52 protein-coding genes (2 of these 52 running past the window's edge) are annotated in these 57,671 nt (G+C 30.0%); 22 read left to right on the plus strand and 30 right to left on the minus strand.

From position 1 onward, the window contains the following. The 3 genes from tsaE to AWN65_RS07395 all read left to right on the plus strand — a co-directional run. Positions 1-302 carry the 3' portion of a tRNA (adenosine(37)-N6)-threonylcarbamoyltransferase complex ATPase subunit type 1 TsaE gene (tsaE, locus tag AWN65_RS07385; protein ID WP_060382570.1) on the plus strand. It extends 109 nt beyond the left edge of the window, so the window shows 302 of its 411 coding nt (coding positions 110-411); its start codon lies beyond the left edge, outside the window; the stop codon is at positions 300-302. Positions 303-503: 201 nt separating this feature from the next. Continuing rightward, positions 504-1,697 (plus strand): alanine dehydrogenase, encoded by a 1,194-nt coding sequence (locus AWN65_RS07390; protein WP_063743027.1) that lies wholly within the window; start codon positions 504-506, stop codon positions 1,695-1,697. Between the two features lie 36 nt (positions 1,698-1,733). Continuing rightward, positions 1,734-2,117, plus strand: coding sequence for a DUF4258 domain-containing protein (locus AWN65_RS07395; RefSeq protein WP_060382572.1), 384 nt, complete (start codon positions 1,734-1,736; stop codon positions 2,115-2,117). A 113-nt stretch (positions 2,118-2,230) separates the two neighbouring features. Here the strand turns inward: AWN65_RS07395 and AWN65_RS07400 are convergent, their stop codons facing one another. From AWN65_RS07400 to AWN65_RS07430, 7 genes are all read right to left on the minus strand, one after another. Further along, positions 2,231-2,722 carry a GNAT family N-acetyltransferase gene (locus AWN65_RS07400; RefSeq protein WP_060382573.1) on the minus strand — a complete coding sequence of 164 codons (492 nt, stop codon included), beginning with the start codon at positions 2,720-2,722 and terminating at the stop codon, positions 2,231-2,233. 153 nt (positions 2,723-2,875) lie between these two features. Further along, entirely contained in the window at positions 2,876-3,763 is an 888-nt protein-coding gene (locus AWN65_RS07405) for a bifunctional 5,10-methylenetetrahydrofolate dehydrogenase/5,10-methenyltetrahydrofolate cyclohydrolase (protein WP_060382574.1), read from the minus strand. Positions 3,764-3,833: 70 nt separating this feature from the next. After that, positions 3,834-5,183 carry a signal recognition particle protein gene (ffh, locus tag AWN65_RS07410; protein ID WP_060382575.1) on the minus strand — a complete coding sequence of 450 codons (1,350 nt, stop codon included), beginning with the start codon at positions 5,181-5,183 and terminating at the stop codon, positions 3,834-3,836. A 240-nt stretch (positions 5,184-5,423) separates the two neighbouring features. Next, entirely contained in the window at positions 5,424-7,541 is a 2,118-nt protein-coding gene (locus AWN65_RS07415; protein WP_060382576.1) for a prolyl oligopeptidase family serine peptidase, read from the minus strand. 106 nt (positions 7,542-7,647) lie between these two features. After that, positions 7,648-9,855, minus strand: a complete 2,208-nt coding sequence (locus AWN65_RS07420; RefSeq protein WP_060382577.1) for a TonB-dependent receptor — start codon at positions 9,853-9,855, stop codon at positions 7,648-7,650. A gap of 46 nt (positions 9,856-9,901) precedes the next feature. Further along, positions 9,902-10,222 (minus strand): hypothetical protein, encoded by a 321-nt coding sequence (locus AWN65_RS07425; protein ID WP_123861975.1) that lies wholly within the window; start codon positions 10,220-10,222, stop codon positions 9,902-9,904. Between the two features lie 90 nt (positions 10,223-10,312). After that, positions 10,313-10,834, minus strand: coding sequence for a DUF7935 family protein (locus AWN65_RS07430; protein ID WP_060382579.1), 522 nt, complete (start codon positions 10,832-10,834; stop codon positions 10,313-10,315). 108 nt (positions 10,835-10,942) lie between these two features. Here AWN65_RS07430 and AWN65_RS07435 point away from each other — a divergent pair, with 108 nt between their 5' ends. Further along, positions 10,943-13,282 (plus strand): ATP-dependent helicase, encoded by a 2,340-nt coding sequence (locus AWN65_RS07435; RefSeq protein WP_262914950.1) that lies wholly within the window; start codon positions 10,943-10,945, stop codon positions 13,280-13,282. A 329-nt stretch (positions 13,283-13,611) separates the two neighbouring features. Here AWN65_RS07435 and AWN65_RS07440 read toward each other — a convergent pair whose 3' ends face one another. From AWN65_RS07440 to AWN65_RS07450, 3 genes are all read right to left on the minus strand, one after another. Next, complete coding sequence (locus AWN65_RS07440) at positions 13,612-14,187, minus strand: non-canonical purine NTP diphosphatase (RefSeq protein ID WP_060382580.1); 576 nt, start codon at positions 14,185-14,187, stop codon at positions 13,612-13,614. Positions 14,188-15,948: 1,761 nt separating this feature from the next. Then, on the minus strand, positions 15,949-16,416 hold the full coding sequence (locus AWN65_RS07445) for a hypothetical protein (protein ID WP_060382581.1): 468 nt from the start codon (positions 16,414-16,416) through the stop codon (positions 15,949-15,951). A 3-nt stretch (positions 16,417-16,419) separates the two neighbouring features. After that, a complete protein-coding gene (locus tag AWN65_RS07450; RefSeq protein WP_060383857.1) occupies positions 16,420-17,184 on the minus strand; it encodes an MBL fold metallo-hydrolase in 765 nt (254 codons plus the stop codon). A gap of 84 nt (positions 17,185-17,268) precedes the next feature. Between AWN65_RS07450 and AWN65_RS07455 the strand changes: the two genes are divergently transcribed. Beyond that, positions 17,269-18,735 (plus strand): TonB-dependent receptor, encoded by a 1,467-nt coding sequence (locus AWN65_RS07455; RefSeq protein WP_060382582.1) that lies wholly within the window; start codon positions 17,269-17,271, stop codon positions 18,733-18,735. A gap of 350 nt (positions 18,736-19,085) precedes the next feature. On the opposite strand, the gene AWN65_RS07460 is transcribed toward AWN65_RS07455, so the two are convergent. Then, positions 19,086-19,487, minus strand: a complete 402-nt coding sequence (locus tag AWN65_RS07460; protein WP_060382583.1) for a TerB family tellurite resistance protein — start codon at positions 19,485-19,487, stop codon at positions 19,086-19,088. 139 nt (positions 19,488-19,626) lie between these two features. Here AWN65_RS07460 and AWN65_RS07465 point away from each other — a divergent pair, with 139 nt between their 5' ends. Then, a complete protein-coding gene (locus tag AWN65_RS07465; RefSeq protein ID WP_060382584.1) occupies positions 19,627-20,046 on the plus strand; it encodes a DUF1456 family protein in 420 nt (139 codons plus the stop codon). Between the two features lie 190 nt (positions 20,047-20,236). Further along, positions 20,237-20,992 (plus strand): carboxypeptidase-like regulatory domain-containing protein, encoded by a 756-nt coding sequence (locus AWN65_RS07470; RefSeq protein WP_060382585.1) that lies wholly within the window; start codon positions 20,237-20,239, stop codon positions 20,990-20,992. A gap of 263 nt (positions 20,993-21,255) precedes the next feature. Here AWN65_RS07470 and AWN65_RS07475 read toward each other — a convergent pair whose 3' ends face one another. The 3 genes from AWN65_RS07475 to AWN65_RS07485 all read right to left on the minus strand — a co-directional run bounded on the left by AWN65_RS07475 (position 21,256) and on the right by AWN65_RS07485 (position 24,546). Further along, positions 21,256-21,978: a DUF2490 domain-containing protein gene (locus AWN65_RS07475; protein ID WP_060382586.1), complete on the minus strand. Its 723-nt coding sequence runs from the start codon at positions 21,976-21,978 to the stop codon at positions 21,256-21,258. Between the two features lie 266 nt (positions 21,979-22,244). After that, on the minus strand, positions 22,245-23,870 hold the full coding sequence (locus AWN65_RS07480) for an inorganic phosphate transporter (RefSeq protein ID WP_060382587.1): 1,626 nt from the start codon (positions 23,868-23,870) through the stop codon (positions 22,245-22,247). Positions 23,871-23,892: 22 nt separating this feature from the next. Continuing rightward, positions 23,893-24,546: a DUF47 domain-containing protein gene (locus AWN65_RS07485; protein WP_060382588.1), complete on the minus strand. Its 654-nt coding sequence runs from the start codon at positions 24,544-24,546 to the stop codon at positions 23,893-23,895. 161 nt (positions 24,547-24,707) lie between these two features. On the opposite strand from AWN65_RS07485, the gene AWN65_RS07490 reads away from it, so the two are divergent. The 3 genes from AWN65_RS07490 to AWN65_RS07500 all read left to right on the plus strand — a co-directional run bounded on the left by AWN65_RS07490 (position 24,708) and on the right by AWN65_RS07500 (position 28,589). Further along, a complete protein-coding gene (locus tag AWN65_RS07490) occupies positions 24,708-26,351 on the plus strand; it encodes an acyl-CoA carboxylase subunit beta (RefSeq protein ID WP_060382589.1) in 1,644 nt (547 codons plus the stop codon). Between the two features lie 122 nt (positions 26,352-26,473). Then, on the plus strand, positions 26,474-28,114 hold the full coding sequence (locus AWN65_RS07495) for a M1 family metallopeptidase (RefSeq protein ID WP_060382590.1): 1,641 nt from the start codon (positions 26,474-26,476) through the stop codon (positions 28,112-28,114). 52 nt (positions 28,115-28,166) lie between these two features. Next, a complete protein-coding gene (locus tag AWN65_RS07500) occupies positions 28,167-28,589 on the plus strand; it encodes a DoxX family protein (RefSeq protein ID WP_060382591.1) in 423 nt (140 codons plus the stop codon). 110 nt (positions 28,590-28,699) lie between these two features. Here the strand turns inward: AWN65_RS07500 and AWN65_RS07505 are convergent, their stop codons facing one another. Further along, positions 28,700-30,004 (minus strand): NAD(P)/FAD-dependent oxidoreductase, encoded by a 1,305-nt coding sequence (locus tag AWN65_RS07505; RefSeq protein WP_060382592.1) that lies wholly within the window; start codon positions 30,002-30,004, stop codon positions 28,700-28,702. 536 nt (positions 30,005-30,540) lie between these two features. Between AWN65_RS07505 and AWN65_RS07510 the strand changes: the two genes are divergently transcribed. The 5 genes from AWN65_RS07510 (at position 30,541) to AWN65_RS07530 (ending at position 36,855) form a co-directional block, all read left to right on the plus strand. Further along, positions 30,541-31,821, plus strand: a complete 1,281-nt coding sequence (locus tag AWN65_RS07510; protein ID WP_060382593.1) for an anthranilate synthase component I family protein — start codon at positions 30,541-30,543, stop codon at positions 31,819-31,821. 319 nt (positions 31,822-32,140) lie between these two features. Beyond that, positions 32,141-33,448, plus strand: a complete 1,308-nt coding sequence (gene tilS / locus AWN65_RS07515; RefSeq protein WP_060382594.1) for a tRNA lysidine(34) synthetase TilS — start codon at positions 32,141-32,143, stop codon at positions 33,446-33,448. After that, on the plus strand, positions 33,445-35,463 hold the full coding sequence (locus AWN65_RS07520) for a protein-disulfide reductase DsbD family protein (RefSeq protein ID WP_060382595.1): 2,019 nt from the start codon (positions 33,445-33,447) through the stop codon (positions 35,461-35,463). Before tilS ends, AWN65_RS07520 begins: the two co-directional genes overlap by 4 nt. A gap of 2 nt (positions 35,464-35,465) precedes the next feature. Then, a complete protein-coding gene (locus AWN65_RS07525) occupies positions 35,466-36,062 on the plus strand; it encodes a Crp/Fnr family transcriptional regulator (RefSeq protein WP_060382596.1) in 597 nt (198 codons plus the stop codon). Between the two features lie 100 nt (positions 36,063-36,162). Beyond that, positions 36,163-36,855: an MBL fold metallo-hydrolase gene (locus AWN65_RS07530; protein WP_060382597.1), complete on the plus strand. Its 693-nt coding sequence runs from the start codon at positions 36,163-36,165 to the stop codon at positions 36,853-36,855. A gap of 30 nt (positions 36,856-36,885) precedes the next feature. Here the strand turns inward: AWN65_RS07530 and AWN65_RS07535 are convergent, their stop codons facing one another. The 6 genes from AWN65_RS07535 to ruvX all read right to left on the minus strand — a co-directional run bounded on the left by AWN65_RS07535 (position 36,886) and on the right by ruvX (position 41,764). Then, on the minus strand, positions 36,886-37,599 hold the full coding sequence (locus AWN65_RS07535) for a hypothetical protein (protein WP_145902548.1): 714 nt from the start codon (positions 37,597-37,599) through the stop codon (positions 36,886-36,888). Positions 37,600-37,668: 69 nt separating this feature from the next. Beyond that, positions 37,669-38,445, minus strand: coding sequence for a nucleoside triphosphate pyrophosphohydrolase (mazG, locus tag AWN65_RS07540; RefSeq protein ID WP_060382599.1), 777 nt, complete (start codon positions 38,443-38,445; stop codon positions 37,669-37,671). Positions 38,446-38,544: 99 nt separating this feature from the next. Next, complete coding sequence (locus tag AWN65_RS07545) at positions 38,545-39,072, minus strand: DUF5606 family protein (RefSeq protein WP_060382600.1); 528 nt, start codon at positions 39,070-39,072, stop codon at positions 38,545-38,547. Positions 39,073-39,124: 52 nt separating this feature from the next. Next, a complete protein-coding gene (def, locus tag AWN65_RS07550; RefSeq protein WP_060382601.1) occupies positions 39,125-39,706 on the minus strand; it encodes a peptide deformylase in 582 nt (193 codons plus the stop codon). 49 nt (positions 39,707-39,755) lie between these two features. Then, the gene (locus AWN65_RS07555) at positions 39,756-41,291 is read right to left on the minus strand and encodes a malate:quinone oxidoreductase (protein WP_081078407.1); all 1,536 of its coding nucleotides are present in this window, start codon (positions 41,289-41,291) and stop codon (positions 39,756-39,758) included. A gap of 56 nt (positions 41,292-41,347) precedes the next feature. Beyond that, entirely contained in the window at positions 41,348-41,764 is a 417-nt protein-coding gene (ruvX, locus tag AWN65_RS07560) for a Holliday junction resolvase RuvX (RefSeq protein WP_060382603.1), read from the minus strand. An 85-nt stretch (positions 41,765-41,849) separates the two neighbouring features. Here ruvX and AWN65_RS07565 point away from each other — a divergent pair, with 85 nt between their 5' ends. After that, positions 41,850-42,665 (plus strand): 2,3,4,5-tetrahydropyridine-2,6-dicarboxylate N-succinyltransferase, encoded by an 816-nt coding sequence (locus tag AWN65_RS07565; RefSeq protein ID WP_060382604.1) that lies wholly within the window; start codon positions 41,850-41,852, stop codon positions 42,663-42,665. A gap of 30 nt (positions 42,666-42,695) precedes the next feature. Then, complete coding sequence (locus AWN65_RS07570; protein ID WP_060382605.1) at positions 42,696-43,811, plus strand: glycosyltransferase family 4 protein; 1,116 nt, start codon at positions 42,696-42,698, stop codon at positions 43,809-43,811. Here AWN65_RS07570 and AWN65_RS07575 read toward each other — a convergent pair. From AWN65_RS07575 to AWN65_RS07595, 5 genes are read right to left on the minus strand one after another with little or no spacing between them, the layout of a single operon-like run. After that, positions 43,793-44,545, minus strand: coding sequence for a glycosyltransferase family 2 protein (locus AWN65_RS07575; RefSeq protein WP_060382606.1), 753 nt, complete (start codon positions 44,543-44,545; stop codon positions 43,793-43,795). The genes AWN65_RS07570 and AWN65_RS07575 overlap by 19 nt on opposite strands. Position 44,546: 1 nt before the next feature. After that, the gene (locus AWN65_RS07580) at positions 44,547-45,323 is read right to left on the minus strand and encodes a polysaccharide deacetylase family protein (protein WP_060382607.1); all 777 of its coding nucleotides are present in this window, start codon (positions 45,321-45,323) and stop codon (positions 44,547-44,549) included. Between the two features lie 2 nt (positions 45,324-45,325). After that, a complete protein-coding gene (locus tag AWN65_RS07585) occupies positions 45,326-46,270 on the minus strand; it encodes a glycosyltransferase family 2 protein (RefSeq protein ID WP_060382608.1) in 945 nt (314 codons plus the stop codon). Further along, entirely contained in the window at positions 46,260-47,456 is a 1,197-nt protein-coding gene (locus AWN65_RS07590) for a glycosyltransferase family 87 protein (RefSeq protein WP_060382609.1), read from the minus strand. The genes AWN65_RS07585 and AWN65_RS07590 overlap by 11 nt, the downstream gene beginning before the upstream one ends. Continuing rightward, the gene (locus AWN65_RS07595; RefSeq protein ID WP_060382610.1) at positions 47,441-48,169 is read right to left on the minus strand and encodes a hypothetical protein; all 729 of its coding nucleotides are present in this window, start codon (positions 48,167-48,169) and stop codon (positions 47,441-47,443) included. Before AWN65_RS07595 ends, AWN65_RS07590 begins: the two co-directional genes overlap by 16 nt. A 67-nt stretch (positions 48,170-48,236) precedes the next feature. Here AWN65_RS07595 and AWN65_RS07600 point away from each other — a divergent pair, with 67 nt between their 5' ends. Next, positions 48,237-49,208, plus strand: coding sequence for a hypothetical protein (locus AWN65_RS07600; RefSeq protein ID WP_060382611.1), 972 nt, complete (start codon positions 48,237-48,239; stop codon positions 49,206-49,208). 153 nt (positions 49,209-49,361) lie between these two features. Here AWN65_RS07600 and AWN65_RS07605 read toward each other — a convergent pair whose 3' ends face one another. Then, the gene (locus tag AWN65_RS07605; protein WP_060382612.1) at positions 49,362-50,369 is read right to left on the minus strand and encodes a 3-oxoacyl-ACP synthase III family protein; all 1,008 of its coding nucleotides are present in this window, start codon (positions 50,367-50,369) and stop codon (positions 49,362-49,364) included. A gap of 510 nt (positions 50,370-50,879) precedes the next feature. Between AWN65_RS07605 and AWN65_RS15210 the strand changes: the two genes are divergently transcribed. Beyond that, the gene (locus AWN65_RS15210) at positions 50,880-51,164 is read left to right on the plus strand and encodes a hypothetical protein (protein ID WP_235588301.1); all 285 of its coding nucleotides are present in this window, start codon (positions 50,880-50,882) and stop codon (positions 51,162-51,164) included. A gap of 184 nt (positions 51,165-51,348) precedes the next feature. Here AWN65_RS15210 and AWN65_RS07615 read toward each other — a convergent pair whose 3' ends face one another. Continuing rightward, positions 51,349-52,284, minus strand: coding sequence for an ABC transporter ATP-binding protein (locus AWN65_RS07615; RefSeq protein WP_060382613.1), 936 nt, complete (start codon positions 52,282-52,284; stop codon positions 51,349-51,351). 153 nt (positions 52,285-52,437) lie between these two features. Here AWN65_RS07615 and AWN65_RS07620 point away from each other — a divergent pair, with 153 nt between their 5' ends. Together AWN65_RS07620 and AWN65_RS07625 are read left to right on the plus strand one after the other, a co-directional pair. After that, complete coding sequence (locus AWN65_RS07620) at positions 52,438-53,295, plus strand: helix-turn-helix domain-containing protein (RefSeq protein WP_060382614.1); 858 nt, start codon at positions 52,438-52,440, stop codon at positions 53,293-53,295. 95 nt (positions 53,296-53,390) lie between these two features. Next, positions 53,391-54,536, plus strand: coding sequence for a hypothetical protein (locus AWN65_RS07625; protein ID WP_060382615.1), 1,146 nt, complete (start codon positions 53,391-53,393; stop codon positions 54,534-54,536). 57 nt (positions 54,537-54,593) lie between these two features. On the opposite strand, the gene AWN65_RS07630 is transcribed toward AWN65_RS07625, so the two are convergent. Then, positions 54,594-55,286, minus strand: a complete 693-nt coding sequence (locus AWN65_RS07630; protein WP_060382616.1) for an OmpA family protein — start codon at positions 55,284-55,286, stop codon at positions 54,594-54,596. 12 nt (positions 55,287-55,298) lie between these two features. Further along, positions 55,299-55,775, minus strand: coding sequence for a hypothetical protein (locus AWN65_RS07635; RefSeq protein WP_063744137.1), 477 nt, complete (start codon positions 55,773-55,775; stop codon positions 55,299-55,301). Between the two features lie 160 nt (positions 55,776-55,935). Here AWN65_RS07635 and htpG point away from each other — a divergent pair, with 160 nt between their 5' ends. Next, positions 55,936-57,671: the 5' portion of a molecular chaperone HtpG gene (gene htpG / locus AWN65_RS07640; RefSeq protein ID WP_060382618.1), read on the plus strand. 148 nt of this gene lie beyond the right edge of the window; 1,736 of the gene's 1,884 nt are visible here — the first part of the coding sequence; the start codon lies at positions 55,936-55,938; its stop codon lies off the right edge, out of view.

The raw sequence follows: 57,671 nt of genomic DNA on the forward strand, positions 1-57,671 counted from the left end.
CAACTTTTATAAAAACTTTATGCAAAGTTTTAGGAGTACAAGAAGCAACCAGTAGTCCTACTTTTAGTTTAGTTAATGAATATCAAACTAATTATAATGAAATCGTGTATCATTTTGATGTTTATCGACTAAAATCACAAGTTGAAGCCTTAGATATGGGAATAGACGAATATCTTTATTCTGGTCATTGGTGTTTTATAGAATGGGCCGAAAAAATAGCCGATTTAATTCCTGAAAAACATACTGTTATTTCTATTTCAACTTTAGAGGATGGTAAAAGAATACTTCATCTAAACCCTTAAAATCCATATAAAAACAATGAACTATTTTAAAAAACATAATTAATTTCAAACATTCAATCATATAAAATAGTTCTTATTTTTAAATTCAACTAACAAATGAAGTTTTGTAACTTATACAGATTTAGAATTCAAAATAAAACAAAAGGTAATTTTGTTCCCATTAAGATTTTTTCGTAATTTGTTCCTATATAAAATATCATCATGGCCATTACTCCTTTTAGCAAAAAAGAGTTACTTCCACAAGAAGAAAAACTGGAAGTTACCAAACACAAAAGCGAACTTTTTATTGGTATTCCAAAAGAAACCGCATTTCAAGAGCGACGCATTTGTTTGACACCTGATGCTGTCAATGCAATTGTTAGTCATGGTCATAGAGTCCTAATTGAGGCAGGAGCTGGTAAAAATGCTAGCTATAGCGATAAGGATTATAGTGATGCAGGAGCCGAAATTACTAACGATACCAAAAAAGTTTTTGCTTGTCCTATGATTCTTAAAGTAGAACCTCCTACTCAAGAAGAAATAGAAATGATGAAATCTCAAACAATTCTTATTTCAGCATTACAAATAAAAACGCGTAAAAAAGAATATTTTGAAGCTCTCAAAAAAAAGAAAATAACAGCTCTTGCTTTTGAATATTTAAAAGATGATGACAATTCTTTTCCTGCTGTTAAGTCTTTAAGTGAAATTGCAGGGACGGCCTCAATTCTAATAGCAGCAGAATTAATGACCTGTAACAAAGAAGGAAACGGGTTGCTTTTTGGCAATATTACAGGAGTAAGACCCACTGAAGTTATCATTTTAGGAGCTGGCACTGTAGCGGAATATGCTGTTAAAACGGCTCTTGGTTTAGGTGCTTCGGTAAAAGTTTTTGATAACTCAATTACCAAATTACGACGTTTACAAAACAACTTACAACAACGTATTTTTACCTCAACAATACAAAACAAAACGCTACTAAAATCTTTAAGAAGATGTGATGTAGCTATAGGTGCAATGCGAGGCAAACACAGAACGCCTGTTGTAGTAACCGAAGACATGATAGGGCACATGAAAAAAGGCTCTGTAATAGTAGATGTTAGCATAGATACTGGAGGTTGTTTTGAGACTTCAGAAATTACAACACACGAAAACCCTACTTTTGTAAAACATGGTGTAACGCATTATTGTGTCCCGAATATACCTTCCCGTTATGCAAAAACAGCATCTCTTTCTATTAGTAATATTATAACGCCTTATCTACTACAAATTGCAGATGACGGAGGAATAGAAAGCGCTATACGCTGTGACTCAGGACTAAGAAATGGGATTTACTTTTATCATGGAATTTTAAGTAACAAAACGATAGGTGAATGGTTTAGTTTAACTTATAGAGATATTAACCTAATCGTATTTTAGTTCATAAGATTTACTACTTTTGCAAAAAAAAATTAAATGAGTACATTTACATATCGCTTAGCTTATTATTTGTTTGGTGTATTAGGAGGTAGCATTGTATTATTTTTTGTTTTAAATCAAAAAAAGACAAGCTGTAGTTATTTCCCAAATGATCGCGTTTTAAACAACTTACGTTCAAAACCATTTCATTACTCAAAAGAAGCTTCTCAAATTTTATCAGAAAAATGGATTGATACCACTGATATTAAAAACACTTTAACTTATGGTGATGTAGATTTTAGCAGAAGTAACATTCAAACTAAATCAGGTGGAAAACGCTACATAATAGAAGGGTTTACTACTAAAAAACAGTCTATTGAATTAGAAATAGAAAACTTTGAAGATAAAGCTGTTTTAAAAAATATTACTAAAATTAAATAAAAATATAAAACGGGTTTGTATAAAAATTTATTTTCATCAAACCCGTTTTTTAAATACCTTATTTTTCCTTGTTTCTTTAAGGTTTATTTAATTCAAAGAAAACTACTGAATCATTATCCCATTTTTTTTTCAAGTACAAAATCATCCATAACGTACCCCTCACCTATTTCAATTACTTCCTCTTTTATTATTTCAAATCCTATTTTTTTATAAAAATACAATGCTTTATTATATTTATTAACATTTAAATAGAGGTATAAATTATGGGCTTTTTTGGCTCTATTTTCTATCTCATTTAACAAGAGTCTACCTATTCCCTTTCCTTGTAAATTTGGAAGTATATAGATTTTATGCAGTTTTGTCTTTTTAGCTTTTGAGTTTATTTCATAGGAAGCAAAACCTAAATATTGGGAATCATTTTTTACTAATAAAAATTTCTGGTTAGTATTCATTTGTAATAATAAATTATCTTCATTATAAAACGAATCCAGCATGTATTCTATTTGTTTTAGATCTAAAATTTCACCGTAAGTATCAGGCCAAATAGTATAAGCTAAATTCCTGATTTTTTCTATATCTTTCTTTTGTGCTTCAATAATTTTCATTTTTTTTAATAATGTGAAAAAGGATAGCTAAAAAACATTTAAATTTACGATTACTCCATTGAATTATCTTATAATTTAAAAAAATTAAATAATATTTACTTATAAATATTTTCTTATATGTGAGGTAAGAAACGTATGTTTATCTTAAAAAAATCACCTAGTCCTTTCTATCTTAAACTCACGAGCTAGTAATGTATTTTTCAACAACATAGCAATTGTCATAGGCCCCACACCTCCTGGAACAGGGGTTATATAAGATGCTTTTTTAGAAACATTTTCAAAATCTACATCTCCTTTTATCACATATCCTTTTGGATTGGTTTCATCGAGTACTCTTGTAATTCCAACATCTATAATTACTGCATCATCTTTAATCATTTCTGCTTTCAAAAAACCAGGCACTCCTAAAGCAGAAATAATAATATCAGCTTGTGATGTAATTTGATTAATGTTTTTAGTATGACTATGAGTTAAGGTGACTGTTGAATTTCCTGGAAATCCTTTTCTTCCCATTAAAATACTCATTGGTCTTCCAACAATATGACTACGTCCAATAACTACTGTGTGTTTTCCTTTTGTTTCAACATTATAGCGTTCTAATAATTCTAAAATACCAAATGGTGTAGCGGGAATAAAGGTTGACATATCTAATGCCATTTTTCCGAAATTTTCAGGATGAAATCCATCTACGTCTTTACTGGGATCAATTGCCATTAAAATTTTTTGTGTATCAATTTGTTCTGGCAGGGGTAACTGAACTATAAAACCGTCTATTTCGTCATTTTCATTTAATTCTTTTATTTTTTTAAGCAACTCTGTTTCAGAAGTAGTACTAGGCATTTTAATTAAAGTAGATTCAAAGCCAACTTTTTCGCATGCTTTTACTTTACTTCCTACATAGGTTAAACTAGCACCATCATTTCCTACAATCAAAGCGGCTAAATGAGGTACTTTTTCTCCTTTTGCTTTCATTGTTTGAACTTGTGCTGCTATTTCATTTTTGATGTCTTCAGAAACTTTTTTCCCGTCTAAAATTTGCATTATTATTTTTTTTGTGTGTTGTGTTTTAATTTAAATTAAAATAAAAAGGCGCGAAAACACGCACCTTTTTTTATTTCATTCCTGGAAGTCCTCCTTTCATTCCTCCCATCATTTTCATTAATTGTTTTCCTCCTGGACCTTGCATCATTTTCATCATTTTACTCATTTGATCAAATTGTTTTAACAACTGATTTACTTCCTCTATTTTTCTACCTGATCCTTTGGCTATTCTATTTTTACGTTTAGTATCAATTAATGAGGGTTTACTTCTTTCTGCTGGTGTCATAGAGTAAATAATAGCTTCAATGTGTCTGAAAGCATCATCTTCAATTTCTACATCTTTTAGGGCTTTACTTGCTCCTGGTATCATACCTACAAGATCTTTCATATTCCCCATTTTCTTAACTTGTTGTATTTGAGCTAAGAAGTCATCAAAACCAAATTCGTTTTTAGCAATCTTACGTTGTAATTTACGAGCTTCTTCTTCATCGTACTGTGCTTGGGCACGTTCTACTAAAGACACAACGTCTCCCATTCCCAAAATACGGTCTGCCATACGTTCTGGATAAAACACATCAATAGCATCCATTTTTTCACCTGTACCAATAAATTTAATAGGTTTGTTAACAACGGATTTAATTGATATAGCAGCACCTCCACGTGTATCTCCATCTAATTTCGTAAGAACAACTCCATCAAAATTTAAACGATCATTAAATGCTTTGGCTGTATTGACTGCATCTTGACCTGTCATTGAGTCTACTACAAACAAGGTTTCATTTGGTGTAATTGTTTTATGAACATTAGCAATTTCTGTCATCATTTCTTCATCAACTGCTAAACGTCCTGCTGTATCGACTATAACTACGGTAAACCCATTTGATTTAGCGTATTTGATAGCATTTTGTGCTATTTCAACTGCATTTTTATTTTCTGGTTCTGAATATACTTCTACACCTATTTGTTCTCCTACAACATGTAGTTGGTTAATAGCTGCTGGACGATAAATATCACAGGCAACTAATAGGGGTTTTTTATTTTTCTTTGTTTTTAAGAAATTAGCTAATTTACCTGAGAAAGTTGTTTTTCCTGAACCTTGTAAACCAGACATCAAGATAACAGAGAAATTTCCTGATAGATTAATTCCTTGCGCATCACCTCCCATTAGCTCTGTTAATTCATCTTTTACGATTTTAACTAATAACTGCCCTGGTTGTAAGGTTGTTAATACATCTTGTCCTAATGCTTTTTCTTTTACTCTTGTTGTAAAATCTTTTGCAATTTTAAAATTAACATCAGCATCAAGCAACGCACGACGCACCTCTTTTAAGGTATCCGCAACATTTACTTCTGTAATTTTACCGTGTCCTTTTAATATATGAAACGCCTTATCTAACTTCTCTGATAAATTATTAAACATAATTCCTTATTTTTTTAGAAGTTGCAAAGATACTATAATTAAGAATTATCTAAAATTTTTAAAAATAATTTTTAGATTTTATTTTTTTATTTAATCAAATATTCTTTATAATATAACTAAAGATAGGGTAAATTAGTTTCTATAAAAAGAATCTTTTAATGATATAAATTCACTTCAAAAAAAAACCGTCTGTTTGTGTTCAGACGATTTTTTTTTTATATTACATAAAATATTTTTATGCTAATTTATTTTTTTGATCCCCATATTCCATAATGTAAATGCTTGTATATCTACATTTTCATTTATAGTAGCGGAAACTGATTTTCCAGCTCCATGTCCTGCATTTATATCAATACGTATCAAAGTGGGGTTTGTTCCTGATTGCTTATCTTGAAGTTCTGATACAAACTTAAAACTGTGTGCAGGCACTACTCTATCATCATGATCTCCCGTAGTTACTAAGGTTGCTGGATATTTTACTCCTTTTTTGACATTATGTATTGGCGAATATTTTTTGAGATACTCAAACATTTCTTTACTATCTTCTGTTGTTCCATAATCGTACCTCCATCCTGCTCCTGCGGTAAAGGTATGATAGCGTAACATATCTAACACTCCAACGGCTGGCAAAGCTACTTTCATTAAATCAGGACGCTGTGTCATGGTTGCTCCTACTAATAAACCTCCATTAGAACCTCCTCGAATTGCTAAAAAATCACTAGATGTAAATTTATTTTTTATGAGATATTCTGCTGCTGCTATAAAATCATTAAAAACATTTTGTTTTTGCAATTTAGTTCCTGCTATATGCCATTTTTTACCATATTCACCTCCTCCACGCAAATTGGCTACGGCATAAACTCCTCCATTTTCTAACCAAAGTGCATTTGAAACACTAAAATTAGGCATTAAACTTATATTAAATCCTCCGTATCCATATAATATAGTTGGATTTTTCCCGTTTAATTTAGTCCCTTTTTTATATGTTATAATCATTGGAACTTTTGTTCCATCTTTAGATTTATAAAACACTTGTTTTGATTCATACAGATCACTCTGAAAGTCTACTTTAGGTTTCTGATAAATAGCCGTCTCTCCTGTTTCTGGATTTAAAGAATAAATACTATTAGGAGTGTAATAATTAGAAAAAGAAAAATATAATGTTTTATCTTTTGGTTTTCCAGCAAAACCACTTGCTGAACCTATTCCTGGCAATTTAATTATGCGTATTAAGTTTCCTGAAAAATCATATTGTTTTACCATAGAAACGGCATCTTGCATATAGTGTGTAAAAATATATCCAGCTCCCACCGTGGAAGTTAATACATCCGTGGTTTCTTTTATCAAATCTTTCCAATTTTCTTGTTTTGGATTTGATAAATCAACTGTCACAATTTTTTTATTGGGTGCTTTATAATCCGTTGTTATATAAAAAACATCTTCTTTATTTTCTATTACATCATTATCTGAATCAAAATTATCTACTAAGGTTATAATGGGACTATTATTTTTCCTTAAGTCTTTTATATATAATTCATTACCATAAGTTGAATTAGATGCTGTTATGACTAAATAATGATTATCTCTTGTTACAAATCCTCCTACATATAATCTTTTTTTATCTAAACCAAAAACTATTTGATCATTTTTTTGTTTGGTTCCTAATTTATGATAATACAACTTATGTTGATCCGTTTTAGCTGATAATTCACTTCCTTTGGGCTTGTCATAACTGGAATAATAGAAACCCTCATTTTTATACCAAGAAACTGCACCAAATTTTACGTCTATTATTTTGGTATCTAATATTTTTTTGGTTTTGGCATCTATAATAATTATTTCTCTCCAATCTGATCCTCCTATAGAGATTTGATAAGCTACCTTACTTCCATCTTCTGAAAAGTTGACAGCTGCTAAGGATGTTGTTCCATCTTTAGAAAATGTATTAGGATCTAAAAATACTTCTTCTTTTCCGTGCTTATCTTTTCTATATAAAACAGATTGATTTTGCAAACCATTATTCTTATAATAATAAGTATAATCTCCTTCTATAAATGGGGAACTAATTTTTTCATAATTCCACATTTTTTCTAAACGCTCTTTCAATACAGCCCGATAAGGTATTTGATCTAAATATTTATAGGTAGCGGTATTTTGAGTCTTCACCCATGCCTCGGTCTCTAAGGAACGATCATCTTCAAGCCAACGATAAGGATCCTGAATAGCTGTTCCAAAATAGGTATCAACATGTTCCTTTTTTTTTGTTTCAGGATATTCCATAGAATTCATGTTTATTTTAGATTGTGCTATAGCCCCCAAACTAGTAGCCAAAATCACTGTAGATGTTAAAACTTTCATTTTTTAATTTATTTTAAACAAAAATACGTTTTCAAATGTTAGAAATACGTTAAAAAAAAGGCACTCTTTAAGAAAAGAGTGCTTTTTTGTCCAAAAATGAATTATTTTACAGTTTAAAATTAATTCCCAGTACAATATTTCTTCCCATATTTTGAATATTATCTGTCTTTAAACGAGACAGATGGGCTATATATTTTTGATTTAATATATTATTTGCTACAACATTCAAATTAAAATTTAATTTAAAAACAGAAAAATCACCTCCTAATCCAAAATTTAATAATGAGTAAGAGGATGTATTTTTTTCAAAAGTAGAAATATTATTTTGAGCAAAATTTGTTTCATAGTTAGCTAAAAGATAACCTTCTTTTATTGTCTTATTTATATTAAATTGGGCTTTTATCGTATTCATCCATTTGTTTGCGGGTATTAATGGTAAAAATTCGTCATTTTGTTTTTTACCTATTACCATTTCAAAACTAGAAGTTATATGCAACCAGTCTATAGGATGCGGGTGTAAATGCACTCCCATTTCTCCTCCATACAATTTAGCATTTGTCTGTTCATAAGTATAAACATCTTTGTCATCTATACGATCACCTGTTGGAGCTATATAGATATAATTTTTTATATGGTTATAAAACCCATTAGCAAATAATTCGATATGAGAATTTCCGTATTCTAAATTCAAATCTGCTTGAATATTTTGTTCATTTTTTAAATCTTCGTTTCCTTTTTCATAACGATTACTTCCTTCATGCACTCCGTTAGATGTAAGCTCAGCTAGATTAGGTGCTCTAAATCCAGTAGCTAGATTTAATCTCATAATAAAATTATCAAACAAATTTGTTTTATAACCTAAAGACGCATTAATACTTCTAAAATTTTTATCAATGGGCTTAAAATATCCTTCTTCGCCTTCTTCTCCATGTAAATCTGTTTTTACATTTCTTTTATCAAAACGAATTCCTGCTTGTAAAACTTTTTTATTCCAAGTATACATAGACGTTATCAAAACACCTAGATCATTTGTTTTTGCATCAGGTATTAAAAGTTCTTCTCCAGAGTTCTTATTAGTTTGATACATTCCTTGCACACCTACAATTGTTTCAAGATTGCCTATTTTAGGAGTGTAATATTTTAGATTATAATTTAGTGTCTGTAAATTCATATTCAATGAAGCTATTGGTGAATTTTCAAATTCTTTTCTTTTATTAGCCACATATCCTATTTCGGCTTCTAATTTTGAATTATTTAAAAATAATGTATTATTCCAGCTGGCTATTTGACCTATTATTAATTGTTTGGGATCAAGCGTTTTTTTAGACAAACTTTGCTCACTCAATTCTTCTGGCAAGCCTAAATCTAGATTATTAATATTATATCTTAATACAGATGAAAATCTTGAATGATAATATCCTAAAGCTATTTTAGCATCTGTTTCATTAAAACGTGAATTAGTTACTCTTTGATTTTCTCCTGTCAAATAATCTGAGTGTGTATTATGTGCTCCTCTAATAGAAAATTTCCAATGTTCACCTGATGATTTCAAGCCAAAACCTGTAGAACTTCCCTGAGTATTACTGAAATATTTTTGAGAAAAATGAGCGGCGTAAGCGCCTGATGGTGCAAATTTTTCTGGATTAAAATACAAGACCCCTCCTAAAGCATCTGAACCATATAATAGAGAAGCGGGTCCTTTTATAACTTCAACACTCTCTACACCGCTATCACTCAAGCCTAAACCGTGTTCTTCTCCAAACTGTTGATTTTCTAATCGTACACCTTGTGAATATACTAAAACACGATTGCTACTTAATCCTCTAATCACAGGTTTACCTATTGATACTCCTGTTGACACGTTAGAAATACCAGGTATTGTAGCAATATTTTCCATTAATGTTGCTCCTCCTTTTTGTTGTAATGCCTTTAATGAACTATGTTCTACTTTCATTACATTTTGGCTCTGAGCTTTATTAAATGCGGTAGAAACAATTACTTCTTCTATATGATGTGTATGTTCTTCTAATAAAACAACATCATAGGTATTCTCTTTTTTATTCAACATCACTATTGAGGTATAAACATCGTAATTTGGATGTGATAAAATAATTGAAAAAACTCCTGATGCTAATTTATCTATTTTAAAGTTCCCAAAATCATCTGTTATTGTTTCTTTGTGCAGTTCAGGAATTGAAATTGATACTCCTTTTATTTCTTCTTTATTTATGTTTGTAACTTTTCCTTTCAGAATATTTTGACTATATACAATAGCATTAAGCCCCAATAATAGGGCTATTATTTTTTTTCTCATTTAAGTTGGAATATTTTTATTGTTAATATGTGGGATATATAATAATTTAAACAATAAAAAATGGAGGCGCTCTGGTATTTTGTAAACTGCCATTGAAAAAACTTACTTTCTCAATATAACCAAACAAATACGCAGTATTGTAATCTATTGATTCAAATTCAATAGTAGGTAATACAAAATTTAAGTAATCACCAAAAGAATAATGGCAAACAAAACAGTCATCAAAATCTTGGTGACTATGTGAAACAACCGTATGCGAATGATCATACTTATGTTTACAATGGGGTGTCCTTAATTGTTCTATTAAATGTTCTAATGAATGCAAAGATTGGAATGCTAAGACAAAGCCTAACACTCCTAGTAGCAAGAAACTAACTATATTTATCTTTTTATTCATTTAACGAAAATAAACAATCCTTTTTTAATAACGAAAAAATATCTGTTTTTTTTAAACAAATCACAAAACTTGTCCTATTTCTTTTTTAAGATACGCAAGAGCTACCGATGTAGGAGATTCTTGATGGGATAACTGACTTACGATAACTTGACGTAAATCATCAGCATTTTTTATTTTTTCGTTTTTGGCATTTTTTTGAATGTTATGTATAACTGTATTCTTTGCAGTTAAAATAACATTCCAACAATTATCTGTTAAATAGATTTGCTGTGTAATATTATGTTCTAGTTCTTGCTCTATATGATCTATTAAAAAAACAGCATACAGCATTTTATCTTCACTCATTGGGGCTACTCTCATTAATAATTTAGAAGGATTAATACGTTCTAAAAACAAAGCCATTCTTTCGTATGCTTGTAATTTTAAAGGTAAAGAGTCTTTTTGATTTTCTTTTTGTAACAACCAATAGCGCATATTTTGTTGATCTTTGAAATATGCTTGAAAAAAATAATAAGCAACACCTGCTGTCACTACAGAAGGAATTGTATACGCAGCAATCTCTAATATGTTTATTGAACTCATTTTTTAAAAATACTTTTTATTAATTTATGATGTGAATACAAATAAACTCAAAAAAATTATTGTAATCCAATTTTAGTAGCAGTATTTTTGACCCTTTGATTTTTGGTTATGATTCAAGAGATAATAGAAAAACTAAATGATGCACAAAGAGCGCCTGTTTTACAAAAAGAAGGTGCCATGATTGTAATTGCTGGAGCTGGTTCGGGCAAAACACGTGTATTAACAGTTCGTATTGCTAACTTGATGAGTCAAGGAGTAGATGCTTTTAATATTTTGGCCTTAACTTTTACAAACAAAGCAGCTCGTGAGATGAAGGTCCGAATTGCAAGTATTGTAGGAAATAATGAAGCCAAAAACCTGTGGATGGGAACCTTTCACTCTATTTTTGCAAAAATTCTACGTATAGAATCCGAAAAACTAGGCTATCCTTCTAACTTTACTATTTACGATTCTCAAGACTCTGTGCGTTTGATAGGACAAATTATTAAGGAAATGCAATTAGACAAGGATATTTATAAACCCAAACAAATATTAAGTAGGATATCACAATACAAAAATAGTCTTGTTACAGTAAAAGCATACTTTAATAATCCTGAATTACAAGAAGCCGATGCCATGAGCAAAAAGCCTCGATTAGGTGAAATTTATCAAAATTATGTTGAGCGTTGTTTCAAATCAGGAGCTATGGATTTTGATGATTTGTTATTAAAAACCAATGAACTTTTAACTCGTTTTCCTGATGTCTTGATGAAATATCAAGATCGTTTCCGATATATTTTAGTAGATGAGTATCAAGATACTAATCATTCTCAATATTTAATTGTTAAGGCACTCTCTGATCGTTTTCAAAATATTTGTGTTGTGGGAGATGATGCTCAAAGTATCTACGCTTTTAGAGGAGCTAATATTAATAACATCCTAAATTTTCAAAAAGACTATGAGAATGTGCAAATGTATCGTTTGGAACAGAATTACCGTTCTTCAAAAAATATAGTAGAAGCAGCAAATAATGTTATTGATAACAATAAAACGAAACTTGATAAAGTAGTATGGACTGCTAACGATAATGGTCCTAAAATAAAAGTACACCGAAGTTTAACCGATGGTGAAGAAGGAAGATTTGTAGCATCTAGTATTTTTGAAGACAAAATGCAAAATCAAAAAAAGAACAGTGATTTTGCTATTTTATATCGTACCAATGCACAATCTCGCGCTATGGAAGACGCATTGCGAAAACGAGATATTCCTTATAGAATTTATGGAGGTCTCTCTTTTTATCAAAGAAAAGAAATTAAAGACGTACTTTCTTATCTAAGATTAGTAGTAAATCCTAAAGATGAAGAAGCATTAGTACGCGTTATTAATTATCCTGCCCGAGGCATTGGCGATACTACCGTAGAAAAATTAACCGTAGCCGCCAATTATTATAAACGTTCCATTTTTGAAGTTATGGAACACGTTGACAAAATTGATTTAAAATTAAATTCAGGTACAAAACAACGAATAAGTGATTTTGTAACCATGATCAAAAGTTTTCAGGTCATCAACGAAAATCAAGATGCCTTTTATCTAACAGAACATGTTACTAAAAAAACGGGACTCGTTCAAGAACTAAAAAAAGACGGAACCCCTGAAGGTATTGCCAGAATAGAAAATATTGAAGAATTACTAAATGGTATTAAGGACTTTATAGAAGGACAAAAAGAAGTGGATGGAGCTAGAGGTGCTTTATCTGAATTTTTAGAAGATGTAGCTTTAGCTACGGATTTAGACAATGATACAGGCGATGATGATCGTGTAGCATTGATGACTATTCACTTAGCCAAAGGACTTGAGTTCCCTACTGTTTTCATTGTAGGTATGGAAGAAGATTTATTTCCTAGTGCTATGAGTTTAAATACTAGAAGTGAACTAGAGGAAGAAAGACGACTTTTTTATGTAGCTCTCACACGAGCTGAACATCAAGCTTACTTAACCTATGCTCAATCTCGTTATAGATGGGGTAAATTAATAGATTCAGAACCTTCTCGTTTTATAGAAGAAATTAATTCCCAATATTTAGAATTTTTGTCTCCTGTAGAAACAAATTATCGTTACAAACCTACTATCAATGCTGATATTTTTGGAGAAGTAGACAAATCCAAACTACGCTTACAAAAACCTATTGCGGGTACACCTCCTAAACAAATTAACACAGAGCCAACATCTAACCCTGCAATTAGACGCTTAAAGCCTTTATCTAATCCTACATCAGGATCCGAAATTAGCAATACAACTAACAATACAGGTTTAACAATTGGTAATATTGTTATGCACGAACGATTTGGTAAAGGACAGGTATTAAATCTTGAAGGTGTTGGAGCAGATAAAAAAGCAGAAATACGTTTTGAAATTGGAGGTATTAAAAAATTATTATTACGTTTTGCTAAATTAAACATAATAGGATAAAATTTAAGAAATACACGTTTTATCCTTTATTATGATTCAAAAGAGGTTGTCCAAAATATGATTTATACTAATTTGTTCAACCTCTTCCTTTTTCTAAAAATACCTAAAGTAAAATTGATTAATTAAAAGAACAAAACTACGGTTATACTATCCACAATTTTTTTAAATTCAAACAAGAACCTAAAAATTTACAGACCTAATTTCAATGCCTTAATAAAAATATTTTAATTCTCTAAAATACAACCCCTTTATTGAATTTATGTTGAAGAATAAAAAATAAAATACATAGAAATTTTTATCTGTAATTATTTTCTACCACGTAACTTTAATTAGATTTTATTTATAAATTCTACTAACTGTTTAACCGCTTTTGCTCTATGACTTATTTTTGATTTTTCTTCAAGCGTTATCTCTGCAAAAGTATTTTCATATCCATCAGGGATAAAAATAGGATCATACCCAAAACCATTAAGTCCTCTTTGCTCAAACGTTATTTTTCCATCTATCGTTCCTGTAAACAAATACTGCTGATTCTTTAAATTAAGTGCTATAACCGTTTTAAAATTAGCTTTACGATTCAGCTCTCCAGACAATACACTTAAAAGTTTATCCATATTCTTTTGGTCATCTTTTTCTTCTCCAGCATATCTTGCAGAAAAAACACCTGGTTCTCCATTAAGAGCCTCCACTTCTAGCCCACTATCATCAGCAAAACAAGCATAACCGTAATGTTGAGTAATATAATCTGCTTTAAGCCTTGCGTTCCCTTCAATAGTTGTAGCCGTTTCTGGTATATCAACCAAACAATTAATATCCTTCAAGCTTAATATTTCAATTTCATCAGGTATTAGTCTTTTGATTTCCTTTATTTTATTTTGGTTATTAGATGCGAAGACTATTTTCATATTCTAGTTTTTTGTAAAGCAAGATACTATTTTTCAGAATAAAATTTAACATAATATACGGAAAATCCACACTAATTTTTATACTCGATCACATACCTTTGTATACGTTCTTAATCAATTAAAACAGACTAAATTTTTTAAACGAATTTTCGATAAAGTAACTACTAACTGATTTTGTATTATTGGGTAATTTTCTTAAAATTTTCTATTCATTAGTAGAAAAACTACCGCTTTATCTTATTTTTTTTGTTTTTGGGAGATATACAATTATCGTTTAAAAATTTATCAAAAAAAAGCTATGCAATTGTTTGCATAGCTTTTTTTAATTAGATTAAAATATTTAACATAATGTATGGATTATCCGTAATAAAAATAATCTTTAATTATCTATCTTTGGGTACGTTCTTAATCAATTAAATTTAAACGAATTTTCGATAAAGTAACTACTATGTAAATTTTGTATTATTGGGTAATTTCTTAAAATTTTCTATTGATTAGTAGAAACACTACAACTTTATCTTATTTTTTGTTTTTGGGAGATATACAATTATCGTTTAAAAATTTATTAAAAAACAGCTATGCAATTATTTGCATGGCTGTTTTTAATTATACACAATACATAAAACATCTATCACAAAAACACTTCTCATTTAGCTCTTTTTCAACACATTATTAATCAAGTAAAAATAAATTTTCAACCATTTTTTCAATAAAAACAACCAGTAGCTGATTTTCAATTATTAGACACATTTTACAAAATCCTCTATCTATCAACACAAAACTCTATTTTTCTTTTTGAAAAACACAAATAAAGCTTAAAGACTCTTATAACAAAAAACAAACTTTAACATAATATACGGCAAACCCGTAAATAAATTCATTTTCAATCATCTACCTTTGAAACACGTTCTTAATCAAGTAAACAAACTAAATTTTTAAACGAACTTTAGATAAAGCAAACTACTAATCATGTTTTGTATTTTATTGGGTAATTTTCTTCACAAAATATTATTGATTAGCAGAAACACCACTCTTTATCTTATTTTTTTGTTTTTGGGAGATATAAAATTATCGTTTAAAAATTTATATTTAAAAGAGGCTGTACAAAAAGTAATAAATCAACCGCAGTTTGTCACTCCGGCGTAAAGAAGGTTCTTATAATCAACATTATGTGATTCCTCCCTTTGGTCGATGACAAGATTGCGAATTTTTTGAACAGTCTCTTTTTTTATTCTATAAATTCCTATATCTAGTTTTTAAGATATATTATGGTTTCACCCAGAAATTTATTTTAAACACATTATTAAAAAAATCAATACAAAAACAATACGTATACAACTCCATTATAAATATTGAAGAATTTCAAGAAGAAATGAACCGTAACCATAACGAAGCCTGATTATAAAAAAAGGGGATCCATAAGACCAAAAGAAACCTTAATCACAGTAATAAAAAACGCTTATCGTATATACAGAATAATATCCTGATTCCATCCTCTTAAGAAGGAAAAACAACCTAAACGTTATTCAAAAAAGGAAACAATAGAATTTAATACACGGAAAAAATCTTTTTTAAATTCAATAAATTTCTAATGTGCAATTTAGATTAGACATTCATTTTTAAAATTTTAAAACAAAAAAGGTTTATTGAAAAAAATCCAACAAACCTTTATAAACAAATTCTTTAAATTAATTAAAGTATTACAATAAAATGAATATACTTAGAACAAGAGCATATAGTTCTTTATAAAATATTACTTTTTTAATCATTGGGATACATTAAAATTTCGGCTGGCTCAAAAGATACCTTTCCCTTTGGTTCTACAAAGTACTTTAAAATAACTTCTCCCCAACCTGATTCTCCTGTAAAATCAGCAATTATCCAACGATGATTTAAAAAACGAACTTTATTAATTACCATCCCTTCGTATGAAACTAAAGGATTTCCTTTGGGATTATTATTCATTTCTACTAATTGCTCTTTTATTCGAGGCATTAATTCATCTATATTCTGATCTTCAAAATAATCTCTGGCCTTATCATTGTACATTAATGAAAAATAATCACCTTCTTCTTTTTCTGCAACAATCTTAGCTATTGAATCTTTTATCTTTTTCTTGTATTTTTCTGTTGTTTTGCTATCATGATTAAATTTTTTAGTAGCATACATCAATTGAAAAATATTCATTAAAACGGAAAAGATGAATCCGTATAAAAGTAATTTTCTCATATATTAAATGGTTATTTCTAAATTATCATAAGCAACCCATACATTATCTGGTAATTTTTTTTGAATTTCTTCATGAAACCCAAACAAATGACTTATATGAGTTAAATAAGCTCTCTTTGGTTTTACTTTTTTTATTAATGTCAAGGCTTCCTCTAAGTTAAAGTGTGTGTCATGTAATTCTTCTCGTAACGCGTTAATCACTAAAACTTCCAATCCTAAAAGTTTATTTAATTCTTCTTCATCAATACTTTTAACATCAGTTAAATAAGCAAAACGATCCAAACGATAACCAAAGGTTTGTAAGTTACCGTGCCAAACACTTATTGGCTCTATTATTTTATCCTTTATTTTTATTACTTGTCCATTAATTACCCTATGTTCATCTACACTAGGAGCTCCTGGATATTTATCAACTTTTTCAAAGATATAATCAAATCTTTTTTCTAAATTTTTCAAAACCCGTTCATGTGCATAAATAGATATATTCCCTTGCTTAAAGAAAAAAGGGCGTATATCATCTAGACCTGCCGTATGATCAGCATGTTCATGTGTAAAAAAAAGAGCATCAATTTTAGAACATTTAGACAAGAGCATTTGTTGTCTAAAATCAGGACCACAATCTATTATAAAAGAATCATGATCCCATTGAATCCATACAGAAACACGCAAACGTTTGTCTCTTACATCCTCACTTAAACAAACAGGATGATCACTCCCAATAACGGGTATTCCTTGTGAAGTTCCCGTACCTAAAAAATATATTTTCAATAGAAATCCTTTTTGCACAAAAATAAATATTATTTGATAAAAAATAAGGCTTTTACTACCTTTGCCTCGTATTTAATTATGAAGATGAAAGATCTACAAAACGAAATTAGATTAAAAGGAGATAGAGAGATTGAACAAATCCCTTCTATAAGTGATAAAGCCCTAAGAATCAATCTAAACGAAAACATATACGGTACTTTTGCCGAAATAGGTGCTGGACAAGAAACTGTTAGACATTTTTTTAGAGCTGGAGCTTCTTCTGGCACTATTGCCAAAGCAATGAGTGCGTATGATAAGGATTTTAGTGATGCTATTTATGGTATAGAAGATGATGGCCGTTATGTTACAGAAAGTCGCTTACGTAAAATGCTTCAACACGAAATTGAATTAGTTGAACAACGACTCAAAAGAGAAAAACATCCTAATAAATTATTTTTTAGTTATGCAAACACGGTAGCTACTATAGATTTTGCAAAACAATACAAAGGACATGGATGGGTGGGGATTATTTTTCAATTAGACCCAGATGAAGCATATAATGAAATTATTCTTCATATTCGTTTCAAAGAAAATGATGCTAAATTACAACAAGAAACTTTAGGTAAATTAGGCGTAAACTTAATTTACGGTGCTTTTTATAAATACAATGATCCTAAACGTTTATTGCGCTATCTATACGATCATATAGACAAAGACCAATTAGAAATTGATACTGTAAATTTTTCAGGACCTCGTTTCAACCAAGTTGACAACCGCTTAATGAGTTTACAATTAGTACGCAATGGTATGACTGATGCCGTTATGTTTGATCCTAATGCCAAAAACGTATTACCCGCTCAAATCTTATATAAGAAAAATATTTTAGCTCTTAGAGGGAGTTTTCGTCCTGTTACGAAAGTAAACATGGATATGTATGAAAAATCACTACAAATGTTTCTTCAAGAAAACAAAGTAAAAGAAGAAAACACTCTTGTGGTCTTTGAAATTACTCTATCTAATTTACGTTCCGATGGCGAAATTGATGAAAAAGATTTCTTAGATCGCGCAGAATTACTTTGCTCATTAGGACAAACTGTTCTCATTTCAAATTTCCAAGAATATTATAAAGTTGTAGAATATTTCTCTAACTATACCAAAGAGCGTATGGGACTTGCTATGGGAGTAAACAACTTAATTGATATTTTTGATGAAAAGTACTATCGTCACTTAAGTGGTGGTATCTTAGAAGCTTTCGGTAAATTATTCTATCGTGATATGAAAGTTTATTTGTATCCTATGGAAGATGAAGATGGAACCATTCTTACTTCTCAAAACCTTAAAGTCCATCCTAGAATGAAAGAATTATATAAATTCTTTGCTTACAATGGAAAAGTAATTGATATTACAGATTTTGACAAATCCCATTTAAAAATATTTTCTCGAGAAGTCCTAAAAATGATTGGATCTGGTCAGCCAGGTTGGGAAGAAATGCTCCCAAAAGGTATTGCAGAACTAATTAAACGCGATCATCTTTTTAGTTGTGACGAAAACAAAAAGATAGAAAAAGTATAACTTTACACTATAAAATATTAAAAAACGACTTAGATAACTCACCCTAAGTCGTTTTTTATTAGATCTTCTAAAACACACCGTTTTTATTTCATTATGATAAGTAACTCTTCAATTACATAGCCCGTCTCAAATCCAAAAACTAATCAAACATTAGACTCGTATTATAAATTTTAATATTCCGCACACCTTTTTATAACTTTTCCTAATTAATTTAAAAAAGAAACATCTTTTCTTTTGATAATAGTTACTCCTTGTATCTAAAAATTAATCTCTTTTTGCTCATTGTATAGAGTCTAAGATTTTTTTATTTTTTGAGAACAAAAAAGTTATTTTATTTTCATAAAAATACTTTAATTTAATTGTTCTTGAAAAGCTCCTATAACGACCTCTGCTTCTAGCATTTGATTAGGCGACTTTTCCATTAAATAAAGTACTCTTTTCATAGCACTTGGGTTTAATCCCATATTAATCCCTATTTCAAATATTTTCTCTTTTTCTCTAGTATGCAAAACCCCATCACAGTGCATCAATAAAGCCAGTCTATAAAACTGCAAAACACGTTGAAACTCATCTTTCAACACTTGTTTTTCTTCTTTCAAATTAAATAACTCCAAAAATTTTGCTTTATCTATCTCTAATTCTTGCGCCACTATCCAGAGAAAATCATATTCTCTATCATGTAATTCTCCATCTATAACCGCAAATGCAATCATTTCTTGTAACAAATTAATCTTTTCTTTTTGGATACTCATACTTATTTCATTTCCTAACAAATCTATAATTTTTGTACTGAATATGCAAAAACAAATATGATAGTATCCTGTGAACAAGCCGTTTTATACGATAAATAATAAAGATTAAAACCGTATCTTTGAAAAAAATTAATGTCACATGACAAACAACGATATATTTAAAAAATTAAGAGTTGCTCTTCAACTTAGAGACGATCAAATAGTAGAAATTCTTGGACTCGTAGATTTTAGAATTTCAAAGGGTGAATTAGGAAATATTTTTCGCAATGAAGATCATCCTAAATATATGGAATGTGGTGATCAGATACTTCGTAATTTCTTAAATGGTCTAATTCTTTTTTTAAGAGGAAACAAAGAAGCTCCCAAAAATCCTTTGGAAGTTTTACAAATAAACAAAGAAAATATTAAAAAAAATCAATCTGATAAACCTATCGAAAAGAAGTCAGTTGACAAAACATTTAAGTCAGCAGACAAGCAAACTTCTTTTAAAAAAAACACCAAAACTTCAAATCCTGTTTTCGAATCTGTACGTTTTAAAAACGGTAAGAAAAAAAGCTAATACTATCGTTTCCTCTTACTTATTACGTAAAGAGGAAACATCTATTCATTATTTTAACTCTCTTTTTCTAGATATTTTTCACAAAACACTCTTTTTAACACTGCCTTTTTCTTAAACACATTGTTAATTTTACTTTAAACTCTAAGAAATATCATAAGGTTTAACTACATTAGCAAAGACAATTCTAGTTATGAGATATTTTATATTTATATTTTTAAGCTTTTTAGCTTCTCCTGTTTTGGGGCAAGAAACCACCGTAAAAGGAACTATCATCAACAACAATACCTTAACTCCAATTTGGAATGTTAATATAGTGAATACCAATAAAGTTCGTGGTGCTATATCAGATGCCAAAGGAAATTTTGAAATCAAAGCTGATGTAAATGACAATTTACTTATTTCTTGTTTAGGATTTCAATCTATTGAAATTAGAGTAACTAATGACTGGATAAAAAATCAAAATTTCCGAATAAAATTAACTGAAAAAGCTTATGCTTTAGAAGAAATTGTAATTCCTCCTTATGAACTTACAGGTTATTTAGAAGTAGACTCTAAATTAATTCCAGAACGAGAAAATTATTGGTACTCTATAGCAGGTCTTACCAAACGATACGAAGGAGGCGAAAACTCACCTAATGCTTTTAACAGGGTAATTGGTTCTTTATTTAATCCTGCCGATGCTCTTTATAATTTCTTTGGAAAGAAGCCAACAGAACTCAAGAAATTAAAAGAGTTAAGAAAAGATGACAACATAAGAAATATACTACAAAATCGTTATGATCGTCAAACCATTTATCTAATGTTTGGTATCAATGAAAAAGAATTAAATGAAATTCTGGAACGCTGTAATTATTCTGAATCTTTCATAAAAACAGCCAATGATCTTCAAATTCTAGATGCCATCAATGGTTGTTATGAGGAATATAAAATACTTAAGAAAAAATAATTTTTTATTTTTTTAAACATTTAAAATAAAAAGATGTTCTAAAAGCTGAACTCACTTTTTAAGAATCTGATATATAACCATCATAGGTATCCGAATATTTTAATAATAAAAGAGACTGCCCAAAAAGTTCGCAATCTTATTCATTTCGACCAAAGGAAGAAATCACATAATATTGACTACAAGACTCTTACTTACGTCAGAGTAACAAACTATGTGTTGATTTATTACTTTTCAAACAGCCTCTTTTCTTTTACAAAAAAAAGTTAATCATGATCTGGCGTAGGTGCTTCTACAGGGACACTATTTGATTTATCAATTGTAAAATTTAGACCACAAAATATAAAATGCAAATTTGTATTTGTTTTTAAACCAAAATCTCTTTGAAATAAATAACCTAAGGATACTCCAAAATCTTTGGAAAGTTGATAACCTCCACCTATATACATCCTATTTCTTTTTATAACAGGATTATCTGGTCCTAAAAATAGCTCATCATACGTATTTACAAAAAAAGTATTAGTATCAACTTTCTTATTATTAATAGGTACAATAATATTTATTCGATTTCTATAACGTTCTGTATTTGTATTTATATCTGTAATAGGATTATGAAAAAGTCTTTTTTCTCCCCTCATTCTATTTTCAAATTTAACACGTCCAATTGTTTTTGTATAAGTATACTGTAGCCAGAAGCGTAATTCTTCGTTTGAAATAGTTTTTTCTCTATAATTAGCATATCTTCCTAAACCTAAAAAAGCTTGATTACTTGAATTTATATTATATCCGCTTCCTCCTTTTACTTCATAATAATCAACAGTGGTCAAATCAACAATTGATCGAGCTTGCAACTCGCCATAGACATACCATTTTTTATTAAATTTATACGTTAATGAAAGAGTAGAAAAACCAGACAAATGCTCTTCGTTTTGTCCTAAAACATTTCCCGTAATAAAGATTAGTAACAGGATTAGATTTTTTTTTTTCATGTTTAGTGTTAGATTAAAAAAATTTTAAATTAAAGTTGTGTGCTGTATATTGAATTATTGTTTTTTTAACTTGGGTTATGTTTTATACCCTGTTATGAAAGAATGTATATTTTTTTCTTATGAATATCTTTTTAGTAAATTAATAACAATAAACGAAGTATTTTTTAGATTCAAACTCTTTTTTTATCTGTAATAAGTTTATAATATATAATCTAGGTTTAAAAAAAAAGAGGCTAAAATAGCCTCTTTTTAGAGAAATAGTATAATTAATTAAAAACTGACAAAATATAATAAATAATTGCAGCAACTAATGCTGATACAGGAATGGTTAAAATCCAAGCCCAAATTAAATTAATGGTTACTCCCCATCTTACTGCGCTTAATCGTTTAGTAGCTCCTACTCCTATAATAGACCCTGTGATTGTATGTGTTGTAGATACAGGAACCCCCATTTGAGAAACAGTAAAAAGCGTTAAGGCACCAGCTGTTTCAGAACAAACCCCTTCTAAAGGAGTAACTTTGGTAATTTTCGTTCCCATTGTTTTTACGATTTTCCAACCGCCCATCAAAGTTCCTAAACCTATCATTAAATAACAACCAAAAGCAATCCATATAGGCATTGTTTTATTTGTAACCTTAGTTTCTATTTTTGCTTTGATCTCTTCTTTTAACTTTCCTTTTTCATCTACATACTTTGCAAAAATTTTAGCATAACGATAAGAAGAATTTAATTGTTTGTCTTTAAAAATAACTTCTTTTGTATCTGTATCATGTACATCTTTTTTATCAGTATATACATGTAATGTTTTTAGCTCTTTAGCCGCTTTTTCAAAGTTACTCAAATCAATATTTTCTTTTTTCAAATGTAAAATAAAAGGATTATTAGGATTAATTCCTGCTACTAACTTTTCATCTTCATAAATATTTTGTTTTGCAGATAAATCAATAATCTTTTTACCATCTACATAAATTGTATCTTTATCAAAGATACCAATAGCTGGTTTAAATTTTTTAATTTTACCTTCGTCGTTAGTATATTTCACTTGTAAAACTTCTGTTACTTGTAATAAACTAGGTACTTCTCCTTTTACCTCTCCTCTTCTTACTCCATTAGCATATACGATACAAGCGGCACAAATAATCCCCATTACTTTTTGAGAATCGGCTCCACCATGACCTAATGAAAAGGCTGCGGAAGATAATAATTGTAGTTTTTTGTATAAATTACCTTCTTTCATAGCTGTATTATTTTTACCTACAACTATTTCAAAAATGATAAAAATTAACACAAACGAAGACAATAAAACGCCTATGATCCAAATCATAATGGGCTTGATATCAAAAATATCTTTATAAGCCCAAGTCATATAAACTGTAAAAACGGTTAACAGGATATAACAGAACAATTTTATAAAGAAATTTCTTTGAATTGTCATGAGTGTAATAACAAAAGATATAACTCCCCCTATAATTGGTGCTAAAACAATAAACATCAGGGGTTTTGTAATTTCTTCTAACTTCAAAACATCAAATCCTGCATGTGCTACGGCTGCGCCCGCAAATCCACCAATAAGAGTATGGGAAGAAGAAGAAGGAATTCCTAACCACCATGTTAATAAATTCCATACTGTAGCTGCTAATAGACCTGATAAAATAACCCATAAATCAATAACTGAGTTATCTACTGTTTTCGCTACTGTATTACCTACACTCATATCAAAAACCCAATAAGCGGCGAAGTTAAATATTGCAGCCCATATTACAGCCTGAGTTGGTGATAATACCTTTGTTGAAACCACTGTAGCAATCGAATTGGCCGCATCGTGAAAACCGTTAACCAAGTCGAAGCCCATAGCTACAACAATTATTATAATTAATAAAGCAAATTCCATTTTTTTAAATAATTTAGAGCGACTAAGCGTGTTTAACTGAAATTGCTTCTAAAGTTCTAGATACGTCCTTACATTTATCTGTTGCTTTATGTAAAGCATATAATACTTCTTTGTATTTAATAATATTAACAACATCTGTTTCATTTTCAAACAACTCAGCTACTGCCTTATCAAATACTAAATCGGCTTTACTTTCCAATTTATTTATTTTCTTAACAGCACTGTTAATTTTGTCTAAATTTTTTAAATCTTTCAACTCTAACACTGCTCCATTAATATGAGTACAAGCCTCTAAAGTGATCTCAGTTAATTTACGAATAGATTTATTAATTTTAACTACGTTATATAAGTTCATACGATTAGAGGCCGTATAAATATTATTGGCTACATCTGTAATAGTAGTAATTAACATGTGAATATCTTCACGATCAAAAGGAGTAATAAAATTTCTACTTAGTTCAATATTCATTTTATGGTTTACACTTTCAATATCAGCTACTAATTGTTCTACTTGTTTATAGTAGTTCGTTCTATTTTCCATTTCGCTTTTTCCTATATTTACAGCTTCATGTAAATTTTCAGATAAAGCAAGTAAATCTGTTGTTGCCTTAGTAAACAAAGGATAAAAAGTTGTATCTTTTGGTGAAAAGAATTTTAGTACGTCTCTAAATGCCATTTTTAATCAATTTAATTTCGAAAGCAAAAATACCCCGAGTGTGTTAAGTTAATGTTAAGTCAAGATGAATTAGGTATTAATTCTGTTAACAGTATTTTAACGGTTTTCTAAATAATAAAACGGATTTTGTAATTTAGCACACCGAAATTAAACAATACACTATGGATTTAAACTTCAATAAGAACGAAGATCATAACAGACTTCTACTATCTGAATTAAAACAGCGTTTAGCAAAAGTAAAATTAGGAGGCGGAGAAAAACGTATTGCCAAACTTCATGCTGAAGGCAAAATGACTGCACGAGAAAGAATAGATTATTTATTAGATAAAGACACAAATTCAATTGAAATAGGAGCTTTTGTTGGGGAAGGTATGTACAAAGAACACGGAGGTTGTCCATCAGGAGGAGTTGTTATAAAAATAGGTTATATACAAGGCAAACAATGTATAGTAGTGGCTAATGATGCAACCGTAAAAGCAGGCGCGTGGTTTCCTATTACAGCTAAAAAAAACTTACGTGCACAAGAAATTGCAATGGAAAACAGATTACCTATCATCTATTTGGTAGATTCCGCTGGTGTCTATCTGCCTATGCAAGATGAAATTTTTCCTGACAAAGAACATTTTGGACGTATTTTTCGGAACAATGCTTTAATGAGTAGTATGGGAATTACTCAAATAGCAGCCGTAATGGGAAGCTGCGTAGCAGGTGGTGCTTACCTCCCTATTATGAGCGATGAAGCCTTGATTGTTGACAAAACAGGAAGTATCTTCTTAGCAGGCAGTTATTTAGTAAAAGCAGCCATTGGCGAAACAATTGACAACGAAACTCTAGGGGGTGCTACTACACATTGCGAAATTTCAGGGGTAACAGACTTTAAAGCTAAAGATGATAAAGATGCTTTAGATAGAATTAAAAGTATTGTTAGTAAAATGGGCGATTTTGATAAAGCTGGTTACAACCGAATCAAATCCGAAAAGCCAGCTTTAGATCCGAACGAAATCTTTGGAATTTTACCAAAATCACGGGCAGAACAGTATGACATGATGGAAATCATCAAGCGTTTAGTTGATAATTCTGAATTTGATGAATATAAGGCAGGTTATGGTCAGACAATCATCACAGGTTATGCTCGTATTGACGGATGGGCGGTAGGAATTGTAGCAAATCAACGCTTGATAGCCAAAACCACAGGAGCCAAAACAAAACCTAGTGAAATGCAATTTGGAGGTGTTATTTATTCTGATAGTGCTGATAAAGCAACTCGATTTATAGCAAACTGTAATCAAAAAAAGATCCCTTTAGTATTCATGCACGATGTAACAGGATTTATGGTAGGCTCTAAGTCTGAACATGGAGGAATTATAAAAGACGGTGCTAAAATGGTAAACGCCGTATCTAACTCTGTAGTTCCTAAATTTACAGTCGTAATAGGCAACTCTTATGGAGCTGGCAACTATGCTATGTGTGGTAAAGCCTATGACCCTCGACTCATATTTGCTTGGCCGAGTGCTGAATTAGCCGTTATGGGAGGAGCACAAGCAGCAAAAGTACTTACACAAATAGAAGCCACCTCATTAAAAGCCAAAGGCGAAGAAATTACCCCAGAAAAAGAAGAAGAACTATTCAATAAAATAAAATCACGTTACGACGAACAAGTTTCTCCTTACTATGCTGCTTCTCGTTTGTGGACAGATGCTGTTGTAGATCCTCTTGAAACTCGTACTTGGATTTCTATGGGAATAGAAGCTGCTAATCATGCTCCTATAGAAAAACCTTTTAATTTAGGAGTCATTCAAGTTTAGTTATAAAAAACCACATCTATGTTTCTTAATTATTCATAGTCTATTTAAAAAATCCAATAATAAATTATTTTTTTATTAAAACTCATAAAAATCTACCTTTACACGGTAGATTTTTTTTTATTATGAGAAAATATATTTTATTATTATTATTCCTTTTTTTAAAAACTCAACCTATATCAGCACAGCTAACTGTAGCCAAAGAACAATATAGCCATCGAGATTCTCTACAAGGAGGATTACGAACAGAACGCAGCTGTTTTGATGTACAACGTTATGATTTAAACATCAAAATCAATATTGATCAAAAATCAATAATAGGTTATAATGATATTACTTTTAAAGTAGTAAACCATACTTCAAAAATTCAAATTGATTTATTTGAAAACATGAAAATAGATAGCATCCTTTATGACAACCAAAAACTGAATTACAAACGTGATGAAATAGCTACTTTTATCTATTTCCCTAATACACTTCCTAAAGGAAGCACCCAAAAAATCAGATTCTATTATTCCGGAAATCCTAAAGTAGCCAAAAGAGCCCCTTGGGATGGTGGTTTTACCTTTACTCATGATCTAAACAACAAACCTTGGGTGGCTGTTAGCTGTCAAGGATTTGGGGCCAGTTCTTGGTACCCCGTAAAAGATTCACAAAGTGATGAACCCAATTTAGGAGCTTCTATTAAGGTGGCCGTTCCCAATGGACTGATGAATATATCTAACGGACGATTTCTAGGAAATGAAGATCTCAAAAATGGTTATACCCGTTGGGATTGGGAAGTTAAAAATCCGATTAACACCTACGACATTACTGTGAATATAGGTGATTATGTATTAATTGAAGACCATCATAAGGGCTTAGATCTAAAATATTATGTCCTACGAAATAATGAATCAAAAGCTCGAAAACACTTTGAAGAAGTAAAACCTATGTTGGATTGTTTTCAATCAAAATTTGGCGAATATCCTTTTAAGGAAGATAGCTATAAGTTAGTAGAAAGTCCATATTTAGGAATGGAGCATCAAAGTGCAATAGCATACGGAAACCAATATAAAAAAGGGTATCAAGGGAAGGATTTATCAGGAACTGGGATTGGACTATTATTTGATTATATAACGATACATGAAACAGGTCATGAATGGTTTGGCAATAGTATAACAAGCAAAGACATTGCTGATATGTGGATACATGAAGCCTTTACTATGTATTCCGAAATAGTTTTCATAGAATGTCTATACGGATATGAAAAAGCACTAGAATATTGTAAAGGACTTCGTATGAACATAGCTCATGACCGTCCTATGATAGGAGATTTTGGGGTAAACAAAGAAGGAAGTGGCGATATTTATTATAAAGGAGCTAATATGCTTAACACTCTACGTCATGTTATAGGCATAGATAAATGGTGGGATATTTTGTTAAATTTCTCTAAAAAATACAAAAAACAAATTATCGAAGGAAAAACAGTAATTGATTTTTTTAACAAAGAATCTAAGATGAATCTAACCCCTATATTTAATCAGTATCTAAAATACACCACTATTCCCCTCTTAGAAATTCAAAAAAAAGACCGTACATTTGAAATTAGATGGGTTACGGAGGAGCCTAATTTTAAAATGCCTATCGAACTCTTTATAAAAAATAAAAAACAAACGATCTTGGTTTCCAATAATTGGCAAACGATTCCTTTTGATATAAACAAAATAAGCGACATACAACCCAATGAAAACGCTTTTTATATAAAATATAATCCAAAAAATTAAAACAATAAGCTGATTTTTAGTATATTAGATAAAAATTTATAAACTAACAGCTATGGAAACAGTAAAAAATTTGAATAAGTGGGCAAATGCGCACACTTATTATTCATTGGATTTGTTGAGAATTTTTGTAGGTATTTTTTTATTCATGAAAGGGGTTTCTTTTATGACTAATACCCTTTATTACACACAATTAATTGAACCCATAAAAAATTTTGGTGGTGGAATGCTAATTGTACATTATGTCATGGCAGCTCATATAATGGGTGGAATTATGATTGTATTTGGGTTATTAACACGTTGGTCCATTATAGCTCAAATTCCTATTCTTTTAGGCGCATTCTTAATTAATTTTATCGACCAAATGAATCCAACAAATTTAATTTTATCGTTCTTTTTACTATGTGTTTGTGCTTTCTTTCTTTTTTATGGAAGTGGCAAACACTCTGCTGATTATTATTTTAAAATGGGACAATGATAATTTAAAAAAGATATTATCATCTTTACATTCTCAAAAAAGTGATTAGTTAAATTAGTTAATATAAAAACGGCTTAAGTTTAAAAAAATTAAACTTAAGCCATAATTCACTAAATCTCGTCACTAGTAAATGTAATAAAACTTTTCTTTTTATAAGGACGAATAATCAAACGTCCTTCTCGATCAAAGCGAATGTAATTATAAACCCAATTTAAAAAAACAACCGCTTTGTTTTTAAATCCAATCAATGAAAACAAGTGAACAAACATCCATACAAACCAAGCAAAAACGCCATTAAAATGGTATTTAGGTAAGTCTACAACAGCTAAATTTCTACCAATAGTTGCCATAGAGCCTTTATCATCATATACAAAGGCTTTCATAGATTTATTTTGTTGTAAATTAAGTAGATTATCTGCTAATAAATCCCCTTGCTGTATGGCAGGTTGTGCCATCATAGGATGTCCTTGCGGATACAATTCATTTTCCATAGAAGCAATATCCCCTATGGCAAAAATATTTTCAAACCCTTTTACTTGATTAAACTCATTCACTCTTATTCGTTTCACTCCTTTGACAACAGATTCTTCTGGCAAACCATGTATACAAGCTCCTTGAACCCCTGCTGTCCAAATAACCGTTGCCGCATCTAAAACAAGATTTGTATTAGTCGTAATTGTGCGTCCATCATAATTTGTTACACGTACATTTTTCCAAATTTTAACACCCAATTCTTTTAAAAAATTTTCAGAAGCTACAGAGGATTTTTCTGTCATTGTATTAAGTATCCGATCGCCACTTTGTATTAAATGAATCTGCATTTTTTGAATATCTAAATCGGGATAATCTTTTTGAAAAATGGCTTTTTTCATTTCTGCCAAGGCTCCTGCTAATTCAACTCCTGTTGGTCCTCCCCCTACCAGAACAAAATTCATCAAAGCATTTCTTTCTACTTCATCTTTTGTTAAAACAGCCTCTTCAAAATTTTCTAAAATTAAGCTTCGAATATTTAGTGACTGAGGAATAGTTTTCATAGACATTGAATTACGTTCAATTTCTTTATTCCCAAAATAATTCGTTTTAGATCCAGTAGCAATAACCAAATAATCATAATGTATATCGCCTATTTCTGATAAAACTTTTTGATGATTCGTATCAATTTCTCTTACATTAGTCAATCTAAAGTAAAAATCCGTACATCCTTGAATTACTTTACGAATAGGATATGCTATAGAACCTGCTTCTAATCCTCCTGTAGCAACTTGATACAATAAAGGCTGAAATGTATGATGATTGTGTTTATCAATCAATACGACTTGAAAATTTTTATTTCTTAGTTTTTTGGCTAACGCAATACCTGCAAAACCACCGCCAATTATAACAACTCTTTTCTTTGAACTTTGTGGAATATTCATTAGTTAAAGGACTTGACATTTTTAAAGTTTTAAAATTAAGAAATATCTCTATAAAAAGATTATTAATACCATTTAAACTTAAAATATACGGGATTAAAAAGTAAAATTCTCGATATGTTTTTTCATTTTAGAAATAACTCGAAAAGACGGTTGAGTATATAATTGAAATCATCGTTAGTTCGAGTGCGAAGCGCATCGAAAACCAACACTAATTTTTATTGCTTTTGTAGGATAGTGCCTAAATCAGCATACAGTTTGTCACTCCGGTAAGGAGGAGTCCTATAATCAACATTATGTGATTTTTCTCTTTGGTAAAATGAAAGATTGCGAACTTTTGGACAGTCTCAAGTTTAAAAAATAGTATTATGAGGAAATTTCAAAGTTTAAATGGTATAAGAAGGCTCTAAATCTTTTCTACAAATTATTTATTACTACTGCTTATCTAATCTTTTATATACTTTAACAACTATTTAAAGCATTCTGATTTTCTATTCTGTAAAGTATGTAATATTTTAGCCTTTTGAAAAAAGTATATTGTGAGAATCTTAAAAAAAATAAAAGTTAATCCCATAATTATAAAAGAAAAATTACTTCTTTGGGCAGAAAATTTTCGTGAAGTAGCCTACCTAAACAGTAATGACTATCCACAACAATATAGTTCTTATGACTTAATTGTTGCCGTAGATGCTTTTACTTCCCTAAAAACAGACTATTTTAATGCTTTTGATGATTTAAAACAATATCAACAACAAACCAATGATTGGCTATTTGGTTACTTATCTTACGACCTAAAAAATGATATTGAATTACTAAATTCTAAAAATCATGATGAATTAAATTTTTCTGATTTATTTTTTTTTCAACCTAAAAAAATATTTTTCTTAAGAGGAAATGAACTAGAAATTGCTTATTTAAATATGTGCGATGATGAAATTGATTCAGATCTTGAAGAAATATTGCAGAAAAACAAAAAGGAAACCAAAAAATCTGCAATTATAATAGAACAACGTGTTTCAAAAGAGCATTATATAAAAAAAGTGAACCAAATGTTGACTCATATTCATAGAGGTGATCTTTATGAAGCTAACTTTTGTATGGAGTTTTATGCTAAAAACGTTAAAATCATTCCTTCTGAAATTTTTCAAGAATTAAATAAAATTTCAGAAGCTCCTTTTGCTTGTTTTTTAAAAAATCATATCCATTATTTGCTATGTGCTTCTCCTGAGCGTTATATAAAGAAAGAAAATCAAAAAGTTATCAGCCAACCTATTAAAGGAACTTCTAAACGATTTGAAGATCTCATTTTAGATACAAATTCTAAAACTGAATTAGAACAGAATCCAAAAGAACGGTCTGAAAATATTATGATAGTGGATTTAGTCCGAAATGATTTAGCCCAAACAGCTATAAAAGGTTCTGTAGAAGTAGAAGAATTATGTAAAATTTATTCTTTCAAACAAGTACATCAAATGATTTCAACGGTTATTTCTGAAGTAAAAAGCACAACTAATCCTGTTGATATTATAAAAACCACTTTTCCTATGGGAAGTATGACTGGTGCTCCTAAAATCTCGGCTATGCAAATTATAGAGGAATTAGAAGAAACCAAAAGAGGTTTGTATAGTGGAGCCGTAGGCTACTTTACTCCTTCTGGTAATTTTGATTTTAATGTAGTCATTCGCAGCATTTTATACAATTCTAATACTCATTATCTTTCTTTTTCTGTGGGCAGTGCTATTACCGCATTATCTGACCCTGAACAAGAATACGAAGAATGTTTATTAAAGGCTAAAGCCATGCGTGAAGTATTAAGTTAAAAAAATAAATATTATTATAAATCCATCAAAAAATATTTAATTTTCACAATTTCTCTTTAGTATCCTATTTACTTTTATAGTTTGCCATTAAAAAATAAATTATGTCATTCCTATTACTTCTATACTGGTTCCAACGAAGTCTAAACAATATAAGAATAAGGTTTTCTACAAATCTTTTGATTATAAAATGCAGAAATACTCAATGTATAATTTGAACACCTATATTGTATCAAATTAAAAAAAGGGATCTATACTCATAGTTTAGATTTTTTAAATAATTTCAATCTCAATTATTACTAATAAAATTCAATGAACAAAAATGCTGATACAATTACAGAATCACATTAATAAAAACCTTCCCTTCTTAAATGATAAAAAATTACTTCTAGCTGTTAGTGGTGGTATTGACAGCATGATTTTATTAAACTTGTTTTCAAAATTAAACTTACAAATAGCTATTGCACATTGTAATTTTCAATTAAGGGGTGAAGAAAGTAATAAGGACGAAGAATTTGTAAAATTTGAAAGTCAAAAATTAAAAGTTAAAAGTTTTATTAAAATTTTTGAAACGCAAATATATGCGAACGACAATAAACTTTCTATTCAACAAGCAGCACGCGAATTACGCTATAATTGGTTTTATGAATTATTAAACACACAACGATTTGATTATTTGCTAACCGCACATCATTTAGATGATTCGTTAGAAACATTTTTAATCAATTTCACCCGTGGTACAGGTATTGAAGGACTAACAGGAATCCCACAAATCAATGATAAAATTATACGCCCTTTATTAATTTTTTCTCGTGAAGAAATTGAAAAATACGCAGCAGAAAATAATATTCAATGGAGAGAAGATGCAAGCAATGCTTCTGATAAATATTTCAGAAATAAAATTAGACATCACGTAGTTCCTATTCTAAAAGAATTGAATACGAATCTATTAAGTTCTTTTCAAAATACAATTAAAAATTTAAAACAAACTGAGTCTCTTGCAAGTCATTCTATTTATAATAAATTGGAAGAAATAGCAATTAAAAAAGGAGATGACATTTATTTTGATGTTGTAAAATTACAAACTTTACCAAATTATAAAGCCTATTTATATGAATGGCTCAAATCATACGACTTTCATGATTGGGATGCTATTTACGACTTAGTAGAAAATCAATCAGGTAAACAAATATTTTCCGACGACTACCGATTAATAAAAGATAGAAATATTCTTATTCTAACTACAAAACAAACTTTTATTACTTTAGAGTTCTTTATTTCTAATGAAACTAAGTACACTGAAAATCCAATAAAATTGCGTTTTTGTAACTCAGGTTACAATACAATACCTACAAAATCTTCTATTTTTGTAGATAAGGAAACGTTAAAATTTCCTTTAAAACTTAGAAAATGGCAAAAAGGTGATTATTTTTATCCATCTGGAATGAAGGGTAAGAAAAAAATAAGTAAATACTTTAAAGATGAAAAATTTTCATTAGTTGATAAAGAAGATACTTGGCTTTTACTTTCAGACGACAAAATTGTTTGGATTATCAATCATAGAGCTGATAATCGTTTTATTGCCCATTCCGAAACAAAAAACGTATTAAATATAATTTTCACAGAATGAAAAAATTACTAGCCTTTTTATTTTTTTTAAGCTCTTTAGGTGCTTATTCTCAAATACTAAATCCAGTAAGCTGGAAAACAAGTGTCCAAAAAAAATCAGACACTGAGTTTATTATTACTTTCGATGCAAAAATAGAACACGAATGGCATCTATTTTCACAGTTTACACCTGATGGTGGGTCTTTACCTACTGTTTTTACTTTTAAAAATGCAAAAGGAAATTACCAATTAGTTGGCAAAACATCTGAAAGTACTTATAAAAAGGTATATAGTGAGGTTTTTGAAGTAGATGAATATTTATTTGAAAACAAAGCACAGTTTAAACAAACAATAAAGCTTATTAATCCTAAAAACACAAATGTAAAAGTATATGTAGAATATCAAGTATGTAAAGAAGCTTGTATACAACAAGACAAAACATTTGATATACAATTACCCCTAACAAACACGGAAGCAGCAAAAGAAAACGTTACAAACACAGAAGTAACACCTACAGACACAACTAATAAGATAATTGCTGTTCCTTTGATCACAAAAGAAAATAAGCCATCATCAGATATTGACACAAACAATAGCTCTACTACAAAAACGGAAGATAACGATAAAAGTCTTTGGACGATCTTTTTATTAGCTTTTCTAGGAGGATTTGCTGCTTTACTGATGCCTTGTATTTTTCCGATGATACCAATGACGGTAAGTTTTTTTACAAAACAAAGCAAAACAAAAGCAGAAGGTATAAGAAATGCCATTCTATACGGATTGTCAATTATTGTTATTTACGTAATCCTTGGTTCTTTAATAACAGGTGTTTTTGGCGCAGAAGCTTTAAACGAATTATCAACAAGCGTTTGGTTTAACTTAATCTTCTTTGGATTACTAATTGTATTTGCTCTTTCTTTTTTAGGCGCGTTTGAAATTGTTTTACCAAGTTCTTGGGCAACAAAGTTAGATTCACAAGCGGATAAGGGAGGAATCCTTGGAATTGCATTCATGGCTCTAGCTCTTGCGGTGGTTTCATTTTCTTGTACAGGACCTATTGTAGGAACATTATTAGTAGAATCTGCTACAAAAGGAGGAATTGCTCCTATCGTTGGAATGTTTGGTTTTTCTTTAGCTATTGCACTTCCCTTTATGCTTTTTGCTATGTTCCCTGGATGGTTAAACACTTTACCAAAATCAGGAGGATGGTTAAACACCGTAAAAGTTTCTTTAGGATTTTTAGAATTGGCTTTTGCTTTTAAATTTTTATCTAATGCGGATTTAGTTTTACAAAAGCATCTATTAGAAAGAGAATTATTCCTAGCTATTTGGATTGGTATTTTTGGTGCTTGGGCTCTGTATTTATTTGGTAAATATATGTTACCTCATGATTACGAAAAAGCTGATAAAATTGGTATTGGAAGACTCATAATGGCTATTATTGTTACCTCATTTACTTTTTATATGATTCCTGGGTTATGGGGAGCTCCTCTTAAAATTTTAAGCGGATTAACACCTCCATTAAATTATGCAGAAAGCACAAATGGTTTAGGTTCTTCTTCCGCTGCTTCAAAATCAGAATTACCTGAACACGCGCATTACGGACCGCATAACATTGTTACTTTTGATGATTACGAAACAGGTTTAGCATACGCAAAAGAAGTTAACAAACCTGTCCTTCTGGATTTCACAGGAGATGCTTGTGCTAATTGTAGAAAAATGGAAGATAATGTATGGTCTAACCCTGAAGTATTATCTATCTTACAAGAAAAAGTTGTTATCATTTCTTTAGTTTGCGACCGAAAAATTGAATTACCAAAAGAGCAACAATATATTTCAAAAGCAACAGGTAAAGAAATCATAACAATTGGTAATAAATGGAGTGATTTCCAAATTACGAGATACAAAAGCAACTCTCAACCCCTTTATGTAGTTTTAGATTCTAACGGAAATGACTTGTCTAAACCTATTGGCTTTTCAGGTATAGATGAATATAAATCTTGGTTAGAAAACGGCATCAATAATTTTAAAAAATAATTATGAATCCCCAATTAATACAAAATCATTTAAAGGAGTATTTAAGTTCACTCCACATTTTAAATGAAGATGAAATTAATTGGGGATCTTCTTTTTTTAAAATCATTATTCTAAAAAAATCTGATTTTTTTATCAAACAAGATGAGCCTTGCTTGCTTTTAGGTTTTATTGCAAAAGGAATGGTCAAAGCTTACTCTGTAGATCATTATGGTAAAGAAAACATTTATTGTTTTGGTATTGAAAACGATTTTGTAACTATTTTAACTAGTTTTCAAAATAAAACACTTTCTACAAAAAACATACAGGCAATAGAAGATAGTTTATTACTTACTATTACCTTAGAAAATTTAAACCTACTTATTAAAAAAAGTACTAATTGGGAAAAAGTTGCACAACATATTATACAAAAAGAGTATTTAGAAAAAGAACGTTTTTTACAACTTTTTCATCATCAATCAGCAAATTTAAAATTTCGAAACCTAATTAAGTTTTATCCTTTTCTTCTTACCCGAGCTAAAACAGAAGATATAGCTTCCTTTATAGGAATTACTACTCGTACATTAAATAGGGCTAAACTACATTTTTATCAAAAAGAATAAGACAAATGTCTTTTTTTACTCATTTTTTCTGTTCTATTTTCGTTTCATATAAATTTTTAAGATTCATTTTTGAATATTTAAACCAAAATATCTTTTTTATATGATAAAAAAAATAGCACCCGAAGTATTTCATATTCCTTTATTACCCCGAAATAGTGTAAACTGTTATATTATAGAGGGAGTATTAGTAGATGCTGGCATAAGAAGTTCTTTTTCTAAAATAAGAAAAGCAACAGAAGAAATCCCTATTTATGCACACGCGTTAACACATGCTCATCCTGATCACCAAGGCGCGTCGCAATTAATTTGTCATACTTTAAACATCCCTTTGTATTGTCATACAAAAGAGGTAGAAAGAGCTGAATCTGGATTGGCAACTAAAGATTATCCTTCACCTAAAAATATAATTTCTTTATTACAACAAAAATTTTGGGCAGGAAAAGGAATAAAAGTAAACAAGGTACTTCGAGAAGGAGACTTTTTGGGTGAATTTAAAGTAATTGAAACGCCTGGACACTCTGATGGACATATTGCTTTTTTTAGAGAAAAAGATGGTGTTTTAATTGCTGGTGATGTAGCTACAAACATGAACCTAATTACAACTCAAAAAGGTTTGTATTTACCTCCTTATCTATTTACTTCTAATCTTAAAGAAAATCTTTATTCTCTACAAAAAATAGCTAAACTCAATCCGCGTATTTTGTGTTTTGGGCATGGCTCTGTTTTTTACAATCAGGATAAAAAATTTGAAAAATTTGTAGCTAAAGAATTTGAAAAACATTTACCTATATAAACTTTTCAGTAAAAATAGTAAGATAATTTTTTATTTTTTTTCTATTGTCTTGCTATTTTTAGCAATTCTTGTGATATTAAATTTTGCTTTAAACCCTGTGGCCAATCCCCATTTATCGCCCATCAAAATTTTAGATTGACTATCTGTAAACAAAAATTCCCCTGTATTAGGAGTAAAAGTTCCTTCGTTTAGAGCTTCAATTTCTATATGATTAATCCCTTCTGTAAGATAAATTATTACTTTCTTTCTAAATCCTTCTAAATACAAATAGTCAGTCACATTTTTGCCGTTTACCCAAACTTGAACCTGATCTCCATCTACCTCTCCGAAATCTCGATAGTTTAAGGTTATGGTTTCTGAATCTATAGTAAAATCTCCAAAATATTGATGTTTTCTAAACTCTTTTGGATCCAAAACACCTTCTTTAATCTGAGGCTTTAGTTTATCATTCATTTTTTCTGCATAAAGCTTTCCTAAGTCTAGATCACTACCTCCTCCTGTCATTTGCATTTCTTTATCTGTTTTAGGTAAATCATATTTTTTAGGAGGTACTCTAAACAATTTAGGCTCAAAAGGTTTATTTAACGAATATTGAGGAGCTATTTCTTGTTGTTCTTTATTTTTATTAGGTTCAGGAATATCTATTCGTGGTATTTTTAACGAAGGCAATCGTTTTCCATCGTTTTGCGCTTGCAACTTGAAACATACAAAAACTACAGTTATAAAAATTTGGTATCGTATCATATGGGTATATCAAAAATCTTTCTTTTTCTTATCTTTTTTAAAAGGTTTATTCTTTTTAAAAAAAAGTTTTTAGGGTATACGCTTGGCTTCTTCCCAAAAAACATCCATTTCAGCAAGTGTCATATCCGAAAGGTCTTTGCCTAACACTTTTGCTTTTTGTTCTAAATAGGTAAACCGTTTAATAAATTTTTTATTCGTTCTTTCCAAAGCGTCTTCTGGATTAATTTTTAAAAAACGAGCGTAATTAATCATTGAAAAAATGACATCTCCAAACTCTGCTTCTATTTTATCTTGATTTCCTTTTTTTACTTCTTCTTGTAATTCTTGTAACTCTTCTTGTACTTTATCCCATACTTGATATGATTCTTCCCAATCAAAACCTACTCCTTTTACTTTATCTTGTATCCTACTGGCTTTAACCATAGCAGGCAATGATTTAGGTACTCCTTGTAAAACTGATTTTTTACCTTCTTTGAGTTTTAGTTTTTCCCAATTTTGTTTTACTTCTTCTTCATTATTTACTTCTACATCTGCATAAATATGAGGATGACGATGAATGAGTTTATCAGAAATAGCATTGGCTACATCAGCTATATCAAAATGTTGAGTTTCACTACCTATTTTTGAATAAAAAACAATATGGAGTAATAAATCTCCTAGTTCATTTTTAATTTCATTTATATTATTATCTAATATAGCATCTCCCAACTCATAGGTTTCTTCTATGGTCAGATGACGTAAACTTTCTAATGTTTGCTTTTTATCCCATGGACATTTTTCGCGAAGTTCGTCCATAATGTCCAGTAGACGATTAAAAGCTTGTAGTTGTTCTGAACGTGTATTCATATTGTTTTTTATAAAAAATAATAGGTTTACTAAATAACAAAAAATCCTGCATTTGTTGATCAAATACAGGACTTATATTTTTGTTAAAATTACAACTGATTATTCTTCAGATTTTGCTTTTTTTGTAGCTCTTGGTTTTTTTGGTTTTTCTTCTTTTTCACCAGTTGCTTCTTCTTTTTTAGCTCTAGTTGCTCTCGGCTTTTTTGGTTTTTCTTCTGTTACTTCTTCTGTTATTGTTTCTTCAGCTAAAACCACTAATCCTTTTGCTTGTAGTATATTATACCAGTTCAAGATTTTTTTTACATCAGAAGGATATACTCTATCTTGATCGTAATCTGGTAAAATTTCTCCAAAATATGCTAATAAAGCAGCTTTATCCTCTTTTAAACGAGGGGCTTCACCACCATTTTCTTTTTTGGCAATAGCACTCATTACATCTACTAATGGTTTTTCTTCTGAGTAAGTGTATACTGATATTTCAGATAATAGACTTACATTACTTTGCATACCTACTGTTACCTTTTTACCATCAACTAATGATTCTGCTACGAAACCAGTTCTTGTTTGCATTTTTAAAGCATATAAACCTGGCTTTCCTGAAATGGCTAATATTCTTTCTAAATTCATTTTGTTAAATTATTTTTATTGCTCCTCTATAGAAAGAGCAATTATATTACTTTTATTTTATTTTTGCAAAACGCATACGGTAATCAGGTCGAGCCTTTCCTTCCATAATGTTTTGTAATTTCTTTTTTATTAAAGTTTTTTTTAAGGTTGAAATTTTATCTGTAAATAAAATACCTTCTATATGATCGTACTCGTGTTGAATTACACGCGCCACTAATCCGTCGTATACTTCTGTTTTCTTTTCAAAATTTTCATCAAAATATTCGATGGTTATCTGTTCATGTCGATATACGTCTTCACGAACATCTGGAATACTTAAGCAACCTTCATTAAAAGCCCACTCTTCTCCTTCTTCTTTTAGTATTTTAGCATTAATAAATGTTTTCTTAAACCCTTTTAATAATGTTGCTTCTTCTTTTGATAAGTCTTCTGTATCACTAAATGGTTCTGTATCTACAATAAATAAACGGATGGCTAAACCTACCTGTGGAGCTGCTAGTCCTACACCGTGTGCTTTGTACATGGTTTCGTACATATTAGCAATTACTTCTTTCAAATTAGGATAATCCTTTGAAATATTTTCACCTACTTTTCGTAACACAGGATCTCCGTAACCTACAATTGGATATATCATTCTTCTATTTTTTCAAAATAAATTCGGGTATGCAAAAGTACGAATACTTTTACACATTTAATTTTAAAACTTCATTTGTTTTTTGACGAATTTCTTTTGTCATTTGAGGATTTTTATTCAGCTCTTGACCATAAGAAGGAATCATCTCTTTTAGTTTGGCTTGCCAAGCATCGCTTTTAATTTTTTGAGGAAAACATTTTTCGAGTAATTCAATCATGATTGAGGTAGCTGTTGATGCTCCTGGAGAAGCTCCTAGTAATACAGATAATGATCCATCGGCAGCAGCTACAACTTCTGTTCCGAATTCTAAAACTCCGTTTCCGTTTTTATCTTTTTTTATAACCTGAACTCGCTGTCCTGCTGTTTCTAATACCCAGTCTTCTTTTTTTGCAGAAGGAACATATTCTTTTAGGGCTTTCATTCTATCATTAGTAGATTGAAATACTTGCTCTATTAGATATTTTGTTAAAGGTATATTTTTAATTCCTGCTTGTAACATAGGTTTTATATTATCCATTTCTATGGATGAGATCAAATCGAAATAGGATCCATTTTTCAGGAATTTTGTTGAAAAACCTGCATAAGGTCCAAACAGTAATTCTTTTTTTCCGTTTATTACACGTGTATCTATATGGGGTACAGACATAGGTGGTGCGCCCACTGAGGCTTTTCCATACACTTTTACGTCATGTTTTTTGATTACTTCTTCGTTGGTACATCTTAACCATTGTCCGCTTACTGGAAATCCACCATATCCATATCCTTCAGGAATATTAGCTTTCTCTAATAATAACAATGAGCCTCCCCCTGCTCCTATGAATACAAATGGTGTATAGATTTTTTTCTTTTCACCAGTGGTAAGATCCGTTATTTTTAGACGCCATTTACCATCTTCTTTTTTTCGTAGTTTCTTAACTTCATGATTAAAATGCAAACTTACTCCATCTAAGCTTTCTAAGTATTTAAAAAGACTTCTTGTTAACGCGCCAAAATTAACATCTGTACCGTATTTCATTGTTGTACATGCAATATCAGTATTAGATTTTCGTCCTTCCATTACTAATGGAGCCCATTTTTTTATAACTTCTGGATCTTCTGAGTATTCCATTTCTTTAAACAACTCGTGTTTTTGTAAGGCTTCAAAACGTTTACGTAAGTATAGAACATTTTCTTTTCCCCATACAAAACTCAAATGTGGAACAGATTTAATAAAAGACTCTGGATTGGCAAGCAATCCTTTTTCAACTAAATAAGCCCATAACTGACGAGATACTTCAAAAGCTTCTGATATTTTGACTGCTTTTTTTACTTCTATTGTTCCGTCTTGTTGTTCTGGGGTATAATTAAGTTCGCAAAATGCCGCATGTCCTGTTCCTGCATTATTCCACGCATCAGAACTTTCGGCTGCTGCCACATCTAAGCGTTCAAAAATTTGAATCTTAATACCTGGTTCTAATTGTTTTAATAACAAACCTAAGGTAGCGCTCATTATTCCAGCGCCAATTAACACTACATCTGTTTCTTGATTTTGAGTTGTTGCTGCCATTCTAGTAAATTGTGATGCAAAGATACATCGTAAAAGTATTATTTTTTTACAATTTTTTAGGTAACGAATTAATTCTACAAAAATTGTAAAGAATGTTAAATCATTTTTCTAGTTAAATAATCTTTGAGCATAATTGTTGCTGAAATTTCATCTATCAACGCTTTATTTTGACGTTGCTTTTTTTTGAGTCCACTATCAATCATAGTCTGAAAAGCCATTTTAGATGTAAAACGTTCATCTACTCGGACTATTTTTATTTCTGGAAATTGCTTAGAAAATTTTTGAACGAAAGTTTCCACAAATGGAGCACTTTCTGAGGGTTGTCCATTCATTTGTTTAGGATCACCTATTAAAACTTTTTCTACTTTTTCCTTTTGGAAATAGTTTTTCAAAAAATCTAAAACTTCTGAAGAAGCTACCGTAGTAAGCCCTGAAGCTATAATCTGAAAATCATCCGTTACAGCAATACCTGTACGTTTTACGCCATAATCTATCGCTAAAATTCTTGACATGAATTAAAAATTTCAACAAAAATAGCTAAAACTTTGATTTTAGCTTTGCTTCAAATCATTTATCTTTGCTCAAAATAAAAATCACATGCAAAATTTACAGAATATAATAGAAAAAGCTTGGGAAGATAGGTCTTTATTACAGGAAGAAGCTACACAAAAAGCTATTAGAGAAGTCATAAATTTACTTGATGCAGGAACATTAAGAGTAGCAGAACCTATTTCTGATGGATGGCAAGTAAATGAATGGGTAAAAAAAGCGGTTGTAATGTTTTTCCCTATTCAAAAAATGGAAACTTTTGAGGTAGGTATTTTTGAGTACCATGATAAAATGCCTTTAAAAAAGAATTATGCTGAAAAAGGAATTCGAGTGGTTCCAAACGCCGTAGCGAGACACGGAGCGTATATTTCATCAGGTGTAATTATGATGCCTTCTTATGTAAACATAGGAGCTTATGTAGATGCGGGCACAATGGTAGACACATGGGCTACAGTAGGAAGTTGTGCTCAAATAGGAAAGGATGTTCACCTTAGTGGTGGTGTAGGTATTGGAGGGGTTTTAGAACCACTACAAGCTGCTCCTGTGATTATTGAAGATGGTGCTTTTATTGGCTCTCGTTGTATTGTTGTGGAAGGAGTTAGAGTAGAAAAAGAAGCTGTTTTAGGAGCTAATGTTTGTCTTACTGCCTCTACTAAAATCATAGATGTAACGGGGTCAGAACCTGTAGAATACAAAGGCGTTGTTCCTGCTAGAAGTGTGGTTATACCTGGTAGCTATGCTAAAAAGTTTGAAGCTGGAGAATATCAAGTTCCTTGCGCATTAATAATTGGAAAACGTAAAGCTTCTACTGATTTAAAAACATCTTTAAACGATGCTTTAAGAGAATACAATGTAGCTGTATAACCTCAATTAATAGCATAAACATTTAAATAAATGAAAATAGGATACGAAGCTAAACGCGTATTTCATAATAAAACAGGTTTAGGAAATTATAGCAGGGATTGCGTTAGAATCCTTGCTACTTTTTTTTCAGAAAATCAGTATTTTTTGTACAATCCTAAAAAAGCAAGTACTGTTTTATTTCCTTTTAATAAAAGTAATGTAGAAGAAAAACTTCCTTTTTCTAGCTTTTATAAGAAGTTTTACAATATATGGAGGCAATTTGGAATTTTATCTGATCTTAAAAGAGATGAAATAGCGCTATTTCATGGTCTTTCGGGAGAACTCCCTAGCGGTCTTCAAAAAAATGGGATTAAAAGTATTGTAACAATACATGACTTAATTTTTGTACGGTATCCTGAGTTATATTCTTTTTTTGATCGAAAAATTCATTTTTATAAATTCAAAAAAGCTGCTCAAGAAGCTGATCTTGTTATTGCTATAAGCAAGCAGACTAAAGAAGATATTGTTCATTTTCTAAAAATTCCTGAATCTAAAATTAAAGTTGTTTATCAGGGTTGTCAAGATGTATTTAAGATGATTTATGCTACTGAATTACAAGAAGAAGTTTTAAAAAAATTTAATTTACCGAAACAATTTGTATTAAATGTAGGAACTCTAGAAACTCGAAAAAATGCACTCAATATAGTAAAAGCGATAAGAGATATAGACACTCATTTAGTCCTTATAGGTAAAGAAACTCCTTACACGAAAGAAATTCATCAATATATAAATAAGCATCAAATTCAACACAAAGTAAGCTTTTTAAAAAATGTAAGCAATGAAGAACTAGCTATTATTTACCAGTTGGCAAGTGTTTTTGTATACCCTTCTATTTTTGAAGGATTTGGCATTCCTATTATAGAAGCTCTTTTTTCGAAAACCCCTGTTATTACTACTCATTCGGGTGTTTTTCCTGAAGCTGGTGGTCCAAATAGTTTATATATCAACCCGAATAATCCAGAAGAAATAAAAGAAAAAATTGAATGGGTACTCAATAATCCTCATGAGGCTGAAATCATTTCTAAAAAAGGTTTTGAATATGCTCAGCAATTTTCTGACGAGGTAATTGCAAATAATTTAATGGATTGTTATCTCTCTTTATTTTGATATAAATCATACAATTTTGCATATTTTAAAAAACTTCCAAAGGCTGAAAACATACTCCACACAAACCCTTCGTAACCATTTAATATGTTACGATGTATAAAATATACTCTAATAAATTCGAAGGGAAATTTGATGAAAGGCTTCAATAATGAAGCCTTTTTTTCTTTTTCAAAAAAGAGTTCACCGCTCAACAAAGAATATTTGATTTGTTTTTGTATGGCAGTAGAAATATCAAAGACTGTATAATGTAACATTTCATTTGATAAGACTCCTGTTTTGCCTTCTACTTTTATGGTTTCATGGACTTTATCTGGTGTAAAACTTCCTACTGTTTTATCAAATAGTCTCAAAATTGGTTTTTTATTTTCATTTCCATATTGAAAGACTTTATTTAAAAAAACATGTGTTCTTGGTATTAAAAATCCGCTTTTAGTGCTTTGTTCTAAATCTAATTTTTGAATTTCATTTATTAACTCATCTGAAAGAACCTCATCAGCATCTAAGGACAACACCCATTTATTAGTTGTTTGTTGAAGTGCAAATTGTTTTTGTTGTCCAAAATTTTCAAATTTATTATAAATTATTTTAGCTCCATATTGTTCACAAATGGCAACAGTTTGATCAGAACTTCCTGAATCTACAATTAGTATTTCATTAGCCCAGTATAACTTTTCTAAACATTTAGCTATTATATTTTCTTCGTTAAAAGTTATAATAAAGACAGATATTTTCATTTTATTTAATTGTTGCTATAAATTCTTTAAATGTTCCAAATATTTTATTTTTTTTCTTAAAATAAAGAATAAAATCATCTAATCGTTTTATTAATGGATCACCACTGTTTTTGACAACATATTTTGGGAAATTAAATTTTTCTGGCTGATTTAAATCTATAAATTCCCAAGGATGCAAGTATATATTTAAATAACCATCTTTATTATAAGTCCAACTAGTCAATAGTTTATAAACCCACATTGGTAAATTATGGAAAGATAACCAAAACAACGGAAAACGTACCCAAGGACTTACTGAAGCTGGAATTTGTAAAACTTGGTCTTGATAAAAATAGTTCCTTGGTTTGTTTAGATTATTATAGCGTCCTGGCAAAAACGTTGGATTTATAGATGAATTATATGTATAACCTGCTTTTTGAATTTCTTTTTCATCTACTGGATACATACGAGGCATTCTAAAACCTATTACTTCCTTACCTGTTAATTCTTCTAGTTTATCTTTTGACTCTTTAAGATGTTTTATTTCAAAATCTGTATGATAATAGTTATGTGAGGCTATTTCGTGTCCTGACTGAATGATACGATCTATGACTGTTTTTGCATTCATAGCAAAAGTGGCGGTGGAAAAGAAAGTAGCTTTAATCTGATGTTTATCTAATAGGTCTAAAATTTTGTTGGTTCCATCAATAGAAATAGACATTTGTTCTTCGAATGCAATTTCTTTACCATATTCAAAAGGCATATCAAACTCTTCTATATCAAAACTTAATAAAATCATACTTAATTTTTATAATTAGTGTCTCGAATTAAATAATTAGGTCTTCCTTTAGATTGCATAAATAATTTACCTACATAAATTCCTATAATTCCTAAAACAATCAGATTTAAGCCTCCAAAAAACACAACTGTACTTATAAGAGAAGCCCATCCTGAAATTACGTGTCCATGATAAATACTAAATAGGATATAAAAAAGGTACCCTATAAAAGAAGCTAATGTAACGAACAATCCTAGCAAAACTGCCAGATACAAGGGGCGTGTACTGAAAGATGTGATACCTTGTAGTGCAAAACGGAACATTTTTTTTACTGTATACTTACTTTGTCCTGCAAATCGTTTTGCAGGTTGAAATGAAATTCCGTATTGTCTAAACCCAAGCCAATTTATTAATCCTCTAATAAATAATTCATTTTCAGAAAAACCAGAAAAGACTTTTGCTACACGTTGATCCATCAGTCTAAAATCCGCGGTACCTGGCTCAAATTTAACTTCTGAGAGATAGTTCATCAAGCTATAGAATCCTCGAGATGTTTTTTTCTTAAAAAGGGAAAGATTTTCATCTTCTTCTCTAATAGTATATACTACATCAAATCCTTCTTCCCATTTAGCTAATAATTGAGGTAATAATTCAGGTGGATATTGCATATCTCCATCCATTGTTATAATAGCATTTACTGAATCTACTACAATATCTACTCCTGCTTTTAGTGCATTTTGATGTCCAAAATTTTTGGATAATTCGATATAAAATAATTTATCGTCTTTTTCCGAAAATTTCTTTAATATGGATAATGTTGAGTCTTTACTTCCATCATCTACGAAAACTAATTTATATTCATAATTAAGAGTTGAAAAAACTTGATGTAAAGAATCAACCATAACTTTTAGATTTCCTGATTCATTATAAGCAGGAATTACTACAGCTATTTTTTTATTATTTGTCATTTTCCAACCTTGTATGATTATTATTTGAAGTAGGCAGTACTAACATTTCATATACTATTTTAAGCCAGACTAATACGCAAGGTAGAGCCTTTAAAGCATAGGGGTTAATATACTTTTCTCTTATAAATTTTGGAAATAAGTCAGTCGGAGAAAAACTCGTTAATAATATGGCTAAAACAAATAAAAACCAATCTACTTCAGTAATAGCTTTTCCTTTTAATACAAACCAAATGGCTACTCCAAAAAATGCAATTATATAGGTGGGTGATTCTGATCCTGAACTAAATATTACTGTAAATATTAAGACTGAAGCCAATAAGAGTAATTGAAATTTCCTATCCTTGAACGCAGACCATCTTAGATAAGGCATTCCAAAAAGCATGACTCCTACTCCTAAAAAAGGTAAATTAGACCATTCTGCATGTCCTGAAATACGTCTAAACATTCCCATTACAGAAATATCTTGTCTAGAAGTAAATGACGCATTTTCGTTGTTTTTTACTACTAATCTTTCAAACCACTCAATGTATGAATGATAAACAAAACTAGGCGATGAAATAAACATGGGCAATACAAATAAAAGGGCACTCCACAAAACAAGCCCGCCAATAAATTTAGGTTTGTTCTTGATGAAAAAGAAAAAAGCTAACCCAACAATTCCATATAATTTAATAAAAACACCTAAAATTATACAAAAGGCGGCCCAAAGTTCTTTTCCTTCAATGATAAAAACATAGGTAAGAATTATCAACGCAGTCATAATTGGATTGAATTGTAATCCTAAATTAGATGTTATAAATTCATTTAAACAAATCCATAAAATCAAATTTATTTTTTGGGTATTCAAGGGAAGTTTAGAAACACTCCATACCAGCAAAAAAGCGTTAAAACAATTCCATAACACAATCCCAATGGCATCAGGTAAAATGGCAAATGGAGCTATAAATATACCAAATATAGGACCATAATGATTATGATCAAAATATAAACTAGGATACTCTGCATACAAAGATTGTTTTTCTAATGTATGCCAAAAAACATTTTTAAAGATTAAATAATTATTATAGCTTCCTCTTGCAAATTGTTTTATAGCTGAAACAGCCGAAATAATTATCCAAATTATTGCTATATTTTTTGGATTTTGAAAAAAACTAACTGTGAAAATATTTTTTATCTTTTCAACCATTTTTCTTTGAACTTTTTCTTTGCAATTACCTTCTTTTGAAAGGCAGATGTATGATATACTAATTTCTCAAAAACTTCTTGTTTTGTTTTACCATAAAGAATGGCATATTCTTCACTTATGACTTCTATTTGATCTTGTCTTGGAGTAATTCTCTCCATATTTTTCATCCTTTGATCAAAAGTCATATTGGTATGAAATTTCATTCTATTTAAATCTACAAGATAAAAATCATATTCTCCTGTGTTATTTTTCTTGATTAATGTATTACCAGGTGAGTGATCTAAGAACTCTATTCCCTCGCTATGGAGTAAGAAAGTAAATTTTGCAAATTCTTTTAAGACTCTTATATGATCTGATTCTTCTATTGGCAAATCTAATAGGTCTCTAAAAAGAAAATCATATTGAATATGCTCACATACATAATAACTATCTTTCAAAGTGAACAAAGAAAAATTTTCATAATAACCTACTGGTAAAGGAGTCCCTATTCCTTTTTTTGTTAAAAGATGAGCATATTCATAAGAACGTCTTGCTTTTGATTTTCGAAAAAATTTATATACAACACCGTTAAACAATGAAGGAATTTTAAAGATTTTCACATTCAATACTTTCCCTTCGTAAGGAATAGTTTTTATCTGATTTCTTGTTCCTATCGTAAAATTGGTCCCTTTTTCTTTTAGTTGTAGCAATAAGTCTTGAATCCCTCTATCCATGAAACAAATTTTAATGAGGACAAAAATAACTTAAAATTAATATCTTTACGCTTTTTATTAGAATAAAATGAGTCAAAAAATTTGTGTTATTAGTTTTGATCACTGGAATTATGATTATCATATTGTTGCAGAACTTAAAAAACTAGGCCATGAAAGTCACCATATAAAAATTGGAAATTTAAAATACAAGAATTTTATTGAACGATTAGCCAATACTTGTTCTAAAATTTTTTTAGGCAAAAACCCTAAAATCAAAAAACGTCAAGAGTATATATTATCAACATTAAAGCAATTAGGGAAACAAGATCAAATTTTAGTTATAAATCCAGAACTCATAGAGCTTGAGTATCATTTAGAAATAAAAAAGTTTACGAATAAATATCTAGCATACCTATATGATAGCATAGAACGAAATCCAATTAACCATTTACCACCTAGTATTTTTGATAAAATATATTCTTTTGACATTAAAAATTGCGAAGAACATTGCTTTATCAAAACATCCAATTATATTTATACTGTAGAAAATAAATCCGCAGAGAATATAACCCAGAATTTCATTTACATTGGTTCTATTGACGAAAGAATTGACTTATTGAATCAAATAGGTGAAATATTAAAAAGGAAAAAACTTTCTTTTAGCTTTTACAGTGTTGGTAAAAAATCTTGGATTTATAATTTTAAAAAGAGATGTTTAGGTCGTTATCCTAATATTATTTTTAAAAGAAAACGTTTTAGTCAATCTGAAACATTAGACTTATATAAGCAAAGTTCTGTTATAATAGACATTATACGAAAAAATCAGAGCGGTTTAAGTTTTAGGATTTTTGAAGCATTGGGTCTTAATAAAAAAATAATTACAAACAATCCTTCTATACAAAAGTATGATTTGATTAAAATTAATTCTATTTTTTATTTAAACGACCTTAATGAACTTGACAATATTGATAATTTTCTTAATTCTGATACAAAAATTGATGAATTAATTATGAAACAGTATAAGTTAACGAACTGGGTACAAAAGATTTTCTCTCTATAAAGAAAGATATTCTAAAAGACTTCAATTTGTTATTTAAATCAAAGGGAGAAATCATATAACACTAATAATATGATTTCTCCTGATATTGAAATAACTAGATGTTAAAGCTTCGTATTTTTTTTAACATCTATTTCTAAAATTATTTTTTATAGATTACCATTTTATAATAACGCTTCCCCAAGTAAAACCTGAACCAAAAGCAGCTAATACAACTGTATCTCCTTCTTTTATTTTTCCTTGTTCCCAAGCTTCTGTTAGTGCAATAGGAATAGAAGCTGCTGTAGTATTTCCATACTCCATAATATTATTATATACTTGATCGTCTGTTAATTGGAATTTTTGCTGAACAAACTGAGAAATACGTAAATTTGCCTGATGAGGAATAAGCATGTCTATATCAGACACTTGTAAATTATTTGCTTTTAGTCCTTCCATAATTACTTCACTAAAACGAACTACTGCGTTCTTAAAAACAAATTGTCCGTTCATATAAGGAAAATAACTTTCGTCATCTGGATTATTATCTTCAATTATATCTGTTACCCAACGTTTTCCCATACCTGGCGCAATAAGAGCTAATTCTTCTGCATATTGCCCCTCAGAATGTAAGTGAGTAGATAAAATACCTTTAGATAAATCTTCTTCACGTGTTAAAATAGCTGCTCCTGCTCCATCTCCAAAAATAACGGATACTCCACGTCCTCGAGTGGTCATGTCTAATCCTCTAGAATGAACTTCTGAACCAATGACTAATATATTTTTATACATTCCTGTTTTAATATATTGATCTGCAATAGAAATAGCATATACAAAACCAGAGCATTGATTGCGTACATCTAGCGCTCCAATTGTTTTTAGTCCTAAATCACGCTGCACTAGCACTCCTGGTCCTGGAAAATAATAATCTGGACTTAGCGTTGCAAAAATCAGAAAATCAATATCATCTTTATTAATTCCTGCTCTTTCTATTGCTATTTCAGCCGCTTTTACTCCCATTGAAGTCGTTGTTTCTTCGGGACTATTTACATGGCGTCTTCTTTTGATTCCTGTTCTTTCTTGGATCCACTCATCATTGGTATCCATAATTTTAGATAAATCGTCATTAGTTACTACATTTTCTGGAACATAATAACCCAATCCTGAAATTCTAGAATGATACATACTTAAAATTTTAGTTAAAAACCAGCCAACAAAGTTAACTTAACTTACAGTATTAACAAAATTTACAACTCTTTTTTTACAAATCAATAATTTTAAAAAAAACGGCTTTAAAATAACAAACCTCAAAAGACAGAACTTTAAAATTTAAAATATAACATGTTTATGAATACTAATTTTATTGGATCTTTGTTATTTAATTGATTTCCTCTTTTTTATTATTTAAACTATGATTTGATTATATTATTATTTGCATTGTTGCACTCGTAAGGGCTGACTTAACGCTTTTTTCTGGTTTTGGCTTAGGAACTCTTTTATTTCCTGTTTTTGGATTATTTTTTCCTGTTGAAATAGCAATTACATTAACAGCTATTGTTCATTTTTTCAATACTATTTTTAAGTTTTTTTTTGGTAAAAAGGCTGATAAAGACGTAATTCTAAAATTTGGGATACCCGCAATAATATCTGCCTTTATTACTGTATTTTCTTACATTATTAACGAATCAAAATAGCTTGTTTGAATATAAATTAGCCGACAAAGTTTTTAGAATAAGTCTTTTAAAAATTTTTATTGGTTTTTCTCTCATTTTCTTTGCATTGTACGATGTTATACCTAAACTAAAAAATTTAGAATTTAATAAAAAATATTTAAGTCTTGGCGGAATTTTAAGTGTTTTTTTTGGTGGTATATCAGATCATCAAGGAGCTTTAGGAAGTGCTTTTTTAATTAGAGCAGGACTAACAAAAGAGTCATTTATTGCAACGGGAGCAGTAATTGCTTGTTTAATAGATATTTAAGGGATAAGTATTTACCCACCTAAAATTATTAACAATAATTTTAAATTAGCTATAACAGCTACATTATCTGCTTTTTGTGGAATTTTTTAGGCCACCAAAATATTAAAAAAAACCACCCTTGTTTTTCCTCAACAAGTAGTGGCTTTCTTATTATTTATGTATGGATTTTGTCTTATAGTGGGTTTTATATAAGCACTTCTAAAGCTACATCTAATTGTAACTCTAATATTTCACGATGTTCAAAAAAAATTGGACGACCATTAAAAGCTGCTTTAATCAAATAATGACCTCCTTTATAATAACATTGCTTAACAGTTGCTTTTAACTGTCCTTCTTCTGAAACTCTTAGTTGATGAGGATATAATAATATTGTTTCTGACAATCCATTTCTATTAATAACTAATTCATTAACTTCTCCAAATAGAGAAGCAACATATTTGTTTTTAGGATTTGTATAAATTTCTTTAGAAGGTGCTTTTACAACTAATTCTCCTCCTCTTAGTACGATGGTTTCGTCTGCAAAAGCTAAGGCATCTGTACTATCGTGGGTAGCCACAATTACGGTAATACCTTTAGACTTCAAATAAGCAAATAAATTACGTCTTAATGCGTTTTTTCTAAAATTATCAATATGACTAAAAGGTTCGTCTAAAAGCAGTACTTCGGGTTCTAAAGCCAAAACTCTTGCTAAGGCAACACGCTGTTGTTGTCCTCCACTCAACTCACTCACTTTACGTCGTGAGAAGTCTCCCATTTCTACTATATCCAATAATTCTTGGATACGTAATCGTTTAATTGCCAACAATTGATTTGATAAAAACTTCCCTACACTTTCAGATACTGTTTCATAAGGCATTAATCCAAAATCTTGTGCCATATATTTCATAAATGGCATACCTGGAACTAAATTTTGTTTAGGGCCTGTAATAATTTTATCGTTCCAAAAAAGTCTACCTTCATTTACATCGTATAATCCGTAAATTAATTTTAACAAAGTACTTTTTCCACAACCACTTTCTCCAATTAATGCAATATTTTGTCCTTTTTGAACCTCAAAATCTATAGCCTTTATAATAGGGGTATCTGTATATCCGAATGAAATATTTTTTACTTGAAGCATTTTATCAAATTAGGGGTCACAAAAATAACAAGAATATCTAAGATCCAAATATTTTTTCAACATAAATAATAAGATTTAGTTATGATTTAAAAAGAAAAATTGATATTAAAAATCTTTTTTTTAAAATTCATAATAATAAATTTAGAAAAAAGAATGGAAAGAATTGATTTTAAGAACAATCAAAAAGATATACTTGTTTCAATTATAAAATTTAAAAACACTAATTTTTGGAATTATATAGTAAGTAAAAACTTTTATGGTATTTTTGTTTTTGATAACGAAACACCTTCATCTATATGGTTTGAAAATATAAAATATGAAATCAAATCTCATTCTATTTTATTTTTTTATCCTTATCAACAATTAGAATTTACATCAAATCTTTCTGGTAAATTACTTTTATTTCATCCTAATTATTTTTGTTTAGACATACAAGCTAAAGAATATGGTTGTCAAGGAGTTATTTTTCAAAATGTCTTGCAAACCCGTATCATAAGACTTTCAACTAGTGATTATAACAAAATAATACATCCATTTAATTTAATTGAAGATGAAATACGGAATACTACTATCGGAACTTATTTTCTAATTTTAAATTATATAGGGATTTTATTACTTCTATGTCTAAGAATCATAACTTCTCATAAAGAAGTTTTATTAGATACTGATTTAAATCGTTTTAAGATTTTAATAAATCAGTATATTACCTCTGAACATCAACCTAATTTTTATGCTCAAAAATTAAATATAACAACCCGAGAGCTCAATTTTATAATCAAATCTAAAACGGGCAAAACCACTCAAAAAATTTTGCATGAAAAACTAATTGCATTAGCCAAAAGTAAACTTTTTAATTCTAATTTAAGTGTTAAAGAAATTGCTTATGAATTAGGTTTTGAAGATCCTTTATACTTTAGTCGCATCTTTAAACAGCATACTCTTGTTTCTCCAAAAGATTTCCGCGTAAATTTAAAACAAAATCATATTGAAGATTTCCAGATAAAAGATTAGTTTTTTTATCCATATATCTGTTTTTTTGTCTATTCTATTATTTCTTAGCAAAAAGTAGTTTTGTTTCAGTAATGTTTAACCAATTTTAACTAACAATGAAATCAAAATTATTACAATTTGCTTTATTCAGTAGTCTTAGTATCCTAAGCTTACTTTCTTGTGAAAAAGACAATCTTTCTCCTTCAGAGATAACTCCTTCTCTTCAAAATGAGTTTATAGGAGCATGGGACAAACAGGATACTGTAAGGATTTCCTTTTCACAAGATGGAAAATTTACAGCTCAACGATGGATTGCTTCGGATAAATCTTACGCTAACAACTTTGCTGTAGAAGGAGATTATACGTCCACAAATGGAGAAGTTACTATTAATGTTAAAAAATCAAACTTAGCTCATTTATGGTCAAATCAGAAACTAGAAAAAATTATTTTGAAAACAGAGTTAACTTCAGATAAGCAAACGGTAAAAATCAAATCTGTTACAATATACCCTACAAATTTAGATGTAAAAGATGGGGTCATTAAAAGACTATCTAATTCATTTAAAAGAAATTTAGATCCTAAAACAGCTCTCCCTTTTGAGTTGTTGACCTTAACTGACGTTATGACTTACCAACCTTCAAACTTACCTAGTATTAAGCCGTGGACTTACAAAGGGGGTGAATTTAATTTTGCGTTTAATAATTATCAATTGGGAATTTCTACGCCTGATCAAGCAACTGTTAATCTTCCTTTTTCACCAATGGGGCAACACTTGCACTTAATTATAGATGATGCTCCTTATATAGGGATTCCTAATAATCCTTTTAAATACAATCTAACTGACGGTGAACATAGTATTGTAATTGCAGCAGGACGTTCTTATCATGAAATATATAAAAATCCTGAAGCAATCATTACGGTAAAAAGCACAATTAAGAATGGGGAAGAAATAAATAGGGTAAATACTAATCAAGAATCAGACATTTTTGCCAGCAGACCTAGGGGATCTTATTCTACAACTGACGCTAAAAGGCTTTTAATTGATTATATTCTAACAGAAGCTTCTAAAATGAATATTGATTCCAAAAAATACACCGTTAGAATTACTTTAAATCAAACGTCTTTTTTGAGCGAAAAATGGGTTCCAAAGGTTTTAGAAGGATTAAACAGAATAGGAACACACAAATTAACTTTGGATTTATATGATTTAGAAACTAAAAAGATTATTTCTACCAAAAAATCTGATTTTACAATTCAATAATAACGAAAAATATGAGGTGACAAAATTAGACACCTCATATTTTACATATTGTAGTGGTTATTGTCCACTTTCATTCTTCGCATCTTGAATCATCTTTTGGTTGGCTGTAATAGCAAACTCTACACGACGATTTTGCGCTCTTCCTGCTTCAGTATCATTGCTTGCTAATGGATCTGCTTCTCCCATACCTGTTGTAATAAAACGTGCTCCATTTAAACCTTTAGATGCTAAATAATTTTTTACTGCTTTTGAACGATCGTCAGATAGTTTTAAGTTGTACTCATCAGATCCTTTGCTGTCAGTATAACCATAAATTTTAATATCTGTATCAGCATATTCTTTAAAAACAGGCACTAATTTATCTAAATTTGCTTTTGCTTTAGTTGTTAAAGTTGCTTTATTAAAATCAAAATTAACGGAATTTTCTCCCAAAGTTAATTTAATTCCTTCTCCTACTCTTTCTACTTGTGCTCCTGGTAATGATTCGCTAATTTTTCGTGCTTGTCTGTCCATTTTATTTCCAATAACTCCTCCAGCTACACCCCCTATAACTCCTCCAAGAACAGCTCCTAACGCGCCATTGCCTCCTTTTCCAATATTATTACCTAAAACACCACCTAAAACAGCACCTGCTACGGTTCCTATTGCCGCTCCTCTTTGTGTGTTATTTGTATTTTTTATTGCTTCACAACTTGTCATTCCGCTAATCAAAAAAGTTCCTGACAGAGCGTATATTGCTATCTTTTTCATCTTTCTATCTTTTTATTTTCTTCTAAAATGGTAAACTACTTTGCCTGCGCTATTTCCTACTTGTACTTTGTTAGTTAGATCAAATGTGTTTTGTGTTACATTTGAAACAATCAAAATATACCCAGAAGTTACCTTCCTTGGTTTTTCGCCTTCTTTGATAAACTTCAAAACCATTTGATTTTCATCTGTTACATACCATTTAATATCAGACGCATACGAAGGACAACCTACTTTATTTAGGGTCATATTACCCGAATCATTATTAGACACTAAATGCCATTCACTTCCTTCAAAACATTTTGCATCTGCAATTTCAAAGGATGTCACCTTAAAATATTCAGACCCTGCGTATTCTACCCCACTAACTACCCAATCTCCTTTTAGCGACACTTGTGTTTTTCTATTTACACTTGTTGTTACTAATGATTGTTTAGGTTTACAGGAAATCATGACACCTAACATAGCAGTCATTAAAACTAGTTTTTTCATTTTATTTTGATTTTTTACGTTTGCCAATAAAGCAAATTTAATACCAATTTAGCAATTTTTTAGTAGAAACTCTACTACAAAAACCGTCAATTTGTCACATTTTAAGAATTGGTATCTTATTTGACAATAATGATACGTATTAAATTTAAATAAATAACGTATGACAACAGGAAAAATTAATGTTTCAGTAGAAAACATCTTTCCCTTAATCAAAAAGTTTTTATATAGTGATCACGAAATATTTTTACGTGAGTTGGTTTCAAACGCTACAGATGCTACTTTAAAATTGAAGCATTTGACTAGTATTGGCGAAGCTAAAGTAGAGTATGGCACTCCTATTATTGAGGTTAAAGTTGATAAAGAAGGGAAAAAACTTCATATCATTGATCAAGGTCTGGGAATGACTTCTGAAGAGGTAGAAAAATATATTAACCAAATTGCTTTTTCAGGCGCTGAAGAATTTTTAGAGAAATATAAAGATTCAGCCAAAGATTCAGGTGTAATTGGACATTTTGGTTTAGGTTTTTATTCTGCTTTTATGGTGGCTAATAAGGTAGAAATCATTACCAAGTCTTTTAAAGACGAGTCAGCAGCTCATTGGACTTGTGATGGAAGTCCTGAATTTACTTTAGTTCCTCACGATAAAAAAGAAAGAGGTACTGAAATTATCCTTCATATTGCTGATGATTCTGTAGAATTTTTAGAAGAGTTTAAAATTCGCGAATTATTAACAAAGTACAACAAGTTTATGCCTATTCCTATCAAATTTGGCACTAAACAAGAAGCTTTACCTAAACCTGAGGACGCTCCCGAAGATTACAAAACGGAATATACAGAAGTAGATAATTTTATTAACAACACAAATCCTGCATGGACAAAACAACCATCAGAATTAACAGACGAAGATTACAAAAACTTCTATCGTGAGTTATATCCTATGAATTTTGAAGATCCTTTATTCAATATTCATTTAAATGTAGATTACCCATTCAATTTAACAGGTATTTTATACTTTCCTAAATTAACTGGTGATTTACAAATTCAGAAAGATAAAATTCAATTATACCAAAATCAGGTATTTGTAACAGATAATGTAGAAGGTATTGTACCTGAGTTCTTAATGATGTTAAAAGGAGTGGTAGATTCTCCAGATATTCCATTAAACGTTTCACGTTCATACTTACAAGCAGATGGTAATGTAAAGAAAATCTCTAATTATATTACGCGTAAAGTTTCTGATAAATTAAAATCATTATTCAACGAAAACCGTGAAGATTTCGAGAAAAAATGGAATGACATCAAAGTGGTTTTAGAATATGGTATGTTATCCGAAGCTAAATTTTACGAAAAAGCAGGTGATTTTGTATTATATCCTACTACTGATAATAAATATTATACTTTAGCTGAACTAAAAGAATCTTTAAAAGATAACCAAACTGACAAAAACGGTAAATTAGTCATTCTTTATGCTTCTAATAAAGATGCTCAACATAGTTATATTGATATTGCCAAAGAAAAAGGCTATCAAGTATTATTATTGGATTCACCTATTGTTTCGCATTTGATTCAAAAATTAGAAGCTGATAATGAAAATATAACGTTTACACGTGTAGACGCTGACCATATTGATAAATTAATTCAAAAAGAGGATACTGCAATTTCTAAATTATCTGATGAAGAAAAGGAAAAATTAAAAAATGCAATTGAAATAGTAGTTCCTAAAGAAAACTATACCGTTCAAATGGAAGCTTTAGAAAGCACCTCTGCCCCATTTATGATTACACAACCAGAGTTTATGCGTCGTATGAAAGAAATGAGTCAAACTGGCGGTGGCGGTATGTTTGGTATGGGAAATTTTCCTGAAATGTACAATTTGGTAGTCAACACAAACTCTGA

The sequence above is a fragment of the Flavobacterium covae genome (assembly GCF_001534645.1).
In the GTDB taxonomy this organism is placed as follows: domain Bacteria; phylum Bacteroidota; class Bacteroidia; order Flavobacteriales; family Flavobacteriaceae; genus Flavobacterium; species Flavobacterium covae.

Coding starts and splice junctions, on each gene's coding strand:
- AWN65_RS07390 (WP_063743027.1), top strand. CDS start 504: ATGGCCATTACTCCTTTTAGCAAAAAAGAGTTACTTCCACAAGAAGAA.
- AWN65_RS07395 (WP_060382572.1), top strand. CDS start 1,734: ATGAGTACATTTACATATCGCTTAGCTTATTATTTGTTTGGTGTATTA.
- AWN65_RS07400 (WP_060382573.1), bottom strand. CDS start 2,722: ATGAAAATTATTGAAGCACAAAAGAAAGATATAGAAAAAATCAGGAAT.
- AWN65_RS07405 (WP_060382574.1), bottom strand. CDS start 3,763: ATGCAAATTTTAGACGGGAAAAAAGTTTCTGAAGACATCAAAAATGAA.
- ffh (WP_060382575.1), bottom strand. CDS start 5,183: ATGTTTAATAATTTATCAGAGAAGTTAGATAAGGCGTTTCATATATTA.
- AWN65_RS07415 (WP_060382576.1), bottom strand. CDS start 7,541: ATGAAAGTTTTAACATCTACAGTGATTTTGGCTACTAGTTTGGGGGCT.
- AWN65_RS07420 (WP_060382577.1), bottom strand. CDS start 9,855: ATGAGAAAAAAAATAATAGCCCTATTATTGGGGCTTAATGCTATTGTA.
- AWN65_RS07430 (WP_060382579.1), bottom strand. CDS start 10,834: ATGAGTTCAATAAACATATTAGAGATTGCTGCGTATACAATTCCTTCT.
- AWN65_RS07435 (WP_262914950.1), top strand. CDS start 10,943: ATGATTCAAGAGATAATAGAAAAACTAAATGATGCACAAAGAGCGCCT.
- AWN65_RS07440 (WP_060382580.1), bottom strand. CDS start 14,187: ATGAAAATAGTCTTCGCATCTAATAACCAAAATAAAATAAAGGAAATC.
- AWN65_RS07445 (WP_060382581.1), bottom strand. CDS start 16,416: ATGAGAAAATTACTTTTATACGGATTCATCTTTTCCGTTTTAATGAAT.
- AWN65_RS07455 (WP_060382582.1), top strand. CDS start 17,269: ATGAAAGATCTACAAAACGAAATTAGATTAAAAGGAGATAGAGAGATT.
- AWN65_RS07460 (WP_060382583.1), bottom strand. CDS start 19,487: ATGAGTATCCAAAAAGAAAAGATTAATTTGTTACAAGAAATGATTGCA.
- AWN65_RS07465 (WP_060382584.1), top strand. CDS start 19,627: ATGACAAACAACGATATATTTAAAAAATTAAGAGTTGCTCTTCAACTT.
- AWN65_RS07470 (WP_060382585.1), top strand. CDS start 20,237: ATGAGATATTTTATATTTATATTTTTAAGCTTTTTAGCTTCTCCTGTT.
- AWN65_RS07475 (WP_060382586.1), bottom strand. CDS start 21,978: ATGAAAAAAAAAAATCTAATCCTGTTACTAATCTTTATTACGGGAAAT.
- AWN65_RS07480 (WP_060382587.1), bottom strand. CDS start 23,870: ATGGAATTTGCTTTATTAATTATAATAATTGTTGTAGCTATGGGCTTC.
- AWN65_RS07485 (WP_060382588.1), bottom strand. CDS start 24,546: ATGGCATTTAGAGACGTACTAAAATTCTTTTCACCAAAAGATACAACT.
- AWN65_RS07490 (WP_060382589.1), top strand. CDS start 24,708: ATGGATTTAAACTTCAATAAGAACGAAGATCATAACAGACTTCTACTA.
- AWN65_RS07495 (WP_060382590.1), top strand. CDS start 26,474: ATGAGAAAATATATTTTATTATTATTATTCCTTTTTTTAAAAACTCAA.
- AWN65_RS07500 (WP_060382591.1), top strand. CDS start 28,167: ATGGAAACAGTAAAAAATTTGAATAAGTGGGCAAATGCGCACACTTAT.
- AWN65_RS07505 (WP_060382592.1), bottom strand. CDS start 30,004: ATGAATATTCCACAAAGTTCAAAGAAAAGAGTTGTTATAATTGGCGGT.
- tilS (WP_060382594.1), top strand. CDS start 32,141: ATGCTGATACAATTACAGAATCACATTAATAAAAACCTTCCCTTCTTA.
- AWN65_RS07520 (WP_060382595.1), top strand. CDS start 33,445: ATGAAAAAATTACTAGCCTTTTTATTTTTTTTAAGCTCTTTAGGTGCT.
- AWN65_RS07525 (WP_060382596.1), top strand. CDS start 35,466: ATGAATCCCCAATTAATACAAAATCATTTAAAGGAGTATTTAAGTTCA.
- AWN65_RS07530 (WP_060382597.1), top strand. CDS start 36,163: ATGATAAAAAAAATAGCACCCGAAGTATTTCATATTCCTTTATTACCC.
- AWN65_RS07535 (WP_145902548.1), bottom strand. CDS start 37,599: ATGATACGATACCAAATTTTTATAACTGTAGTTTTTGTATGTTTCAAG.
- mazG (WP_060382599.1), bottom strand. CDS start 38,445: ATGAATACACGTTCAGAACAACTACAAGCTTTTAATCGTCTACTGGAC.
- AWN65_RS07545 (WP_060382600.1), bottom strand. CDS start 39,072: ATGAATTTAGAAAGAATATTAGCCATTTCAGGAAAGCCAGGTTTATAT.
- def (WP_060382601.1), bottom strand. CDS start 39,706: ATGATATATCCAATTGTAGGTTACGGAGATCCTGTGTTACGAAAAGTA.
- ruvX (WP_060382603.1), bottom strand. CDS start 41,764: ATGTCAAGAATTTTAGCGATAGATTATGGCGTAAAACGTACAGGTATT.
- AWN65_RS07565 (WP_060382604.1), top strand. CDS start 41,850: ATGCAAAATTTACAGAATATAATAGAAAAAGCTTGGGAAGATAGGTCT.
- AWN65_RS07570 (WP_060382605.1), top strand. CDS start 42,696: ATGAAAATAGGATACGAAGCTAAACGCGTATTTCATAATAAAACAGGT.
- AWN65_RS07575 (WP_060382606.1), bottom strand. CDS start 44,545: ATGAAAATATCTGTCTTTATTATAACTTTTAACGAAGAAAATATAATA.
- AWN65_RS07580 (WP_060382607.1), bottom strand. CDS start 45,323: ATGATTTTATTAAGTTTTGATATAGAAGAGTTTGATATGCCTTTTGAA.
- AWN65_RS07585 (WP_060382608.1), bottom strand. CDS start 46,270: ATGACAAATAATAAAAAAATAGCTGTAGTAATTCCTGCTTATAATGAA.
- AWN65_RS07590 (WP_060382609.1), bottom strand. CDS start 47,456: ATGGTTGAAAAGATAAAAAATATTTTCACAGTTAGTTTTTTTCAAAAT.
- AWN65_RS07595 (WP_060382610.1), bottom strand. CDS start 48,169: ATGGATAGAGGGATTCAAGACTTATTGCTACAACTAAAAGAAAAAGGG.
- AWN65_RS07600 (WP_060382611.1), top strand. CDS start 48,237: ATGAGTCAAAAAATTTGTGTTATTAGTTTTGATCACTGGAATTATGAT.
- AWN65_RS07605 (WP_060382612.1), bottom strand. CDS start 50,369: ATGTATCATTCTAGAATTTCAGGATTGGGTTATTATGTTCCAGAAAAT.
- AWN65_RS07615 (WP_060382613.1), bottom strand. CDS start 52,284: ATGCTTCAAGTAAAAAATATTTCATTCGGATATACAGATACCCCTATT.
- AWN65_RS07620 (WP_060382614.1), top strand. CDS start 52,438: ATGGAAAGAATTGATTTTAAGAACAATCAAAAAGATATACTTGTTTCA.
- AWN65_RS07625 (WP_060382615.1), top strand. CDS start 53,391: ATGAAATCAAAATTATTACAATTTGCTTTATTCAGTAGTCTTAGTATC.
- AWN65_RS07630 (WP_060382616.1), bottom strand. CDS start 55,286: ATGAAAAAGATAGCAATATACGCTCTGTCAGGAACTTTTTTGATTAGC.
- AWN65_RS07635 (WP_063744137.1), bottom strand. CDS start 55,775: ATGAAAAAACTAGTTTTAATGACTGCTATGTTAGGTGTCATGATTTCC.